Below are 57,180 nucleotides of genomic sequence, written 5' to 3'. Positions count from 1 at the left end.
TTCAGCGATGCCAGCGAGAGCATCATCACGGCGATGATGGCGTGGCACCAGGCGGTTATCTTGCGCCGAATGCTCGATACCGTGAGCAGATCGACCAGACCGGCCAGGCTGGCTACCCAGCCACCGAACGCCCCTACCCCGGCCAGCCACAGACTGGCACGCGCCCAGAATGGATCGGCCACCAGCAGATAGGCGATGTCGGTGGCCACCAGCCCGAGCAGAGCGGCCACTGGAAAGTGGATCATCATCGGATGCAATGGGTGCCCGGCAATGGCGGCGCGGCTGACGATGACTTCCTTTATTTCGGCCATTCTGGCCTCCCTGGACAGGTGGATGCTGATGCGAAGGACAGACGTCGCTGGCTGATGTCCTCTTTCAAGTTGACCACACTGGTGCTGGCAGTTCCGTTGCTCGCTGCCTGTGAGGGGCCGCAGTCGACACTTGACCCGGCCGGCCCCATGGCCCGTGAAGTAGCCATGCTGTGGTGGGCGATGTGTGCGTTCGCCACGCTGGTGCTGCTGGTGGTAACGGGCCTGTGGATACACGCCATGCGCCGTGAACATCGGGAAATCGACCCGGCGCGTGCGCGCCGCGTGACGCTGCGCTGGCTGGTCGGTGGTGGCTTGCTGTTGCCAACCCTGAGCATCGTGGCGTTACTGCTGTTCGGCGTTCCCATCGGTCATCGCATGCTGCCGCTTCCGCTGAGCGGCGAGCAACCGCTGCGTATCGAGGTGACCGGTCATCAATGGTGGTGGCAGGTGTACTACCCGCAAAGTGGTGTGATTACCGCCAATGAACTGCACCTGCCGGTCGGACGCCCCGTGGACCTGGACGTGACCAGCGCCGATGTTATCCATTCCTTCTGGGTGCCTCGTCTCGGCGGCAAGATCGACATGATTCCCGGGCGCCACAACCGCATTCGCCTGCGAGCCGATCATGCCGGAGCCTATCGCGGGCAGTGCTCGGAGTTCTGCGGTTCGCAACACAGTCACATGATTCTCAACGTGCAGGCCCACGACGAAGATGACTTCGCAGCATGGCTGCAAGCACGCAGTGGAAAGCAGGTTGCGGCCCTGCCCGGCCCCGCGGGCGAAACCTTCAGCGCACGCTGCGGCCAGTGTCATCGCGTTGCAGGTGTGAGCGATGCTGAGCGTGGCCCCGATCTGACCCATGTTGCGGCTCGCAGCACCCTGGGCGCCGGAGTTATGGCCAACGAGCCCGGCGCCCTGCTGCGCTGGCTGCACGAGCATCAGCGTTTGAAGCCCGGCAATGCCATGCCGCGTCACGACGACATCGACCCTGACCACCTAAGTGCCATCGCCGACTGGCTGGAGACCCTGCATCCGTGAGCAATTCATCCACCGATCCAGTGGCCGACCCCGGGCAACTGCATGACCGCTTCAACGAAGTCTGGGGCAACCCGCGCGGCTGGAAGTCGCTGACCATCGTCAACCACACCACGGTTGGCATTCGTTTCATGCTTACCGGGCTGGGGTTCTTTCTGTTCGGTGGACTGCTGGCGATGCTGGTGCGCACGCAGCTGGCGTTGCCGGGCTACGACTTTCTCGAGCCGGACGTCTACAATCAGGTTTTCACCATGCACGGCACGGTGATGATGTTCCTCTTTGCCGTCCCGATGATGGAGGGCCTGGCGGTCTACCTCATCCCGAAGATGCTCGGCGCGCGTGACTTGGTGTTTCCCAGGCTTTCGGCTCTGGGTTACTGGTGCTACCTGTTCGGCGGGCTGATCCTCTGCGCCAGTCTGCTACTGGGTATTGCTCCCAAGGCTGGCTGGTTCATGTACACACCGCTGTCCAGCAGCGCGCATACGCCCGGACCGAATTCCGATTTCTGGTTGATCGGCATCACCTTCGTGGAAATTTCTGCGGTGTCGGCCGGGGTCGAACTGGTGGTTTCGATCCTGCGAACACGCGCCGAGGGCATGGCGCTACACCGTATGCCCGTGTACGGCTGGTACATCCTAGTGATGGCGATGATGATCGTGGTCGGTTTTCCGCCGCTGATTCTCGGCAGCATCCTGCTAGAGCTGGAGCGCGCCGCTGGCCTGCCGTTCTTCGACGTGACGCGCGGCGGCGACCCGATTCTCTGGCAGCACCTGTTCTGGCTGTTCGGTCACCCCGAGGTCTACATCATCTTCCTGCCAGCAGCGGGGATCGTCTCCACCCTGCTTCCGGTGTTCTGCCAGCGCCCGCTGGTGGGCTATCGCTGGGTCGTGCTGGCCATTCTGACCACAGGTTTCATCAGCTTCGGTCTGTGGGTACACCACATGTTCACCGTGGGCATTCCGCAACTGGCACAAGCCTTCTTCTCCGCGGCGAGCATGCTGGTGGCGATTCCTACCGCAATCCAGGTGTTTGCCTGGCTCGCCACCCTCTGGCTTGGCAGGCCGAGCTACCACGTGCCGATGTTGTGGCTGGTGGGTTTTCTGGTGATCTTCGTTTGTGGTGGCCTGACCGGCGTCATGCTGGCACTGGTGCCCTTCGATTGGCAGGTGCATGACACTCATTTCGTTGTCGCACACATGCATTACGTGCTGGTGGGCGGCATGTTCTTCCCGTTGTTGGCGGGTATTTATTACTGGTTGCCACATTTCTCCGGGCGCATGCCGTCGGTACGGCTGGGTAAGTGGGGCTTCTGGCTGGTGTTCGTCGGCTTCAACCTGACGTTCCTGATCATGCACTGGACCGGCCTGATGGGCATGCCGCGGCGAATCTACACCTACCAGAGCGGCCTTGGCTGGGATCTGCCCAACCTGATTTCCTCGGTCGGCAGTTTCATCATGGCCATCGGTATCGCCACGGTGCTGCTGGATATCGTCCTGCATTTTCGCTTCGGCCAGGCAGCAACCAGCAATCCATGGAAAGCCGATACCCTCGAATGGAGCACGCATCTGCCGCCCAGCCCTTATAACTTCGTGAGTCTGCCGCCCGTGCGCACTCGTCATCCTCTTTGGGAACAACCTGACCTGGGTGAGCGCATCGACCGGGGCGAGTTCGCCTTGACCGTGATTGACCATGGTCGGCGAGAAACCTGGGGCATCGAGCCGTTGACCGGCAAAGTACGCGAGATCATTCATCTGCCTGGCAATAGCTGGCTACCCTTCGCAGCCGCCGTCTTCATCGCCATTACCTGCCTGGGCTTGCTGAGCAAGTTCTACTGGGTCGCATTGGTGGCCAGCATTGTCGCCGTACTGGTGCTGTTGCGTTGGAGCTGGGAGAACGGCGCGCACCCACTGGCAGCGCCCGATGCCCGCGTCCAACCCGGCGAACCGCCCTTGCACTCGCGTACATGCGACGGGCCTGGGTTATGGGGCATGGGCGTGACCTTGCTGGCCAATGGTGCGCTGTACCTGTCGTTGCTGTTCGGCTGGTTCTACCTGTGGACGGTATCGCCAAACTGGCAGGTGCCGGATGCCCCTGTAGTCGATCAGTGGCTGATCCTGGGCAGTGCCGTGCTGCTCAGCTTCGCCGTTCTCTGCCAGCGCCCCGCGCTGCGCCGCCTGCGCAAAGGTCAGGGCAAGCCGGCGACACTGCTTGGTTGCTTTGCCGGCGTGGCAATGCTCGGCGCACTGCATGCGGGGTTGCTGCTGTGGGCGCTGCTGACCGGCGATCTGGCCCCACGCAACAACGCGCATGACGCGGTGATCACCGTGATGCTGGTGTACAGCCTGGTGCATGGCGTGCTGGCCTCCATCCTCAGTGGCCTGCAAGCCCTGCGTGTGCGCTATGGCTATGTGTGCAAGCGCACGCCTTACGAGCCTCTGGTGGTCGAGCAGCTCTGGCGATACAGCATGGCCGTGATGTGGATTACCTACTGCAGCGTGGTGCTGTTCCCGCCTACCTTCGGAGGTGCCTGATGCAACCGCTGAGATCGCCTTACAACCCGATTCATATTCCGCTCGGGCTGGTGCTCTGGAGTGTCTGGTTTATCGCGGCCTATGGCGGTCTTTCCGTGGCATGCGCCTGGGCACCGCCAGATCCTGCGCAAGGCCCCTGGACGCTACTGAACCTGCTGCTGGCGTTGCTCAGCGTGCTGACTGTGGCGGCGCTGCTTGGCTTGGCGTGGCTGTTCCGGGGCGCTGCCAGACGTGCGCAGGCAACATGCGCGCCGGGTTTCGTCGCCTGGCTGGCCGCTGCCGTGCACCTGATCGGCGCGGTTGCCACCGTATTCGTTGCCTTGCCCATCCTGAGCCTGCCGCCATGCATCTGATGCCCTTGCTTCTCCTGGCCCTGCCGGGCAATGCAACGGCCCACGGCCTGCTCGATGGCCACCTGCAGTTGAACGAACGCCTGCCGCTGTTTTTCAGCGCCCTGCTACTCGGTGCGGCCTGGGTGCTCTACATATTGGGATGCCGCCACGTGCGTCCCCACGGGCGAGAAGCCTGGTGGATGCACCTAGCGATGATCATCGCCGTATTTGCCGTGTTCGGCCCCATCGATGACTGGGCCGAAACCAGCACCAGCCTGCACATGGTCCAGCACATGCTGTTCATGATCGTTATTGCGCCGCTGTGGGCGCTGGCCCGGCCACTGCCGCAGTGGCGCTCGATGATTGCCGGCTGGATGGTGCCGCTGTCCAGCGCCATCTTGCGCCTTGGCCGTTATCCCGTGGCATTGGCCATGTTGCACGGCGCGATGATCTGGATCTGGCACACCCCGAGCCTTTACCGGCTGGCACTGGACAATACCTGGTGGCATGCCGTGGAACATGCCTGTTTTCTCTTGAGTGCCTGGCTGTTCTGGTGGTCCTGTTTGCGTGCCAGCCCCCGTCAGGTACCTCATGCATTGATGGCCATTCTCCTGACGCTGATGCATACCGGCCTGCTGGGCGCCCTCCTCACGTTCGGCAAGGCACCTTTCTATGGCGACTCGCGTGATCTCGCCGACCAGCAACTGGCCGGCCTGTTGATGTGGGTGCCTGGCAGTCTGGTCTACCTTGCCGCTGCTGGCTGGATCAGTTGGCGTTGGTTGACGCGCATCTGGCGGCGGCAGAGGTCAGCAGAAGCCTGATCGAGCGACATATTCAGGAGTCGAGCGGGTTCGCCGCCTTGTATAACTCTTATATAAGTTTATTGATTTATTGTCGGTTAATTGAGCGAAAACGGCCGCGCAAGGATTCAATTCATTTTCCGTCAAAGTGAAGCTGTTCTCGTTTTCTTATGCGCAACGCATTGTTCGCGAACAATAAATTCACCAAGGCTCTTATTTTCAGGATTTTGATTAGCAAAGAGAGCCATCGGCTTTAAATTTACGTACAGCTTACGTAGATGATGTCACTTTGACTTTTCTTTCTACTATTCGTCCTGATCTTTGGTTCTCAGTCAATATGCCGCTACTTTCCATGGGTGTCCTAAAGGAGAACCCCATGAAACACGACTTGGAAAATATCAGAGCAGAACTGTCCCATTACGACGTCGATATGGAGTCGCGACCGGATGGCAGTATTCTTCTGACGGTGGGCAATAATGGGCGGCAGTTGGTACGTGTCCTTGATGAAAGTTGTTCAGCCCAGGAAGTGGTCCGGTTGATTCATTTCGACATGACCCTGGACCGTGACCCCGAGTCTATCAACGAGGCCGTCAAACACAGTTGCAGCACGCAATTGCCCACCTATTCACGCGAGCCTATTTTCCGCACGCGCTGTGCCCGCTTATGGAACAGCAGAAAACTCACTGACAGATAGGGAGATACAGACGTGCCCAGACGCCATCATCCGGCAATAAGCGAGCACAGGCTCGACACCCTCCTTGGGCGTATCGGCAGACACATGCCCTACCGCCACGAATTCCTTTGTGAATGGCCGTACATAGCGGGATCGACCTGCCTGGTAGTACTACTGGTCTGGCAGCCATTCCAACCACCAGCGCTGGCGCTGGTTTTTCATCCACAAGCGGATTCTGCTGAGCATTTCGTACAACCTTCGCTGAGCGAGATCGATGCCAGCTGTTATCAGGTGAACAGCGAGGCGCTGGCCGATCTTCGCTGCCACGGCGATTGCGCTGAAGACCAGGCAGCCTCCGTACCGGCCGAAAACCCCTCCGAGTTCAGCCGTTCGCTACTGACCTGCGTAGACATGCAACGGGACCCGTTGCGCAACAGCAGCGGCTACGGACCACAGAACATGACCATAGAAGTGATCAAGTCGAATCACTCCTTCTAACTACTCGCAACATTTGTCGGCCTCTATCCAGGCCGTTCCTGCCTTGAATGCTACCTCGCATTGAGATTGTTTGATCGAGTGACTGCAGTCGCTGTCGACATGCTTACAACTGTCATTCCAGGAGAATGAGCATGCCGGACTCAGTCATTTATTTCTCAATTATTGCTGCCGCGGTTATTGCCCTTGTGCAATTGTGGGCAATCGTCAGCGTCTTTCGTAGTGACAAAAGTGTCGGAACCAAAACACTCTGGGCGCTGCTTATCTGGATGGTTCCGATTATTGGCTTGATCATCTGGGGAGTTGCCGGCCCGCGTGGTTATGGTGGCCGAGCCCCCAGTTCACCTGAACACAGTAAATAACCAACATATTCTGCTTGATTAGCAAGTACTTAACGGATGCGGTCTTACCAGCCAAACAACCGTAACTGTTTATTGACTCGCCCCTATTCATTTGCACGACTTATACAAGGAGGCATCAAAATGACAGAGCCGTACAATTATCTTGATCACATTACTGCATACAGCAGTTGCGCGAATGCTTGTGAACAATGCGCGTCAGCCTGTTTGCAGGAAGGAATTGCGGACCGCTTTCGATGCATCGAGTTGTGCCGCGACTGTGCGGACCTGTGCAGGATGACGGCTACGCTGATGTTGCGAAACAGCGACTATGTGTCGGTGGCCAGCCAGTTATGTCGAATCGCCTGCCTGGCCTGTGCCGAGGAGTGTGTACTGCATGACAGCGAGCACTGCCAGGAGTGCGCACGTACCTGCCAGGTATGCGCAGAAGAGCCTTTGCTGGAGAGTGCCTGAGCAATGTGCCCTGACAAGCCAGAGGTGAAGACTTCCAGACGCCGGCGGCGTGAGTCGCTGCTGGACGATCCAGGTAACGAGGACCCAGGCTCACAGCTGGATGCGCCGGTACCTTTGCGTCCTTCAACCCACAGGTCGCCGCAAACGCAGCCACAACCTCATGATGATGACGCCGAGCCACGCTAGCGCACGTGGCTCGGCGTCAGTTCAGGCTGGGATACGCTTGGCGCGCATTTCCCGGGCCCAGATGCGATGCTGTTTCAATGCATTTTCGAAGCGCATGTACAGCGGATCGAAGCTATCGCCGCAGACCAGCCCCTCGTCCTCATCCAAGCCCAGCATGGCAACGAGCTGAGCGGCGTCACCACTGAGCGCGATGGGTTTCAGATGTTTGTAGGCTTCCAGCAGATAATGCATGGCCACGCCATCGTCCTTCAGCGTCTTGATCACATGATCACCGCCAGGAACGAACACAGCATCCACGGTAATGGAAGGTTCCGATGCGAAGCTGCCGTCCGGCTGCATGACCTGGCCGTCGGAGTTCTTCAGTGCCGCAGGCGTCGGTGCCAGCAGTTTGGCCACGGCGCCAGCGCCTTCCAGGCTCTTGAGCAGGCTGCCGACTTCGTCGGCCTTGTAACCTGGGGTAAGCAATATGGCGACGCGCCGGCCACGAATGTCGTCCGGCAGTAGATTCATCTGGCTGAGAGCCGGTGACTCCTCGGGTTTATCCTGCATTTTCGGGGTGGCGGTGCTGTCCAGGTCGATACCGAGGTTTTCCGCGACGCGCAGGGCCAGCAGTGGGTCGATATGGGCCAGGATTTCCTTCACCTGCCGCTCGCGAATGAACAGACGCTCGACTTTCGACAGTTCGAAGCTGTAGGCATCGACGATGTGCTGCTGTTCGGCTTCGCTCATGCTTCGCCAGAACAGCGTGGCCTGGGAAAAATGATCGGCAAAACTGGCGGAGCGAACCCGCACCTTGTGCCCCTGCAGTGGCTCCGGATAGGAGCGATAACCACCGCCCTCGGCCGCTGGCGGCGTTTCCCGCGGCCAGTTGCCGTCGATCGAGTTGGGCTCGTAGGAGGCTCGCCCCTTGTTTATCTGCTGACGATGCGGCGCATCGCGCTGGTTATTGTGGAACGGACACAGCGGCCGGTTGATCGGAATCTCGTTGAAATTGGGCCCGCCCAGGCGCAGCAACTGGGTGTCGGTATAGGAGAACAGGCGCCCTTGCAGCAGCGGGTCGTTGCTGAAGTCGATGCCCGGCACCACGTGACCAACGTGAAACGCTGCCTGTTCCGTCTCAGCGAAGAAGTTGTCGGGGTTGCGGTCGAGCACCATACGCCCGACCACCCTGACCGGCACCAGCTCCTCGGGCACCAGCTTGGTCGGGTCGAGCAGATCGAAACCGAAGCGCAACGCGTCCTCTTCGTCCATCACCTGCAGCGCGAGCTCCCACTCGGGATATAGCCCTCTTTCGATGTCCTCCCACAGCCCGCGTCGATGAAAGTCCGGGTCCTTGCCGGCGAGCTTCTGTGCCTCGTCCCAGACCAGGGAGCAGACCCCGGCCTTGGGTCGCCAGTGAAACTTCACCAGCTTGCTTCGCCCCTCGCCGTCGACCAGGCGATAGCTGTGCACCCCGAAGCCCTGCATCGAGCGATAGGCGATAGGGATGGCGCGGTCCGACATGACCCAGAGCACCATATGCGCCGATTCCGGCGTCAGCGATACGAAGTCCCAGAAGGTGTCGTGGGCGGAAGCGCCGGTGGGCATCTCGTTGTGCGGTTCAGGTTTGACCGCGTGAACGAAGTCAGGAAACTTGATCGCATCCTGGATGAAGAACACCGGCATGTTGTTGCCGACCAGATCGAAATTGCCTTCGTCGGTGTAGAACTTCACGGCAAAACCGCGTACGTCACGCACCGTGTCCGCCGAGCCGCGAGGCCCCTGCACCGTGGAAAAGCGCACGAATACAGGGGTGCGCTTGCCCTCTTCGGCGAGGAATGACGCACAGGTCAGATCCTTCGCCGCAGCGGTGACTTCGAAGTAGCCGTGGGCGGCAGCGCCACGGGCATGCACCACGCGTTCGGGAATGCGCTCATGATCGAAGTGGGTGATCTTCTCGCGCATGATGAAATCTTCCATCAGCGTCGGCCCACGTTCACCGCCGCGCAAGCTGTTCTGGTTGTCCGCGATGCGAGTCCCGGTATTGGTAGTCAGCGCCTGGCCGCTGGCGTCTTCACGAAAGCGCTCGAGCTGATCGAGTTTGGCGTTACGGTTGGCCCGGTCGCGGGTCTCTGTACCTGCCATCTGGCTTGGCTCGGTGGGTCTGTCTGGCTTGCTCATCGGCTACTCCTGGCTATTGAGAGTACGCTTGCCCGCGCACTGTTTTGTCCGCTGGACCATGGCTTTCGCATGGCATCCACCCGGGCGACGGCAACGGTCGCTATGGGTAGTTTTTGAGGCGGCTCGCCGGGGTTATGTTCGACTTGAATTTTTCTGGCAGCGCTCCGGGGGGCGCGCCGCTGCGCTTGTTTCTGTGCGGTAACGTCTGGGCAAATTTGTCCTGAACTTCCCCCGTCCACGACCCTTCTACCCCTGTGAACGCACAATCCCAGGAGGATCGAACATGCACCTACTCAAACCACTGGCCTGGTTGGCCGCCGCCGCTTTTGCCGTTTGCGCTGTCAGCAGCTTGCACGCCGCAGACGAGATGGAGCCGATCAGCACCGAGGAGTTCGTCGAAGAGGCATCAGCGAAGGGCATCGCCGAGATCGAAACCGCCAAGCTGGCGCTGGAGACCTCACGAGATCAGCAGATCAAGGACTTCGCCCAGCAGATGATCGATGATCACCGCAGCGCTAATCAGAAACTGAAAGAACTGGCCAACAGCAAGGACCTGGAGGTTTCCGACGATGCGGAGCTGATAAGCCAGGCCAAGGCCATGGTGCTCGACCTGCGAGACGAGGACAGTTTCGACAAGGCCTACATGAACAACCAGGAAGTGGCCCACCGCCAGACCATCGAACTGTTCCGCCGCGGTGTGAATGTCGATGACGCGGAGATTGCCAAGTTCGCCCGCGAAACCCTGCCCAAGCTGGAGAAACATCTACAGCGCGCCGAGCAGATCAACGGCAAGTTGCCGGAGCAGTAATCGGCCAGATTGCCGGGCTGCACGGCAGTCCGGCAATTCCTTCTGTCTCAGTTCCGGCGCAGACGCTCAAGGTAGTAAGGCAAGTGCTGCAAGGCATGACGCGCGGCCGCCACTCTCACCTGGTTACGGCTGCCTGTGAACTGCACGGTTTCACTGACGACCCCCTCATTCAGGCCGAGGCGTATCGCGCAGGCAAAGCACTGCACCCCGTCCATCTTGCCCTCCGCCTCTGCCAGGCCCGTATTGGCCAGCGCGATATCCGCGTCGCTGCGCTCTAGCGCGCCAAGGGCCATTTCCCGTGCCACCTCTTCGCTGGTGAGGCCAAAACGCTCCATGGTCAGCGAACTGACGCCCAGGGAACGCTGCTTGGCCTGTGGCGAATAGGTGACGAAGGCGCAGTCGAGCACCTGACCGCTACCGGAAATCTCTGCCACTAGCGAGCTCATCAGCCCAGCGGTACAGGATTCAGCGGTTGTCAGGCTCAGTTCGGACTGGCGAAGAAAGTTCACCACCTGCTTGACGCTGTCCATCCAGAGAGCCTCCTGAAGAGAACGAATAGGTGCTCTGTGGAAGCGCAGTTACGGGGCAAAGTTCAAGGTTTAGCGTTTCGCTGCGCACGCAAAAAAAGGTCGAACCTTTGTCCGTTTAGTCCCGTCAGCAACAAGTATGGGGGGAGACGAAGCAGCGGACCGATTCCTGTGCCGTTCTCCTCCATGGTCAATCGCCCACGAAGCGATGAGTTCAAAGGTTCACCCCATTGGAGAAAGACATGGCAAGCGCTGCAGCCTCCGCACAGATTCCCCCACATACTCCTCTCACAGCTGCTGCCAAGCCATCCCTGCAGATGCACAGCGAACATCCTCAGCGCAAACGTGTGTTGTTCGTCACCTCGGAGTTCGCCGATCTGATCAAGTGCGGCGGCTTGGGCGACGTATCGGCAGCCTTGCCGCGCGCCCTGTCGCCTCAACACGATATCCGCCTGCTGATTCCCGGTTATCGTCAGGTGGTCAACAGCGGTCGTCCGATCCGTATCGTCGGGCAATTACCCGGTCTGGCCGCGTTGCCGCCGTGCCATATCGGCCGTATGGATCTAGCCGACGGTCTGATCGTCTACGTCGTGCTCAACAAGACGCTCTACGAGCGCGATGGCACACCTTATGTGGATGCCGAAGGCAACGACTGGGCCGACAACCACATTCGCTTTGCCCGCCTGGGCCTCGCCGCTGCAGAAATCGCCACGGGCGAAGCCGGTATCCAGTGGCGCCCGGAACTGGTGCATGCCAACGACTGGCCAGCTGCCATGGCGCCAGCTTACATGGCCTGGCGCGGAGCCAGCGCACCGGCGTTGCTGACTATTCACAACCTCGCCTATCAGGGGCTTTGCGACATGCGCTGCGCCAGTGAGCTGGCGATACCGGAAGCCGCATGTGGCGTCGAGGGTCTCGAGTTCTATGGCCGCCTGTCGTTCCTCAAGGCCGGTATCGCCTATGCGCGGCATGTCACCACCGTCAGCCGCCGCTATGCCCGTGAAATCACGCAACCGGAACAGGGCTGTGGCCTGGACGGCCTGCTACGCGCCAAGGTCGAACTCGGCCAGCTCAGCGGTATCGCCAATGGCATAGACGAAAGCTGGCATCCCTACCTCGACGCTCATCTGCTGAAAGGTTTCGCGGCTGGCGATTGGGCGGGCAAGCGGGCCAACGCTGGCTATGTGGAAAGCTGGTTGGGCCTCAATGACGATGGACCGCTGTTTGCCGTGGTTTCTCGCCTGGTGCAGCAGAAGGGTATAGACCTGACCCTGGACGTGGCCGAACACATTGTCGCGCGGGGCGGTCGTATCGCCGTGATCGGCCAGGGCGAGCCGGCACTGGAGGCCGCAATGGCGGAGCTTGGCCGCAGACACCGCGGTCGCATCGGCGTGCATATCGGCTTCAAAGAGAGCGACGCACGGCGCCTGTATGCCGGGAGCGACTTTCTCCTCATGCCGTCACGATTCGAGCCCTGCGGGTTGAGCCAGATGTATGCTCAGCGTTATGCGTCGCTGCCCATTGCCCGGCGCACCGGCGGCCTGGCCGACAGCATCGAGGACGGCGTCAGCGGCTTTCTCTTCGAGGCGCCGCAGGTGGACGACTATCGCCAAGCCATCGACCGCGCACTGCAGGTGTACCAGCACCCACAGTTGCTGGAGGCGATGCGCTGTCAGGCCATGGGCGCCCCGCTCTACTGGCGACAATCGGTGCAACCCTACCATCGGCTGTTCCAGCGTCTGCTAAGCCAGGCCAGCGCCCGTCGGGTTGCCCGCTGATGTATTGCCATGGTGCCCGGCCACTGGCCGATGGACGCGTGCGCTTTGCCCTGTGGGCGCCGAGCTGCCAGCAGGTGGAGCTCGAGCTCGAAAATGGCCAGTGCCATGCGATGCCGGCGCAAGAGGATGGCTGGTACGTACTGCTTCACGATTGCCCGGCTGATACACGCTATCGCTATCGCATCGATGGCCAGTGGTCGGTGCCGGACCCGGCATCGCGCCGTCAGGTCGACGACGTGCACGGTTTCAGTCAGGTCGTCGACCAGCAGGCTTACCCCTGGCATCACCACGAATGGCACGGTCGCCCGTGGCATGAAACGGTGCTCTATGAGCTGCATGTCGGCTTGTTCGGCGGTTTTCAGCAGGTCATCGAGTTCCTGCCGCACCTGGCCGATCTGGGCATCACGGCCCTTCAGCTGATGCCGCTGAACGCCTTTTCCGGCACGCGCAACTGGGGCTACGACGGTGTGCTGCCGTACGCCCCGGCCAACTGCTATGGCACGCCCGAAGAGCTCAAGCAGCTGATCGACAGCGCCCACGCCTACGAGCTGATGGTGTTCGTCGATGTGGTCTACAACCATTTCGGCCCGGATGGCAATTACCTTGGTTTGTATGCGCGGCAGTTCTTCCATGAAGAGCGCGTCACGCCCTGGGGCGCGGCGATCGACTTCGCCAGGCCGCAAGTGCGCGACTTCTTCTGTGAGAACGCATTGATGTGGCTGCTGGACTACCGTGTCGACGGCCTGCGCCTGGATGCGGTACACGCCATCGACGATGACGATTTCCTCATGGACCTGGCCACCCGCGTGCGTTCGGCAATAGCGCCGCAGCGCCAAGTGCACCTGGTGCTGGAGAATGAACACAACACAGCGCAGCTGTTGCGCGCAGGTTTCGATGCTCAGTGGAACGACGATGGCCACAACACCCTGCATGCGCTGCTGACCTTCGAGAACGAAAGCTACTACGCCGATTATGCCCAGGCGCCGACCCGTAAGCTGGCCACGCTGCTCGAGCAGGGCTTCGTCTATCAGGGGCAGGCCAATCGCCACGGCCAGCCTCGGGGCGAACCCAGCGCCGACTTGCCGCCGCACGCATTCGTGCTGTTCCTGCAGAATCATGACCAGATAGGTAACCGAGCCTTCGGCGAGCGCCTGGCACTGCTGGCCGACCACGACGCGCTGAGGGCTGCCACCGTCCTCGTGCTGCTTTGCCCGATGGTGCCGCTGCTGTTCATGGGCGAGGAATGGGGGTGCAAACGCCCGTTTCTGTTCTTCACCGATTACCACGACGAGCTGGCCAGCGCGGTGCGGGAAGGTCGGCGCAATGAGTTCGCGGATTTTTCCCAGTTTTCCTCCGCACATGCCCGTGAAACCATCGCCGACCCCAACGCGCTGGCCAGCTTCCAGCGCTCGCAGCCAGATCTGGCTGCGGCGCTGGAGCCCGAACAACGCGAATGGCTGAGCTTCTACCGGGGCCTGCTGCAGGTCCGCCGAAGTCGTCTGCTGCCGGGTATGCAACAGGCGCGCAGCCTCGGCGCCCAGGTGCTTGGCGACGGCGCGGTGCTGGCGCGCTGGCGACTCGGCCATGGGCCGGCGTTGAGCATCGCGGTCAACCTCGGTAGCGCCGAGGTCAGTCTGTCGCCCTCTGAAATCCAGGGCGAGAGGCTTTACACCTGGCGCATCGACAATGAAGACCTACGCCAGCAACGGCTGCCTGCACACAGCGCACTGGTTACCCTGGAGCCCGCCCGATGAGTGATCAGTTGCTGGCCGAATTGGCCCAGGCCGCCGACCTGTGCATCGACTGGGTCGACGCCCATGGCCGCGCACAAAGCGTGACCCCGCAGGCGCAACGCCAGTTGCTGGAAGCGCTCGGCTATCCGGCCCAGAGTCCCGAGCAGTTGAAGGCGAGCCTGGCTGAACTGACTCATCAGCGCCACACATCCTGCGAGGCCACCTTGCTGCTGCAGGAGCAAGGTCAGCCACTGCCCCTGATGCGCTACCCGGCGCACAGTCCCTACCGGCTGAGCGATGAACAGGGCCAGGTCGTCGATGGCCGGCTCGACGCCGACGGCCGTCTGCCCGCACAGCAGGTTCCGGGTTATTACCAATTGCAGATTCGCGATAGCCGCCACCCGCTGGCAGTGACGCCGCAAGCCTGCCTGTCGGTGCAGCAACTGTGCGGCAGAAAGCACGTTTGGGGGCTGGTGGCGCAGCTGTACGGTTTGCGTCGTGCCGGCGATGGCGGCCTGGGTGACACCCTGGCCGTGGCGGATCTGGCCCGCCACGCTGCCAATCAGGGGGCCGATGCACTGGCGCTGAGCCCGGTGCATGCGCAGTTCGCCGCCAAGCGCAGTGATTTTTCCCCTTATTCGCCGTCCAGTCGCCTGTTCTTCAATACGCTGTACGCCTCTCCCATCACCTTGCTGGGGGCCGAGCGCGTGCATCGCGCCATTCAGGCGGCCGGCCTGGAGAACGAGATGGCGCGTCTGGAGACACTCGAACTGATCGACTGGCCGGCTGTGGCACATACGCGGCAGCGTTTGTTGCGTCAGCTGTACCAGGATTTTCGAACGACGCACGGCGAGTTGCAGAGCCAGTTCCAGGTGTTCTGCGCGAATGGTGGTGATGCCCTGCAGCAGCACTGCTGCTTCGAGGCCCTGCATGCGGAGCGCTTGCGCGAGGGAAGCAGCAGCGACTGGCGCTTGTGGCCACAAGCATTGCGCAGCCCTACGCAGGACGCGGTGACGCGTTTTGCCATCGAACACGCCGACGAACTGCGTTTCCACGCCTTCTGCCAGTGGCTCATTGCCCACGGCCTGGAAAGCGCGCAGGCCACGGCCAGCGGCGCCGGCATGGGGATCGGCCTGATCGCCGATCTGGCGGTAGGCGCCGACTGCGCCGGTAGCCAGGCCTGGTCGCGCCAGGAGGAGCTGCTGCCGCTGGTCACGGTGGGCGCGCCCCCGGATATTCTCAACCGTCAGGGACAGAATTGGGGGGTATCGGCATTCTCGCCGCAGGGGCTGCGCCAGCATGGTTTTCGTGCCTACATCGAGATGCTTCAGGCCAACCTGGCCCATGCCGGCGGCATCCGTATCGACCATGTCATGGGGCTGCAACGCCTGTGGGTCATTCCTCAGGGTGGCGAGCCTGAGCACGGAGCCTATCTGCGCTATCCGCTGGATGACCTGCTGCGTCTACTGGCTCTGGAGTCGCATCGCCACCGGGCGCTGGTGATCGGTGAGGATCTTGGTACCGTACCCGAGGGCCTGCGCGACAAACTGGCTGGGCGCAACATCCTCGGCACGCGGGTGCTGTTGTTCGAGCAGGATGACCTTGGTTTCGTACCAGCCGAGCACTGGCCCGGCGATGCCTTGGCCACGACCACCACCCACGATCTGCCAACCATCAAGGGCTGGATCGCCGGCCACGATCTGGAGTGGCGCGTGCGCGTCGGCCAGCGCGCTGCGAATCTGCTCGAAGGCGACCACGCGGAACGCGCGGGCGAGCGTGTTGCCCTGCGCCAGGCGCTGGAGCGCCGTGGCCCGGTCACCGGGACTGATGATGACGCCTTGCTGCAGTCCTGCATCGATTACATCGGCGGCACGCCCGCGCCGCTGACGCTGTTGCCACTGGAAGATGCCTGTGCTCTGGAGCAGCAGCCCAACCTGCCGGGCCCGGGCGACACCCATCCCAACTGGCGCCGGCGCTATCCGAGGCCGGTCGGCCAGTTGCTGGAGGAGCCAGCCACCAGCACACGCCTGGCGACCTTGCAGCGGGCGCGACAGGAGGCCGGCGATGACTGAACTGCGCGCCACGCTGCGCCTGCAGCTACACAAGGATTTCACCCTGCTCGATGCGGCAGCGCAGGTGCCGTATTTCGCCCGCCTGGGTATCAGCCATCTGTATGCCTCGCCCATTCTTACCGCGCGTCCTGGCTCGACACATGGTTACGATGTGGTCGACCCGAGCCAGGTCAACCCGGAACTGGGTGGAGAACAGGCGCTGGTGCGCCTTGTCGAGGTTCTACGCGATCACCGCATGGGCCTGATCCTGGATATCGTGCCCAACCACATGGCGGTCGGCGGCGACCGTAATCCCTGGTGGCTGGATGTCCTCGAGTGGGGGCAGAACAGCCCCTATGCGAAATTCTTCGATATCCAGTGGCAGTCCCACGACCCCCTGCTTAGCGGCCAGTTGCTGGTGCCCTTCTTGCGCAGTGACTACGGCGAGGCCCTGCGCCAGGGCACGCTGCAGCTGGGCTTCGATGTCCAGCAGGGACGCCTGTATGCGCAGCATTTCGAGCACCGCCTGCCCCTCACCCCGCCCAGCTACGCCAGCATTCTGCAGAGCAGCGAGGCTCCCGCGCTGTCAGATCTGGGCCGGTGTTTCGCCAGGCTCGGTAGCGATGCCGACAGTCGGGCCGAGGCCGGGCGCTTATGCGCCAAACTGGCGACTCATGAGCAGGACATCGCCCCGCTTCTGGCTCGTTTTCAGGGACGCGACGCTGCGGCGCAACAGCGCCTGCACGCGCTGCTCGAGCGTCAGCACTACCGTGTGGCCAGCTGGCGCACCGCGGCCGACGACATCAACTGGCGGCGTTTTTTCGACATCAACGAACTGGGCGCCCTGCGCGTCGAACATCTGGCGGTGTTCGAACAGACTCATGCCAAGGTGTTCCAGTTGATCGAACGAGGTCTGGTCGACGGCCTGCGTATCGATCATATCGACGGCCTGGCCAATCCCCGTGCGTATTGCAGCCGTTTGCGGCGACGCGTCAGGCAACTGCGCGGCGACGCGCCCTGCCCTGTCTTCGTCGAGAAAATTCTCGGCGCCGGCGAGCACCTGCCCGCCGACTGGCCGGTGGACGGCAGCACCGGCTACGAGTTCATGAATCAGCTGTCACTGCTGCAGCACGACCCACACGGCGAATTGCCGCTCGGCGCCTTGTGGCAGGAGTTGAGTGGCCGCCCGGCGAACTTCGCCGACGAGGTGCAGCAGGCACGCCGGCTGGTGCTGGAAGGTTCGCTGGCCGGCGATCTGGAGGAAGTGGCCCAGCGCCTGCTACAAGTCGCCCGGCATGACATCGCCACCCGCGACCTGACCCTCGGCGCCATCCGCCGCGCGCTGCGTGAGTTGATCGTGCACTTCCCCGTCTACCGCACCTACGCCCAGGCCTGTGGCCGCTCACAGCAGGATCGGCGGTTCTTCCAGCAGGCACTGGAGGCAGCCCGGCAGACCTTGGGCGAGGCAGACTGGCCCTTGCTGACGTACCTGGACGACTGGCTCGGCGGCGCCTTCCTGCGCGCCATGCCCCCCGGCCGAGCGCGGCGCCTGCGGGCTCAAGCACTGACGCGCTTCCAGCAACTGACCTCACCAGTGGCTGCCAAGTCCGTGGAGGACACCGCCCTGTATCGCGCCGGCGTGCTGCTGTCGCGCTATGACGTGGGCTTCGATGCCGAACATTTCAGTGCCAGCGTCGAGGCCTTCCACCAGGCCTGCCGCGAGCGCGCGACGCAGCACCCGCACAGCCTGCTGGCCACCGCGACTCACGACCACAAGCGTGGTGAGGACTGCCGGGCACGCCTGGCGGTACTCAGCGAACGTGCCCCGTGGTACGCCGAGCGCGTACGCCAATGGCGGCAACTGGCACAACCGCTGCGCAGCAGCGACACGCCGCAGGCGCCGGATGCCGGCGAAGAAGCCATCCTCTACCAGACCCTGATCGGCAGCTGGCCGCTCGACCTGCAGGCGGACGATGCGGCCGGCCTGGACGCTTACCTGCAGCGTCTGCTCGGCTGGCAACGCAAAGCCTTGCGTGAAGCCAAGCTGAACAGCGCCTGGAGCGCGCCGAACGAGGCCTACGAGGCGGCGTGCGCCAATTTTCTGCGGCGTCTGCTGAGCGAACCTGCAGGCCAGGCGTTGCGCACTGAACTGGCCGCCAGCGTGGCCAGCCTCGCGCCTGCCGGTGCCCTGAACGGCCTGGTGCAGTGTCTGCTGCGTCTGACCACGCCGGGCGTGCCGGACCTCTACCAGGGCTGCGAGCTCTGGGACTTCAGCCTGGTCGATCCGGATAACCGCAGGCAGGTCGACTTCGCCCTGCGTCAGCAGCACCTGAGCCAGGACGATACACCCGCCAGCAAGCTGGCCAGCTGGAAGGATGGACGTATCAAGCAGTGGCTGATTCAGCAGGTACTGGCGTTGCGCACGGCGCGGCCGCAGCTGTTCGCCGGTGGCAGCTACCGACCGCTGGCGGTGGTCGGCGAGCATGCAGCACAGGCGCTGGCCTTCCTGCGTAGCAACGCTGACGAACATCTGTTGGTGATCGCCCCACGCCTGGCTGCAGGCCTGCTGGCGGAACATGAGCGGCCGCACGTACCGCCTGACCGCTGGGGCGATACCCGTGTGCTGTTGCCGCCTGAACTCGAGGAGGCTCGCGTCGAATTCTCTCTGGCGCCCTGCCGGCTCAACCCTGAACCCCAGATCGAGCTATCTGCCGCTCTGGCTGAATTACCCGTCAATCTGCTTCGCCTGAAGGAGTCACGTCATGAGCACCGATGAGCAACGTATCCGCGAGTTCGCGTTTCAGATCTGGGAATCCGAAGGCCGCCCTGAGGGTCAACACGAGCGACATTGGCAAATGGCCAGCAAGCTAGCAGCGGCTGAGGCCGCTGAGCAACCCGCGCCGGCAGCCAAGCCACGGCGCATCAGCAAGCCCAAGACCGTACCGGTCAGTGACGCCGAGCAACCTGCGTTGCTGAAAAAGCCGCGCGCACCACGTACCCCGAAAGCGCCGAAGGCCTGATCCCATGCGCAGACAGCATCGTTCACGTGTTACCGAGGGCCGTCCTTTTCCGCTTGGTGCCAGTTGGGATGGGTTGGGGGTCAATTTCGCGCTGTTCTCGGCGCACGCCGAGCGCGTCGAGCTATGCCTGTTCGACGAGGGCGGCGAAACGGAAATCGAGCGCATCGAGTTGCCCGAATACACCGACGAGATCTGGCATGGCTACCTGCCCGATGCCCGTCCCGGCCAGGTTTATGGCTATCGCGTATACGGCCCCTACGCGCCCGAAGCCGGCCATCGTTTCAATCCCAACAAACTGCTGATCGACCCCTATGCCAAGCAGCTGGTGGGGCAATTGCAGTGGTCCGAGGCGCTGTTCGGGTACACCATTGGCGATCCTGACGGCGACCTGAGCTTCGACGAGCGCGACAGCGCACCGTTCGTTCCCAAGTGCAAGGTGATCGACCCCGCCTTCACCTGGGGCGAGCAACCTCAGCTGCGCATTCCCTGGGAGCGCACGGTGCTCTACGAGGCGCACCTGCGCGGCATCAGCATGCGCCATCCCAGCGTACCCGAGCGCCAGCGCGGCACCTGCGCCGGGCTGACCAACCCGGAGTTGTTGCGGCATATCCGTGAGCTGGGCGTTTCCAGCGTGGAACTGCTGCCGGTACATGCCTTCGTCAACGACCAGCACCTGCTGGAAAAAGGCATGACCAACTACTGGGGTTACAACAGCATCGGCTTCTTCGCACCGCACCCGGCCTATCTTGCCAGTGGTCGCATCAGCGAGTTCAAGGAGATGGTCGCCCACCTGCACAAGGCCGGCCTGGAGCTGATTCTCGATGTGGTCTACAACCACACCGCCGAGGGCAACGAACGTGGCCCAACGCTGTGCATGCGCGGTATCGACAATGCCAGCTACTACCGCCTGTTACCGGACGAGCGCCGCTACTACATCAACGATTCCGGTACCGGTAATACCCTCGATCTGAGCCATCCCTGCGTGCTGCGCATGGTCACCGACTCGCTGCGCTACTGGGCCACGGAAATGCGCGTGGACGGCTTTCGCTTCGATCTGGCGACCATTCTCGGTCGCCATGCCCATGGCTTCGACGAGCGCCACGGGTTTCTCGTCGCCTGTCGCCAGGACCCGGTGCTGAGCAAGGTCAAGCTGATCGCCGAACCCTGGGACTGCGGCCCGGGTGGCTATCAGGTCGGCGGCTTCCCGCCTGGCTGGGCCGAGTGGAACGACAAGTTCCGCGACAACGTGCGCGCCTACTGGAAAGGCGACGGCGGTGAACTGGGCGAACTGGCCAGCCGCCTGACCGCTTCGGGCGACCTGTACAACCAGCGCGGTCGCCGCCCCTTTGCCTCGGTCAACTTCATCACCGCGCATGACGGCTTCACCCTGCGCGACGTGGTGTCCTACGACCACAAGCACAATGAGGCCAACGACGAGAACAACCAGGATGGTACCGAGCACAACCTGTCTTGGAACCACGGCTGCGAAGGCGCCACCGACGACCCTTCGATCCGCCGCCTGCGTGTGCAGCAGATGCGCAACCTGCTGGGCACGCTGCTGTTCGCCCAAGGCACGCCGATGCTGGTGGCGGGCGACGAGTTCGGCCGCACTCAGCACGGCAACAACAACGCCTATTGCCAGGACAACGAACTGAGTTGGGTGGACTGGTCTCTCGATGACGAAGGTCGTGAACTGCTCGCCTTCTGCCGCCATCTGATCGGTTTGCGCCATGGTTACCCCATCCTGCGCCGGCAACGTTTCCTGGTCGGCCATTACAACGAAGAGCTGGACGTCAAAGACGTGACCTGGCTGGCCCCGGATGGCAGCGAGATGAGCGAGGACAACTGGCACGATGAAGACGCGCGTTGCATGGGCATGCTCATGGATGGCCGCGCCCAGCCGTCGGGGCTCAAACGCAGCGGCGCAGACGCCACCCTGCTGTTGCTGCTCAACGCCCATCATCAGGGATGCGAGTTCCAGCTGCCGGAAGTCAACGGTGGCCGCCATTGGCGCTGCCTGGTCGACACCTTCAGCGCACAGACCAACGCCGTTCCCGTCCAGCAGCAATGGGTCGAGCTGGCCGGACGTTCGCTGCAACTGTTGGAACTGCAGCGCTGAGCGCAGCCAAAGCCCAGTTCGATGGCATGCCAGCGCGCTGCCTTCAGGCCTGTTCAACGATAAATAACCTGAACCCTGCCAGCCTGTGCCGACTCGAAAAACACAGGCGCGGGTCATGCCCGCAGCGCCCGGCGAACAGCCTGAGTCCACGCAATGCGGCCAAACGGCCGGCTAACGGGAGGCAGTCATGAAAGCAGTGGTGTTTCACGATATCGGTGATATCCGTCTCGACGAGGTGCCTGAACCCGAAGTTCAGGCCAGTACCGACGCGGTCATCCGCATCACTGCCTCGGCCATCTGCGGCACCGACCTGCATTTCGTGCGTGGCAGCGTGGGCGGTATGCGCAAGGGCACCATTCTCGGGCATGAGGCCGTCGGCATCGTCGAGGCCCTGGGCAGTGACGTGCGCAACCTGAGCATCGGCGACCGCGTCGTGGTGCCCTCCACCATCGCCTGTGGTAACTGCGCCTACTGCAGGGCCGGTTACTACGCCCAGTGCGACGAGGCCAACCCCAATGGCAAGGAAGCGGGAACCTCCTTCTACGGCGGGCCGGAGATAACCGGTGCCTTCCATGGCCTGCAAGCCGAGATGGCACGTATCCCCTTCGCCAATATCGGCCTGGTGAAACTGCCCAGCGAGATCAGCGATGACCAGGCCATCCTGCTCTCGGACATCTTCCCCACCGGCTACTTCGGCGCCAAGCTGGCCGAGGTCTGCAGCGGCGATACCGTTGCAGTGTTCGGCTGCGGCCCGGTCGGCCAGTTCGCCATCGCCAGCGCCAAACTGCTCGGTGCCTCACGCGTATTCGCCATCGACCATCTCGACGACCGCCTGGACATGGCCCGGCGCCAGGGCGCGGAAACGATCAACTTTGACCGCGAGGACCCTGTCGACACCTTGCGCCGGCTGACCAACGGCATCGGTGTGGACCGCGCCATCGATGCCGTCGGCATCGACGCCCAATGCCCGGCCCATGACCACTCGCCCCGCCAGGCCGAGGGAGACGAGTGGCAGCCCGGGGACGCACCCGAGCAAGCCCTGCAGTGGGCCGTCGATGCGTTGGCCAAGGCCGGCACCCTGGCCATCATCGGCGTGTATCCGCAGCAAGCCCGCGAGTTTCCCATCGGTCAGGCGATGAACAAGAACCTCACCATCAACATGGGTAACTGCAACCACCGGCGCTATATCCCGCGGCTGATCGAGATGGTTCAGGCCGGGCGCATCGACCCGGCAAAGATTCTCACCCAGGTCAAGCCGATGACTGATGTCATCGAGGCATTCAAGGCGTTCGACCGCCGCGACAGCGGCTGGGTCAAGGTCGAACTGCAACCGGCCAGAAATGACGATGGCGGCGGTAGCGAAGAGCGGGTGCACGACAGCGCATTGCTCGATCGCGCCATCGCCGAGGCAGACCCTCTGAGCGAGTCGCGTTCGAAGAAACCTGGCAGCTTATGAACGGAAATCGACAGCAATGACCATCACCATCCCCAACCCGGAGGTCATCATCGACCGTGTCACCCCGGTCAAGCGTCTGCGGGTTCTGACCATCAATACGCACAAGGGCTTCACCGCCTTCAACCGGCGTTTCATCCTCCCCGAACTGCGCAACGCCGTGCAGGCCACGGGCGCAGATCTGGTCTTCCTGCAGGAAGTGCTGGGTAATCATGCGCTGCACGCCAAGCGCTTCCATGACTGGCCCAGCGTGCCGCAGTACGAGTTCCTCGCCGACAGCATGTGGCCGCAATTCGCCTACGGGCGCAACGCGGTGTATCCGGCGGGCGACCATGGCAATGCCCTGCTCTCGCGCTTCCCCATCGTCGAGTACCACAACCTTGACGTCAGCGTCAGCGGTACCGAACAGCGCGGCCTGCTGCACTGCCGTCTGGATGTACCGGGTCAGCATGCGGTCCATGCGGTGTGCGTGCACCTGGGCTTGCGTGAGGCGCATCGACGTCAGCAGATCGGCCTGCTGCTGGATCTGCTGGCGACCATCGATCCGAGCGCGCCGGTAATAGTCGCTGGCGACTTCAACGACTGGCGCCTGCGCGTGGACGAGCAGCTCGCCCCGCACGGCCTCCTTGAAGCCTTCGCTCATCGCCAGGGCAAGCCGGCACGCAGCTTCCCGGCTCGCATGCCGTTACTGCGCCTGGACCGCATCTACACCCGTAATGCGCTCGCGCAGCAACCCGAAGTGCTATCCACCCGACCCTGGTCGCACCTGTCCGACCATGCCCCTCTGGCAGCGGAGATCCATCTGTGAGCGGAATCTGGCGAGACGGCAATCAACTGTGCCTGCTGATCAATGGCGAGGATTACTACCCGCGCGTGTTCGAATGCATTCGCCAGGCGCGCGTGGAGGTGCTGCTGGAGACCTTCATCATCTTCGAAGACAAGGTCGGCCTCGAGCTGCAGCGTGTGCTGATCGAGGCCGCACAACGCGGGGTTCGTGTGGTGGTGGCGGTAGACGGCTATGGCACCGCCGATCTCGGCCGTGACTATGTAGCGGCCCTGAGCGCTGCCGGGGTCAAGGTGCAGGTCTTCGACCCCAGCCCGAAGACCCTGGGCATGCGCACCAACCTGTTCCGCCGCCTGCACCGCAAGTTGCTGGTGATCGACGGCGAGCGGGCCTTCGTCGGCGGTATCAACTATTCGGCCGATCACCTCGGTGACTTCGGCAAGATGGCCAAGCAAGACTACGCCGTGGAAGTGCAAGGTCCGGTGGTGGTCGATCTGCATGCTGCCATGCTGCGCTTTTTGAAACCTTCGCTTGGCGCCCACAGCCCGGCCCGCCCCTCTAAGCAGCGCGTAGGCGACGCCTGCGTGAAGCTGGTGGAGCGCGACAATGAACGCCACACCACGGACATCGAAGACGAACACCTGGCAGCGTTCACCGCCGCGCGGCATCGTCTGCTGGTGGCCAACGCCTATTTCTTCCCCGGTTACCGCCTGCTGCGCGCCCTGCGCAACGCGGCGCGACGCGGCGTCGAGGTGACGCTGATTCTCCAGGGGCAGCCGGACATGCGCTGGGCTCAGGCATTCTCGCGCCTGCTCTACAACTACCTGCTGCGTGACGGCGTGGTAATTCACGAGTACTGCCAGCGGCCGCTGCATGGCAAGGTGGCGCTGGTCGACGACGAGTGGGTCACGGTCGGCTCAAGCAATCTCGACCCACTGAGCCTGGCCCTGAACCTCGAAGCCAACCTGGTCATTCGCGACCGTGCGTTCAACCAGCAGTTGCACGACCACCTGCAGCAACTGTCGAGCCAGCATTGCCGACGTGTCGAACTGGAGCGCGTGATCCGCGGCTACTGGTGGCGGGCGCCGCTGGTGTTCCTGTGCTTCCACTTCATTCGCCGTTTCCCGGCCATCGCCGGCTGGCTGCCGGGCCACCGCAAGAACCTCGAACCCCTGGAGCCAGAGAGCGAGGTGCGTTGCTATGAAGAGGAGCAACCCCGATGAGTAACGCTGAGCATGGTCCCTGGCTGATCTGGGGCAAACGTCTGCTGACGCTGTTTTTCCTGGTGCTGGTACCGGTACTGCTGTACCTGCTGGTACGCAACCTGGAGTGGAGCGAGGTGCGCCAGGCCCTGGACGCCTATAGCCTGCAGACGCTGCTGCTGGGCGCAGTGCTGGTCATAGCCAGCTACCTGGTGTTCGGTTCTTACGATCTGCTTGCACGGCGTTATAGCCGGCACCGCTTGCCGACTCGGCAGGTGCTACCGGTTGCCATGGTGTGCTACGCCTTCAATCTCAACTTCACCACCTGGATCGGCGGTGTGGCCATGCGCTACCGCTTATACATGCGCCTGGGGCTCACTGCCTCCACCGTGACCCGCATTCTCAGCCTGAACCTGCTGACCAACTGGACCGGCTACATGGCACTGGCCGGCGTGATCTTTTCCCTGCGTATGGTGCAACTGCCGGACAACTGGACCCTGGGCGTAACCGGCTTGCAACTGCTTGGCTTCGCGCTACTGGGCGTGGTCAGTGCCTATGTCGGCGTCTGTGCTTCCGCGCAACAGCGTGTCTGGCACTGGCGTGAACGCAGTATCACCCTGCCCTCGCTGGGCATGGCGCTGCAGCAGCTATGCATGGGGGCGAGCAACTGGGCGCTGATGGCGCTGCTGCTCTACTGGCTGCTACCGGACGGGGCCTCCTATACGTCGGTGCTTGGCGTGCTGCTGATCAGTTGCATCGCCGCAGCCGTGGCCCATATTCCCGCCGGGCTCGGCGTACTCGAAGCCGTGTTCCTGGCCTTGCTTCAGCATCAGTACAGTCAGGCCAGCCTGGTCGCCGCGCTACTGGCCTATCGGGTGCTGTACTACCTGTTGCCGCTGCTGTTGGCCAGCGTGACCTATCTTGTCCTGGAAAAACGTGCAAAGGCATTGCGCAAAGATGGCAGCGACGCCAATCCGCAGCCTCCTGCCAAGCGCAACCTGGCCACCTCCGAAGTCGAACTGCCGCCCAGCGGATAGCGGGAACTTGCCACCGTCTATCAGGGGTCTATCTCCCATCACCCAGCAAAGCCGGAGCTTCGAGATGGCCAAGCCACTGCATCTGATCAGCTATATCCTGCACAACGAACCTCACAGCGTGGAGGTCGAGTCCGATCGCGAACAACTCACGCCGGAGCAGGCCCGCTTCTATCTGAGCGCCATGCACACTTTCGAGTGGCCCAGCGAGTTCACCGATGTGCAGGTCACCCGCATCGTGCATCCGAAAAAGGGCCACGGTACACCGGCCCACCGCATTCAGCGCTAGCGCCTCATGTTCCGTCAGGCGCTGGCAGCGCCACCTGCCAGATATCCCTGGCGTATTCGGCGATGGTGCGGTCGGCCGAGAACCAGCCCATCCGCGCAGTATTCAGCACCGCCGAGCGCCACCACTGTTCAGGCCGCTGCCAACGCTGATCGACCTTGCGTTGCGCATCCCAGTAAGCATCGAAGTCAGCGCAAACCATGAACCGATCCTGGTACAACAGCCCGTCGACCAGACCGACGTAGCGGGCCGGATCATCCGGGGAGAATACGCCGGCCCGTATGGCCCCGAGCGCGGCCTCCAGACGTTCCGAGTCGGCCACCACATCGCCCATTTCCAGGCCAAGTCGTTGCCGGGCGGCCACTTGCTGGGCGTTCATGCCGAAGATGAACATGTTGTCCGCGCCGACCTTCTCATACATCTCCACATTGGCACCGTCCAGAGTGCCGATGGTCAGGGCGCCATTGAGGGCGAACTTCATGTTGCTGGTGCCCGAAGCTTCCAGGCCGGCCGTCGAGATCTGCTCGGAGAGGTCCGCGGCTGGAATGATCGTCTCCGCCAGACTGACGTTGTAGTTGGGGATGAACACCACCTTGAGCAGACCACGTACGGTCGGGTCACCGTTGATGGTCCGGCTGATGTCGTTGGCCAGTTTGATGATCAGCTTGGCCTGGTGATAGCTGGCCGCTGCCTTGCCGGCAAAGATCTTCACCCGTGGCACCCAATCGGTGGCCGGATCGTTGCGTATCGCCTGGTACAAGGCCACGGTATGCAACAGGTTGAGCAACTGGCGTTTGTATTCGTGGATGCGTTTGACATGCACATCGAAGATCGCCCGGGTATCGAGCGCGATACCCAGCAGTCGGTGCACATGCTGCGCCAGTACTTCCTTGTTGCGCTGCCGGCACAGGGCATATTCCTCGCGAAAGTCCTGACGTTCGGCAAAGGGGTCCAGCGTCTGCAGCTGTGCATCAGGCCGCTGCAGCACCTGCTCGCCGAGGACGTCGATGAGCAGGTGCGTCAGACCTGGATTGACCTGAAACAGCCAGCGGCGAAAGCTGATGCCGTTGGTCTTGTTGTTTACCCGGTCCGGGTACAGCCGGTGCAGATCGCGAAACACCGTGTCACGCATCAGGCGTGTGTGCAGCGCCGACACGCCATTGATGCTGTGCGCACCGAGAAAGGCCAGGTTGCCCATGCGCACACGCCGGCCGTGATCCTCTTCGATCAGCGACACCGCGCGCAGCAATCGAAAATCGTGGATGTCCTTGGCGCGCAGCGCGTCGATATGCTCGGCATTGATCAGGTAGATGATCTGCAGATGACGGGGCAGCAGGCGCTCCATCAACGCCACCGGCCAGGACTCCAGCGCTTCCGGCAACAAGGTGTGGTTGGTGTAGGCAGTGGCGGCGACAGTCAGTTGCCAGGCCTGCTCCCAGGCCATCTGGTGCTGATCCACCAGCAGCCGCATCAGCTCGACCACGGCGATGGCCGGATGCGTGTCGTTGAGCTGGATGGCCACGTGTTGCGACAGGCTTTGCAGGTCGCCATGCAAGTGCATATGGCGCTGTAACAGGTCCTGCAGCGAGGCCGACACCAGAAAATATTCCTGGCGCAGGCGCAGTTCCTGGCCTGCCTCGGTATCGTCGGCCGGATAGAGCACGCGGGAAATACTCTCGGCACGCACCTCGCCGGCTACCGCACCGAAATGGTCGCCCGCGTTGAAACGGTCGAGCTGCAGGTTCTCTTCGGCCCGCGCGCGCCACAGGCGCAGGGTGTTGACCGAGGCGCCGCGCCAGCCCACCACCGGCGTGTCATAGGCGATAGCCCGCACGGTTTCCTGAGGTTGCCATAGCTGATGGTTGCCGCCCTCGAGGTCATCGAGCGTTACGACGCCACCGCCAAAACCGATCCGATAGGCCACCTCGGGACGTTCGAACTCCCAGGGGTTGCCGAAGTCCAGCCAGGTTTCGGTCTGCTCGGCCTGCCAGCCATCGACGATGGCCTGACGAAACAGGCCGTGTTCGTAGCGAATGCCGTAGCCATGCGCGGCCAGACGCAGGGTGGCCATGCTCTCCATGAAACAGGCCGCCAGACGCCCCAGGCCACCATTGCCCAGCGCCGCATCCGGCTCGATTTCGCGTATGCGTTCGAGCTCCACTCCGAGTTCTGCCATCGCCTGGCGCGCCACGTCGAGCAACCCGAGATTGCTCAGGTTGTCCACCAACAAGCGCCCGATGAGAAACTCCAATGACAGGTAGTAGACCCGTTTGGCGCCCTGGCGCTCAAGCTGCGCGGAGGATTCCTCCCAACGATCGATCAGGTGATCGCGGGTCGCCAGGGCCAATGCTTCGAACCAGTCGTGGTCGAATGCGTTGGCCGGGTCCTTGCCCACCGCATAACGCAGTTTGGCCAGGATGGCTGCCTTGAACCGGGCTACTGGATTCTCGCTGTCGGTTTGCGCCTCGCTCATGTCTGTCCCCTCGCGCGCCCGCGCGTTGTCCTGATCGATGTGCCTGGAAGCCTGCGCCCAGCCTAATGCCCGTCAGTAAAGCCTCAATGCGCCGAATCTGTAGGAGCGGCGCCCCGCCGCGAACCCCTGCGATAAGGACCCGAAGCGCTTCGCCCCGGGGCGTGGCTCCTATGTAAAGCGGCCTGGGGACTTATCTGATGAGCGCTAGCATCCAGCCTTCCTTTTTTGTGGCCGCAAGCGCGGCCGTGAGTTCAGGTTTTCTACCCGCCTCCTCTCGTCAAAAAGCCTGAACTTCAGCGTGGCCGGTTCTCTCACAATTGATGAACGCACTGCCGAGGAGCGCATCATGAAAGTCGCCACTACGGGTTTGTTGTTGGGTACGTTGATTGCCGGCGACGCCCTGGCCGAGGCCTGCTATGTCAGCGCCAGAACCTCCAGCGACGCCATCCAGGAGGTCGCCCGGGAGTTCTGCTACGAGTTCGTCGGTATGGCCGAGGGCGATATCGATTGGTCGTGCAACAACGAGAACAACAACATGCTCAACAGTGACCAGCGCAAGGTGGCACGCTGCGCCGGAGGTGGCCTGGGCCGCTGCGAAGCGGCGCTGACCCAGGCCACGATGAGCAACTACCGGGCCGGCGACGACGACATGGGCGAAGCGCGTCCAGCCGTACCCAATGACGCCAAGGTGATCACGCACTACTACCAGGTGGGCGATCTCGAACAGGCACGCCTCGATTGCGAGAGTGCCGGCGGCACCTGGCGGGACGAGCGATGAGCGCCTACGACGGCCTGCTCTTGCTGCCGGGCGACGGTCATCACATGGCCCACGAACGGACCGTGCAGCGGCTGCTCGGCGAGAAACTCGCCGCCCTGCTCGACTGCCCGTTTCTCGGCCCCTATCAGCCCGGTTCGCACGTCAGCGGCACCTACTACTATGTGCCGGAAGACACCCTGATCGGCGATCTGAGACCGCTGGGCATCGAAGGCCCGGAGCACTACTTCGGCGGCCAGGTCGGGCATGCGTTTCTCGCCAGCAAAGCCATCAGCCATGCGGCGCTGGAATCGCCACGCCATTTGCCGCCAGGGTGGTCGAGCCAATTCGCCCAGCAGGTGGAAAGTGTGACCCTGGCAGGCTTTACCGTATTCGACCTCGACGATGCGCGCGAAGCCGGGCAGCGTTTGCTGCGCGAGGGACCGATCCGTCTCAAGCCGGTGGACGGTACCGGAGGGCGCGGCCAGCATGTGGTGCGCTCGACCAGCGAGCTGGAAAGCAGTCTGGCCAGAATGGACGCGCAGCACGTGAGGGAGGCCGGCATGGTCCTGGAGGAGGACCTGCAACAGCCCTGTACCTACAGCGTCGGTCAGATCCATGTGGCCGGTGTTACGTTGAGCTATCACGGCACCCAGCAACTGACGCCGGACAACCAGGGCAACCTTGTCTATGGCGGCTCGCAGCTGACTCTGGTACGTGGCGACTATCTGGCGCTGATGACTCTGGATCTGCCGCGCGCAGTGCGCCTGGCCGTGCAGCAGGCGCGCATATTCGAACTGGCCGCGTTCGAGGTTTACCCCTCCATCCGCGCGTCACGGCGCAACTATGACGTGGCTCAGGGGCAGAACGCCGCAGGCCGTTCACGCTCCGGTGTGCTGGAGCAATCGTGGCGTATCGGCGGGGCCAGTGCGGCGGAGATCTTCGCCCTGGAAGCCTTTATCGACGACCCTCAGTTGCAATGCCTGCAGGCCTCGACTCATGAGCATTACGGTGAGGTGCCGCCGCCGGCGGACGCCATTTGCCTGTATCAGGGCCAGGAAAGTGAACTCGGCCCGTTGGCCAAATACGTGAAGGTGGGCGCGCCATGACAGCCGGTAGCCAGACCATCGATATCACCGTCGACGACGAACGCATCGCCGGTACCCTGCTGACTCCGCCAAGCAAGGTGCCCGGCGTGCTGTTCGTGCACGGTTGGGGCGGCAGCCAGCAACGCGATCTGGCGCGCGCCCGCGGCATCGCCGGGCTGGGCTGCGTCTGCCTGACCTTCGACCTGCGAGGACACGAGCGCACCTTCGATGCGCGGGAGAGCGTGTCACGCGAGCAGAACCTGGCCGACATCCTCGCCGCGTACGACCTGCTGGCAGAACATCAGGCGGTGGACCGGGAGTGCATCGCGGTGATTGGCAGCAGTTACGGGGGCTATCTTTCCACCCTGCTCAGTGCCCGTCGCCAGGTGCGCTGGATGGCCCTGCGGGTGCCGGCCCTTTACTGGGACGAGCAGTGGCACCTGCCCAAGCGACAACTCGACGTGCAGCGCCTGGCTGAGTACCGCCGTACGCCCTGGACCGCAGCGGACAATCTGGCGCTCAGGGCCTGCTCTGCGTTCACCGGTGATGTGCTGCTGGTGGAATCCGAGCATGACGACTTCGTCCCGCACACCACCCTGATGAGTTACCGCAATGCCTTCGACAAGGCGCACTCGATGACGCATCGCACCCTGGCCGGCGCAGACCACGGCCTCAGCGAAGACCGCCATCAGCAGGCCTACACCCGTATTCTGATCGACTGGGTCAGCGAGATGGTGATTGGCGCGCGGGTGGGCAATTACCCGCATCACCTGGTGCGCTATTCCTGAATCTTCAAACCGGGCGCTCGTTCGCCCGTCAACTGCAACAGGAGAACAACGATGAAAATTCGTCAAGTCATGACCCGCAACGTTCAGACCCTGGAGCCTCAGCGCAGCATTCGTGACGCAGCCAGCCTGATGGCCGACATCGACAGCGGCGCACTGCTGGTCAACGACGGTGACCGGCTGATCGGCATGGTCACCGACCGCGACATCGCCATTCGCGCTGTCGCCGCCGGGCTCGGTGCCGACACGCCGGTGCGCCTGGTGATGAGCAGCGAGGTGCGCTACTGCTTCGACGATGAAGACGTCGATCACGTCGCTGCCAACATGGCCGACATCCAGGTGCGCCGTTTGCCGGTGCTCAATCGCGAGAAGCGTCTGGTCGGCGTGGTGTCGCTGGGCAACATTGCCACCGGGCACAGTCGTCAGGCCAACGACACCCTGTTACGCGGCGTGACCAGCGCCCACTGATCCGTAAGCGGATACAGAGGGAGGGCTTCAGCGTCTCTACACGCGGCTGAAGCCCTCCCTCGCTTCACTCGGCACGCAGGATAAGCGTGGCCAGTGGTGGTAGCTGGATCTTGAGGGAATTCGCCTGACCATGGACGGCCTCGCTGTGCAACTCACCTGTGGAACCTGCCCCTGAGCCGCACCAACGCCCCTCATCGCTGTTGAGCAACACCTGCCATCGACCTGCTTGCGGCACGCCGATACGGTAGTCCGCCAGTATTTGCGGCGTGGCGTTGTGTACCACCAGCAGTGATGGGCCGCTTTGGCCATGACGTAGCCAGGCGAACACGCTGTTATTCGCGTCATCGCCAATCAGCCACTGGAAACCCTGTGGCCGCTCGTCCCACTGATGCAGTGCCGGTTCTTCGCGATAGAGCCGGTTCAGCTCGCCGAGCAGTGCCTGTACGGCAGCATGTTCCGGGTATTGCAGCAGGTACCAGTCCAGTTGCTGGTCATGGTCCCACTCGCGCCACTGGGCGAATTCGCAACCCATGAACAGCAGCTTCTTGCCCGGATGCGTCCACATCAGCGCCAGGAACAGGCGCAGGTTGGCGAACTGCTGCCAGCGATCGCCCGGCATGCGACCGATCAGCGAGCGTTTGCCGTGCACCACCTCGTCATGGGAGATCGGCAGGATATAGCGCTCGGAAAACGCGTAGTGCAGGCCGAAAGTGATCTGCTGGTGGTGATGGCGGCGGTACAAGGGGTCGGTCTGGAAATAGCGCAGGCTGTCGTTCATCCAGCCCATGTTCCATTTGTGACTGAAGCCCAGCCCGCCCTCGCTCACCGGCCGGCTGACGCCGGGCCAGGCGGTGGACTCCTCGGCGATCATCAGCGCGTCCGGCACTTCGCTGCGCACCACCTCGTTCAAGTGCTGGAGAAACTCGATGGCCTCCAGATTCTCGCGGCCGCCATGGCGGTTGGGGATCCACTGCCCTTCTTCGCGGGAATAGTCGCGGTAGAGCATCGAGGCCACGGCATCCACACGCAGGCCGTCGACGTGGTATTCGCGTAGCCAGTACAGCGCGCTGGCCAGCATGAAGCCATGCACTTCGCTGCGCCCAAGATTGTAGATGCAGGTGTTCCAGTCCGGGTGGAAGCCCTCGAAGGGATGAGCGTATTCGTACAACGCGGTGCCATCGAACTCGGCCAGGCCATGGGCATCGTTGGGAAAGTGCCCCGGCACCCAGTCGAGGATCACGCCCAGGCCGGCGCGATGGCAGCGGTCGACGAAGGCGGCGAAACGCTCCGGCTCGCCCAGACGCGCGGTGGGCGCAAACATTGATAGCGGCTGATAGCCCCAGGAGCCCCCGAAGGGGTGCTCCATGATCGGCATCAGCTCGATATGGGTGAAACCAAGGCCCTGCACATGAGGAATCAGCCGCTCGGCCAGCTCATCCCAGTCCGGTGCTCGCTCCTCCGGCCATTGCCAGGAGCCGGCGTGCAGTTCGTAGATGGCCAGCGGCGCATCGGACCGGTGACGCTGCGCACGCTCACTCATCCACTGTCCATCCTGCCAGGCGAAGGCTTGCGCCTGTGGCACGCGCGAGGCGGTAGCCGGTGGCGCCTCACTTGCCCGGGCCAGCGGATCGGCTTTCTGCGGCAGCAGACCATGCGCACCGAGGATCTCGTACTTGTAGCGCTCGCCTGCTGCCAGGCGTGGAATGAACAGCTCCCACACCCCGGCTGGATAGCGCAGGCGCATGGGGTGGCGGCGCCCATCCCAACTGTTGAAATCACCCACCACCGAGACGCGCCGGGCATTCGGCGCCCATACGGCGAAGCACACGCCGGGCACGCCTTGATGCTCGCAAGGGCGCGCGCCCAGGCATTGCCACAGCTCCCGGTGATTGCCCTCGGCGAACAGGTACAGGTCCAGTTCACCTAGGATGGGGCCGAAAGCATAAGGATCTTCAACGTCCTGCTGCGCGTCCGGCCACTGCACGCGCAAACGATAATCCTGAGCTTCGGCCAGCAACAGCTCGAACAGGCCGTCGTCGTCACGGCGCGTCATGCCGCCCAATGGCTGCCCCTGTGCACCGATCAGCTCGACCGCCTCTGCGCCGGGCAGCCAGACACGTACCAGGCTGCCGCCTTCCTGCGCGTGGGGGCCAAGAAAGCCGAAGGGATCGCCCTCCTCGGCCCGTCGCAGACGCTCGATTCGTTCTTCAATCACGGAGTTGCCTCGATCAGTTGACGGGCCAGTCGCACCAGCCCTTGGAGGGGAACGTCGATCCAGTCGGGCCGGTGCCCACTCTCATAGACGATTTCGTAGGCGGCCTTTTCCAGGCAGAAAAGCGCCAGGGCGGCGGATTCACCTTCGCGCGCATGCCACTCGTGCGGCAGCCCGGCAGCCGCTACGCGGTAGGCATCAAGAAAGACCTGGCAGGCCTGCTCGCGGTACCGGGCGAGCAGCTGCGCCACCTGCTGCAATTGCGCATGGCCGTCCAGGCCACCGGCGTTGCGCTGCGCCACGGCGGCTGCATAGTCGAAAGAACGCAGCATGCCGGCGACATCCTTGAACGGACTGTGGCGCTGACGGCGCTCCTCCAGCGTACGGTTGGGCTCGCCCTCGAAGTCGATGATGTAGGCATCACCCTGCACCACCAGCACCTGCCCCAGATGCAGGTCACCATGCACACGGATGCGCAAGCCGCCCGCCACTTCCTGGCTCAGGCGTGCGACTGCCTGCTGTAGGCCCTCGGCATGCCCCAGCAACCACTCGGCCTGCTCGCGACAGGCGGCCGGCAAGGCCTCGCGGTGACGTTCGAGTGCCTGCAGGGCCAGCCGCAGCTGCTCACCAATGGACGCCAGCCAGGCACTGCTGTCGCGTTCGTCGCTCAGTTGACTGCCAAACGCAGGGTTTTCCACCGGCCGTGCCAGCACCGCATGCATCTCGCCGACCCGCTTGCCGAGCACGGTGCAGAAGGTGGCCAGCTCGCCGAGAGCATCCACCTCGGGTTCGTTGGTGCCGCCGGCCAGCTCGTCGCGCAGCGCGCGTTCCAGGGTATTGAGCGTCCATTGCCAGGCATCACCCTGGTTGTCCAGATAGCCCTGCGCGACCAGCAGGGTATGCGGTTGGCCCTGTTCATCGACCCGCACCACTTCGCCGAGAAACGGCGCCATGTGGGTGAAACCGTGATCGCCGAGAAAGCGACTCATCTCCACCTCAGGGTGGATACCGGCGAAGCCACGGCGCAATAGTTTGAGCAGGATCTGCTCGCCGATCAGCGCCGAACTGTTGGACTGCTCGGCCGAGAGCAGCTTGAACTGACTGTCATCCAGAGTATCCAGAGCCAGTAGCGCCGGTTCGGCGCGGAACTGAAGCTCTCCGGCCGGGCTATGCAGGACGCTTTCCTGGCGCAGCAGCGTGAGCATCAGTTGACTGAAGTGCGGCAGGCTGAAGGCATCGGTCAGCAGCTCCACGCGCCGGCCACGGCGGAGCCGGGCCAGGGCCATCTGCTGCGGCAGATCGCTGCCGTTGCTGCTTTCGGGTACCGCAGCCAACGGCAGGCGGTAATACTCGACGCCCTGATCGCCACGCACCTCGATTTCAGCCAGCAGCGGCGCATTGTTGTCCTGCCCCAGCGGCACCGCATAAAGCAGGTGCACGCTGCCGGCCGCCGCCCTCTCCGCGGCGTACCAGCGTCGTTTGGGCAGGTACAACGGCAGCGATTCTCGCTCGAGAATCTGTCGCGGCCGGCCGTCGAGCGCTTCGCTCAGCCCTCGGCTCAGCACCAGGGTCTGCAGTTCGGGCATACGCTCGACTGGTTTCAGGTGCCAGCTGGGCATCTGCGAGGCGTCGGCGAGGTAGAACCAGTAGAAGCCGTATGGCGGCAAGGTCAGCAGGTAGGGCAACTGGCCGATGGGCGGAAAGGACGCACCACCAACCATTTCCACCGGCACACGGTCGTGGTAGTCGGCCAGTTCCAGCTCCACGGCCTGGGCCGCGCTGGACAGATTGGCCACGCAAAGAATGCACTCCTCCGCGCCCTCCTCGCTCCGCTGCAGGCGCAGGTAAGCGAGAATGCGCCGGTTGCTCGGCGCCAGCATCTCCAGACTGCCGCGGCCAAAGGCCTTATGCTGGTTGCGTATGGCGAGCATGCGCCGCGTCCAGTTGAGCAGCGAGTGCGGGTCGCGCGCCTGCGCCTCGACGTTGATGGTCTGATAGCCATACAGCGGGTCCATGATCGGCGGCAGGACCAGACTGGCCGGATCGGCACGGGAGAAACCGCCATTGCGGTCCACCGACCACTGCATCGGCGTGCGCACACCGTCACGGTCGCCGAGGTAGATATTGTCGCCCATGCCAATCTCGTCACCGTAGTACAGCGTCGGCGTACCGGGCATCGACAGTAACAGGCTGTTGAGCAGCTCGACGCGCCGCCGGTCGCGCCCCACCAGCGGTGCCAGGCGCCGACGGATGCCGAGGTTGATGCGCGCACGGCTGTCGGCGGCATAGTAGTTCCACAGGTAGTCACGCTCGTCGTCGGTGACCATCTCCAGCGTCAGCTCATCGTGGTTGCGCAGAAAGATCGCCCACTGGCAATTGCTCGGGATCTCCGGCGTCTGGCGCAGGATATCGGTGATCGGGAAGCGGTCTTCCTGGGCGATGGCCATGTACATGCGCGGCATCAGCGGGAAGTGAAACGCCATGTGGCATTCGTCGCCCTCGCCGTGCTCTTCGCCACCGAAATACGGTCGGGTGTCCTCCGGCCACTGGTTGGCTTCGGCCAGCAGCATGCGGTCGGGGTAATGCGCATCCACCTCGGCGCGAATGCGCTTGAGCACATCGTGTGTCTCAGGCAGGTTCTCGCTGCTGGTGCCGTCGCGTTCGATCAGGTAGGGGATGGCGTCCAGACGCAAGCCGTCGACGCCCATGTCGAGCCAGAAGCGCATCACGCCGAGCACCGCCTCGATCACCCTGGGGTTGTCGAAGTTGAGATCCGGCTGGTGCGAATAGAAACGGTGCCAGAAGTACTGCCCGGCCACCGCGTCCCACGTCCAGTTGGATTTTTCGCTGTCGATGAAGATGATCCGGGTGCCGGCGTACTTGTCGTCACGGTCCGACCAGACATAGTAGTTGCGCGCCTTGGAGCCCTTCTTGGCGCGGCGGGCGCGCTGAAACCAGGGATGCTGGTCGGAGGTGTGGTTGATCACCAGCTCAGTGATCACCCGCAGGCCCCGGCGATGCGCCGCAGCGATGAAGCGGCGGGCGTCGGCGAGACTGCCGTAGTCCGGGTGCACGCCACGGTACATGGCGATGTCGTAGCCATCATCGCGCCGGGGCGAGGGGTAGAACGGCAGCAACCAGAGGGTATTGACGCCAAGCTCGGCGATGTAGTCGAGTTTGTCGATCAGGCCCTGGAAGTCACCGATACCGTCGTTGTTGGCATCGAAGAACGATTTCACATGGACCTGGTAGATCACCGCATCCTTGTACCACTGCGGGTCATTGAGAAAGGTCTTGCCGGTAACGCGCTTGGCCATGTTCGGCGCTCCTCGTCAGTGCTGGATGCTGATGCGCCAGATGCCGAACGGCAGGTGCCAGGGTTCGATACGCATCCACTGCACCTTGCCGTACCAGGTCCAGCGATGGCCGTTCATCAGGTCTTCGCCGTCCAGGGCTGCATCGTCGGGCAGGTCCAGCTCCCAGAGCGGCAGTTCGAAGTGCGCCTCCTGCGCCTGATAGGGGTCGAGGCTGACGGCCACCAAAATGAAATTGCTGAGGTCCTCGGTGCGCTTGCCGAAGTAGAGGATGTTGTCGTTCCAGGCGCTGTAGGCCTGGAAGCCCAGGTGACTCTGCAAGGCCGGATTTTCGCGGCGAATCTGATTCAGGCGGGCGATTTCGGCGTTGATGTTGCCGGGCGCCTGGTAGTCGCGCGGGCGCAGTTGGTACTTCTCCGAATCGAAGTACTCCTCCTTGCCCGGCACCGGCTCGGCCTCGCACAGCTCGAACCCCGAGTACATGCCCCACAGGCCCGAGCCCATGGTGGCCAGCGCGGCGCGAATGAGGAACCCCGGACGACCGCTGCGCTGCAGGAAATAGGGATTGATGTCCGGGGTGTTGACGAAGAAGTTAGGCCGATAGCAGTCGCGCCAGGGCGGCTGGTTGAGCTCGCTGAAGTAAGCCTCCAGCTCAGCCTTGGAGTTGCGCCAGGTGAAGTAGGTGTAGCTTTGACTGAAGCCGAGCTTGCCCAGGCGCGCCATCATTGCCGGGCGGGTGAAGGCTTCGGAAAGGAAGATGACATCCGGGTGACGCTCGCGCACATCGGCGATCAGCCATTCCCAGAACGGCATCGGCTTGGTGTGCGGATTGTCCACGCGAAACAGCGTCACACCCTGCACCACCCAGCCCAGCACCACATCACGTAGCGCCAGCCACAGGTCGGGTATGGCCGCTTCGGCATAGAACTCGACGTTGACGATGTCCTCGTATTTCTTCGGCGGGTTCTCGGCATGGCGGATGCTGCCGTCCGGCCGCCAGCTGAACCAGCCAGGATGTTGCCCGAGCCAGGGATGATCAGGCGAGCACTGCACGGCGAAATCCAGAGCGACCTCGAGGCCGTTGTCGCGCGCGACATGCACCAGTTGGCGAAAGTCTTCCAGGCTGCCCAGCTGCGGATGCACTGCGTCGTGGCCGCCCTCCTCGCTGCCGATGGCGTAGGGGCTGCCCGGGTCGTCCGGCCCGGCTTTGAGGCTGTTGTTCGGCCCCTTGCGATGCGCCCTGCCGATGGGGTGGATGGGCGGGAAATACAGCACGTCGAAGCCCATTCTGGCGATCTCCGGGATGCGCGCATGGACGTCGGCGAAGGTGCCGTGACGCCCTTCACCACCCAGCGAGCGGGGAAACAGCTCATACCAACTGGCGAACTCGGCCAGTACGCGCTCCACATCCAGGGGATAGTTGGCGGTGCGCAGCAGATGCGGGCGGTACTCGGCACGCCGCATCAGCTCGTTTACGGAGGGGTCGATCAGTACTGCTTCGCGCTCGGCCTGAGATTGTGCGCCCTCCAGGCGCTCGACCAGCCTGATCAGCTCGCCCTTCAAGTCTTCAGGGGCCTGCCCTGCGATGCGACGCACCAGCTGCGCCCCTTCCTGCAGTTCGAGATCGACTGGCAGCGCGGCGCCGAGCTTCTTCACCAACTCCTGGCGGAAGCTCGCATAGACGTCCAGCCATGCCTCGATGGCGAACTCGGCACGGCCCGGTTGATCGATGACCAGCGCAGCGCTCCAGTGATCGTTGCCCAGCGCCTGCATTGGCGTACGCTGCCAGCTGGCCTGGTCGTGACTGCGCCAGAGCAGATCCGCAGCCAGTTGTTCGTGACCATCGCTGAAGATCACCGCACTGACATCGAGCCCCCGCCCACACAGGCATTTGCTGGCGAAGCGGCCGCCCTCGAGCACCGGCTGTACCGACTCGATGGCCAGGCGCGGTAGCTCGGTGGCCTGTTCGACAGAGGTTGGAGCAGCGTGCGGCAGCGACGGCATTAGTCCTGGCTCCTTTACGCCTTAAAGACGGACTGGTGGAAACGGCGGGTTGTGGCGGCTGAAAATGCTCAACCGGCGAGAAGCCCGCCCCTTTGCGGGCAGGGCCTACTGAAATTCCGAGGCGGCCGGGAAGGGAAAAGTTCAGGCTGTTTTTCTGTGGCAGCAACCTCGGTCGTTCGCAGCCGAGATGCAGCAGCGCTGTCCCGCCATGGCCTGATGCCAGGCAGTCAAGCTTCAGTGCACCGAAGCCGTACTACGCGGACTCGAAGCGCTTCGCCCCGGGGCGGGGCTCCTACGCAAAGCTGTCTGGGGGCTTATCTGACCAGCATTAATCTAATGCCTGCCAGTCAAGCATTGACGCCCCGGAGCTGTAGGAGCGGCGCCCCGCCGCGAACCCGTACGACGCGAGCTCGTAGCGCTTCGCCCCGGGCGGGGCTCCGACGCACAGCTGCCTGGGGGCTTAGCTGATCAGCATGGCCCCTTTGCCCTAAGGGTCCTTGCCGTTGTCGCCGGGGACGAATATCAGCGGAATGACGTGCAGCACGAAGAGTACCAGCAGGGTCGCCAATACCGCGGTCGCCTCACGCCCGAGGCCGACCGCCACGCCGATGGCGGCGGCCGTCCAGAGCCCGGCTGCGGTGGTCAGACCATGCACGTCGGCCACGTGGCGCCCCTTGAGAATGGTGCCGGCGCAGATGAAGCCGATACCGGCGGTGATCCCTTGAATCACCCGGCTCATGGCGTCGTTTTGCGCACCGTCCTGCTCCAGGGCCATGACGAAGATCGCCGCGCCGACACACACCAGCATGTGCGTGCGCATTCCAGCCGCCTTGCCGGTGACCTCGCGCTCATAGCCGAGCAAACCACCCAGCAGGGTCGCCAACAGCAGACGCAGCGTGGCACGGGTCAGGTGTTCGACCTGCCCCAGGTCGGAGAACTCCTGGATCAGAGTGGCAAGGATGCGTTCGCCCATATCCATAGCGCGGTCCCGGTTCGTTGCTTTCCTGTTCAGAGCGGCAAACCGGGAGCAGGTTCGACTGAGTTTTACCGATGCCGCTTATCCGATATCGGGAACCAACCGACCAACACGGCCTTCTTCCCTGTGAACCCGCATCACACTGGAGGAAAACCACATGCCCCGGGGAAGCAAAGCCAAGTACACCGAAAAACAGAAGCGCAAGGCCGAACATATCGAGGACAGCTACAGAGCGCGCGGCGTACCGGAGGACGAGGCCGAAGCGCGCGCCTGGGCTACGGTCAACAAGCAGTCGGGCGGAGGTGAAAAAGCTGGCGGCTCCGGTCGCAGCACCAGTTCCGCCAGCAAACAGGCGGCCAGGGAGTCATCTGCGCGGCGTGCTGCGAAATCTCGCCAGGGCGTTCCCCGTCCCGGCCAGAAGCTGGAAAACATGACCCGCGAGCAGTTGATGGAACTGGCGCGCAAGCGCGAGCTTTCCGGTCGCTCGCGCATGCGTAAGCAGGAGCTGCTGGACGCGTTGCGCAACGCCAGCTGAGGCAGGCTAATCCTGTTTGTCTTCGGGCGCTACCTGGTCACTCCAGGGTTCACCGTCCAAGGGGGCCGAGCGAGCCAGCTCGGCCTCGTCAAGGCCAACCCCACCGCCGACCTGGCTTTCGTCCACCACACTGAGTTCCTCGTCCAGCGCGCCTTCGCCACCCGGCTCGGCAGGCGAATGGGCGCCGCTGTCATCGAGCAAGGTGTCCGGGCTGAGGTCATCGAGGCTGACGTTATCCTCGTGCTCGCTGTCGGTCAAAGTCGCGCCGCCGGTGAGTCCGGGGTGGTCCTTGGCCTCTAGCGGCTCACGCGCGCTCTGCTGCGGCACGACATCGCCATCGGCCAGGCTGCTTTCGTCATCATCGCTGAAGTCCAGTGCGTCGACGGAAACCTGATCAGGGTCGGGCATGTTGTCTTTCATCAGATGTCTCCTTTGCTATCCGGTGGTTCAGGCGACTTGATCGCCGCCGATCAAGGTCGCGATTCATGGCGAAATCGGATCGCTGGCCGGAAAGGTTTCCTCGACGGCGTGGTCCAGGCGGTTCTCCTGACGGCCTTGCACCTTCTCCATTTCCCGTTGCAGGCGTGGCAGCGCCGCACGCAGATCGGCCACGCATTCACGCAGGGATTCCAGTTCGGTTTTCGGGTCGCTGAGCATTCCCTTGACCACGCAATGCCCACTCAGCCCGCGCTGCAACAGCGCGGCGCCGCCGAGTGCCTTGAGTACGCCCGAGGTACCTCCCTGGCAGACGCCGGCAACGATGGCGGTTGCGCCCGTGGCGAGTGAGACAGCACGTTCCAGACGGTGAACGTTGTGGGTCAGTGACATGGCATTTCTCCCGAGGCTGAATGGCGTAGCCGGTTGTGGCTTACGTGTGATTTAGAAGGACATGACCTGGGTAAAGGTTCAGAGAATCGGGCCAGCGGCGACGACTCGCGTGCAACTCAGGGCCGCAGGATCACCTTGCGACAGTCCTGCTCGCGCGAGTCGAACAACCGGTAACCCTCCGCAGCTTCAGCGAGGCTCATACGGTGACTGATGATTATTTCCGGAGTCAGCTCGCCGTTCTGGATATGCTCCAGCAGCCTGGGCAACAGCGGATGAACGTGGGTCTGGCCCATCTTGAACGTCAGCCCCTTGTCGAAGGCGTCGCCGAACAAAAAACCATGGATGAAGCCGGCATATACGCCGGGTACGCTGACCGTGCCGCCGCGACGCACTGCGGCGATGCACTGACGCAACGCCACACCGCTGCTGGCTTCAAGTTTCAGCGCGGTCAGCACGGTTTCCGTGAGGCTGCCCTTGGCTTCGAAACCGACTGCATCGATGACCGCGTCCACCCCACGGCAACCGGGCGTCTGTTCGATGATGGCACTGGCCGGGTCATCGATCACATCGAAGTCGATCGGTATGACGCCATAAGCCTGCTGAGCGTAATTCAGGCGATAGCCATGGTGATCGACCATGAAGATCTGCTCGGCACCGAACATCCGCGCGCAGGCAGCGCTCATCAGCCCTACCGGGCCGGCGCCGAAGATTGCAACACGACTGCCCGGTTTGACGCCGGCGTTGACCACAGCCTGGTACCCGGTGGGCAGTATGTCGGTGAGAAAGAGCACCTGTTCGTCATCCAGGACATCCGGCACCTTGAACGGGCCGGCATTGGCCTTGGGCACGCGCACCAGTTCGGCCTGCCCGCCCGGTACACCACCGTAGAGATGGCTGTAGCCGAACAGTGCAGCGCCGGAGGGGATTTGCTTCTTGTTGAGAATTGCCCCGCGGCCGGGATTGGTGGTTTCGCATGCCGCCTGCAGATCCATTTGGCAGAAGAAGCACTCCCCACAGGCGATGACGAAAGGCACGATGACTCGGTCGCCTTTGTTCACCGCTGTGACCGCAGGGCCTACCTCCTCGACGATGCCCATGAACTCATGGCTGAAGATGTCGCCATCCTTCACTTGCGGAATCTTGCCGCGGTACAGATGCAGGTCAGAGCCGCAGATAGCAGTGGCCGTGACGCGCAGGATGATGTCATCCGCCTCTTCGATGACCGGATCGGCGACCCGCTCCACTCGGACATCATGACTGCCGTGATAAGTCAGTGCTTGCATGAGGGCTACTCCCGAAACAGGTGTGTCCCTATTCCGAGATCGCCCATGCCCAGATGTTCAGGCTATTTACCCGGCACCGTGCAGCGCGGTCTGCGTCATCAGCATATCCACCACTTCGTGTAGCGCTTGCTGCGGGGCCAGGCCACGCTGACGGCCGCTGCGGTAAGTGAGCAGCTGGGCTTCGGCGCTGCCGCCTACCCGCGCCAGGTTGCGCGCCTGGCTGATGATCGAGCGCTCGTCCTGCGGGATCTTTGCGCCAACCACGGCCAGGACCTCCTCCAGCCAGGCGGCGAACGGCAGGGTGCGGCGGCTGGCCGGTTCGATGAACGACCCGCGCAGACCACGACGCTTGGCACGCCAACGGTTCTCCAGGGTGAGAATGCGGGTCAACGGATCATCGAACCAGGCGTGATGATCCGTCTCCAGTGCATGGCTGACCATGGCCCGGAACAGGCCGGCGATGCACAGCGCATCTTCGAGCCGGGGGCAGGCATCGGCGATGCGCAGCTCCAGCGTTGGAAAGCGTAACGAGGGCCGGATATTCCACCACAGATTCACCGCCGAGCCGATGCACTCGGTGTCGGTCATCACCTTGAGGTAGCGCTGATATTCGGTGTCATCGCTGAAGTGATCGGGGATGCCCATGCGCGGCCATTCATCGCAGACCGCCTGACGATAGCTCATCAGGCCGCACGGCCGACCGTCCCAGAACGGCGACGATGCACTCAGGCCCAGCAGTAGCGGCAACCAGGGCGTGAGCCTGTTCATCAGGCGGATGCGATCGACACCCTCGGGCACCCCGACGTGCACGTGCAGACCGGCCAGAACACTGCGACTGGCGACGATGCGGTAGTCATCGAAGATCGTTCGATAGCGCGCCATGTCGGTCGCCTGCACCTCACGCCAGTGCCCCAGCGGGTGAGTACCGGCGGCGAGGATGCCGCAGCCGAATTCCCCCGCCAGGCGTGCCATGACCTGACGCGCCTCGCCGAGGCAGTCACGTGCTTCGGCGAGGCTGCTCAGCACCGGCGTGACCACCTCGAACTGCGCGGCGAACATCTCCCGGGTGACGCGCTGGCCCAGTTCGCGGCGACTCGCCACGGCAAAGGCCTCGACCCCGCGCTGCGCCACGCGGCGGCTGGCCAGATCGGTCAGAAAGTACTCCTCCTCGATACCGAACGTGCACGCTGTCATGACCTCTCCACTCCTGTCGTTGCAGCAGTTGAGAGGCGTTGCCGAGTGCAGGTTCAACCTCTCGGACGAAGCGCTGCAGGCGGTGAATTTAGGTGGAATCTTTGTACGACCGCGATCCTCCTACACAGAACATGGCCCGCAACAGGAGACCTCGCTCATGGCGATCGCCAGTCATATCGGCAGCCCACTCGCACAACGTATTTCCCTGCCGCCTCAAACGGGTCGCTGGCAGAGTCTCTACCGTCAATTGCTGAACGAGCCCGAAGCCGGTCATCCACTGGCTCGGGATTGTCTGCAGCACTGTCTGGAGCAAGCCCGGGCGCTGCCCTGCGACCTGCCACCCGATGCCAGTGATCTGCCTGCCTGGTCCTTGCGCCATACACAGCGGGTTACCGCCGACTACGCGCGCTACCTGCAAGCGCGCCGCAGTGGCGAGCCCCGCCGCTTCTTTGCGCAACGCTCGCATGCCCTGCACTTCATTCGCGCCGTTTCACCCACCAAACTGGTGGATGGTGCCTGGCTCTATGGGGCACTGCCGCGCTGGCGCGAGCAGCGCATCTACCCGCTGGTGCGCACCTACCTGGAGGAGCTGGGCGACGGTGTCGCGGCGCAAAATCATGTGCTGCTCTATCGCCACCTGCTCGCCAGCCAGGACTGTGACGAGTCGCCAGTATTGGATGATGAGCTGTATCGCCAGGGGGCGATTCAGCTCGCGCTCGGCCTCTCGTTCGACGACTACCTGCCGGAGGTGATCGGCTACAACCTTGGTTATGAGCAACTACCGCTGCACCTGCTGATCAGTGCCTTCGAGCTTAACGAGCTGGATATCGATCCCTACTACTTCCAGCTGCACGTGACCATCGACAACAGCGCCAGCGGTCATGCCGCCAAAGCGGTCCAGAGCGTCCTGGACAACCTGCCGCTGGTAGGAGATGCGCAGACGTTCTATCAGCGCGTCATGTGTGGCTATCGACTCAACGACTTGGGTACCAGCTCGACGGACGTGATCGAAGCGTTCGACCTCGAGCAGGAGCTGCTGCGCATGCTCGAGCTGAAAAGCACCGTCGCCAGCCAGGTGCATTCCGATTACTGCCGCATAGAGGGACGTACCGTGAATCAGTGGTTGGCCAGCACCGGCAACATGGCGGGCTTTCTCGACGCCTTGCAGCGCCATGGCTGGATACACCGTCATCAGGCCCCCTCGCGCAGCCGTTTCTGGCGACTGGTCGAAGGCCAGGGCGCAACGATGTTCGGCGTATTCAATCGTTACGAGCGCCAATTGTTGCAGGACTGGATTGCCGGTGACTGGCGAGCGCCCGAGCAGAAATCGCCTTTTCGCCCGCGTCGCCAGCCCCAGCTGCCAGCGTCGCCCGCTGACACTGCGCATGGCGAACTGGCGCGAGAACGCCACGAACTCCTCGCACAGCTTGGCGCAATGGATGTGGACAGGCGCGAATCACGCCTGATCGAGCTTCAGGCACCCGCCAGACACTGGTCCAGCGCTGGCCTGGCAGCCACCCGAACCTTCGCCGCGCTCATACAGCGGCCGCACTGAACCTGGAGCTTTCGCATGCCTGAAGATACCTTCGAGACCCCGGCAATACTGGCCCTGCTGCACCTGGGCAAGCAGTTGCGAGCACGGGGCTATCACTTCGTCACGCCTACCCCGCTCACCCACCAGCGCGTCAATCTGCGCCCGGAGAATCAGTTTGCCCATGACCTGCGCGGCGTATTCGGCTGGAGTCGGCCTTTCGCCGATGCCGCGTTGGAAAGCGAAATCGTCGAGGCCATGCGCCAATCCCAGACTCTCCAACCTCACCCTGACGGCTGGATCAGCGAGGTGCGCTGGTCCACCCTGAACGATGACCTCTACGTTCATTCACGTTTTCCCACGCAGGCCAGCGATGCGGTGTTTTTCGGTCCGGACACCTATCGCTTTACCAGATTGCTGCGCCATTACCTCGCTCATTGCCAGCAGCCCTTGCGGCGTATCGCCGACATCGGTTGTGGCGCCGGACCGGGCGCAATTACCGCAGCCAAGCTATGTCCAGGCGCACAAGTGTTCGCCCTGGATATCAACCCGAGCGCCCTGCGCCTGACGACGGTCAACGCACGCCTTGCCGGTATCTACAACCTGAACGTACAGAGCAGCGACCTGCTGCGTGACGTGCCGGGCCAGTTCGACCTCATCATCGCCAACCCGCCTTACATGCTCGATCCGCAGCAGCGAATCTATCGCCATGGCGGTGGCAGACACGGCGCGGGGCTGTCGCTGGCGATCTTCGACACGGCCATGGAGCGCCTGGCTCCGGGCGGCACCTTGCTGCTCTACACCGGCGTGGCAATCTTTGACGGGGAGGACCCCTTCCTCAACGCGATCCGACTCTCACTGCGCGATACCGGTTGGGACTGGGAGTACGAGGAAATCGATCCGGACGTATTCGGCGAGGAGCTGGACAAGCCGGACTATGTGCAGGCAGAACGCATCGCCTGCGTGGCGCTGCGACTGACCTACCGGCCCGATCTGCGTTAGCAGATCGGTGAAGAACCACCCTTGGCCTGTAGCGGCCCAATCGTCGCCCGAGTGCTTCAACGCTGCGGACCAGCAACCTGCAGGCGCAGGCGCTGGCCCACGGGCTCAGGCAGCCTGAGCACTGTCCTTCAGCGACTTGCGCAGCACCTGCATCGACTCGCCCAACTCCTGCAACTGTTGTTTGCTGAGCAGCTTGCGGGCCTGCGGGAACATATCGCGCTCTTCTTCCTCGATATGGTGTTCGAGCAGCTCCTTGAGCACCTTGACCCGTCCGGCGAACTCGAGCGCAGACGGCGGAGTGTCCTTGATATCGGGCAGCACCAGGGCTTCCACGGCCCGATGTTCCTCCTTGGCCTCGACCGCCAACACAGCATCGTCCTGGCTGCCGGCGCGCCTGAAAGCCGGATAGAAAATCTGCTCTTCGAGTTCGGTATGGACCTTCAGCTCCTGCTCGATCCTGAGCAGCAGTTTCTTGCGTGTCTGCACCGCCCGCTCGGTGGTGTCCTCGAGCTTGCTCAGCAGGTCTTTGACGGTTTCGTGGTCCTTCTTCAGCAGTTCGATAGCATTCATCGCCGTTCGCTCTCCTGAGGTCTGCCAATCACATCGTTATGAAGGCCTGGGCCCGCTGTTAGCGGGCCCAGGAGCGACGATCACGAGTCGCGACCGCCATGACTGCTCTGACCGCCCTTGCGCCCGGCCTCGGACGCTCTCTGACGGTCATTGGCGAAGTTGCCGCCGCTGTTGTGACCGCCTTTGCGGCCGGCTTCCGATGCCTTCTCACGATCGTTTGCGAAGTTACCCGGATTTTTACTGGTGGCCATTGCTGGTACCTCCTGATAATTGCTCGCGAGGCGGTATTGCCTCTACATAGTTTCAGGCAGGTGCCGCCTGCAGTCGTTCAGGCTTTTTTTCAGCGCTCAATGGTCAGCCATTGACCACGCTGCCACCGTTGACATGCAGCATCTGGCCGGTGACGTAAGACGCATCGTTGCTGGCCAGGTAGACGAACGCCGGGGCGACCTCAGCAGGTTGCCCCGGCCGTTTCAAGGGTGTGTCGGCTCCGAACTCGGCGACCTTCTCGGCACTGAATGTCGAGGGGATCAGCGGGGTCCAGATTGGCCCAGGCGCCACACCATTGACGCGAATACCGCGTGGCGCCAGGTTGATCGACAACGAACGGGTGAACGAGGTGATCGCCCCCTTGGTGGAGGAGTAGTCCAGCAACATCGGATTGCCCTTGTAGGCCGTCACCGAACTGGTATTGATGATGCTCGCGCCCGGTTGAAGGTGCTCCAGCGCCACCTTGGTCAGGTGAAACATGGCGAAAATATTGGTGCGGAAGGTCTGCTCCCATTGCGCCTGATCGAGTGCCTGCAAATCGCGCTCCGGATGTTGCTCCCCGGCATTGTTGATGAGGATATCGAGCCGTCCCCATTTACTGATCACGGCGTCGACCACGCACTGGCAGAAACCACCGTCACCCACGTCGCCGGCCAGGGCGATAGCTTCACCACCATGACGCTTTACTTCGTCCAGGGTCTTTTGCGCATCCTCGTTTTCGTTGAGGTAGACCAAGGCGATCTTGGCCCCTTCCAGGGCATAGTGCACGGCCACGGCACGGCCTATACCGCTGTCGCCACCAGTGACGATCGCCACCTTGCCCTCGAGCTTGCCGGCAGCACGGTAGCCGTCGGACAGATAGATCGGTTCGGGATGCATGGCGTGCTCGACACCGGGTTGCCGTTCCTGGTGCTGAGCCGGCAATGTCTTGTCGTTCATCTTTCACTCTCCCTTCGGATAGGCGCTCAAACGGCTTGCAGACGGGGGCTCGCGGTAACGGGATGAGTCTTGTGGCGGTTCTCGAAGCAGAAGTTGGTGGCCTGCACGTAGCCTTCTGCCGAACCGCAGTCGAAACGTTGCCCCTTGAACTTGTAGGCCAGGACGCAGCCTTGCTCGGCCTGCTTCATCAGTGCATCGGTGATCTGGATCTCACCGTTCTTGCCGGGCTCGGTCTGTTCGATCAGGGCAAAGATATCGGGCGTCAGGATGTAGCGGCCGATGACGGCCAGATTGGAGGGGGCGTCCTCGGGGTTGGGCTTTTCCACCATGCGTTCGACCCGGAAGATGTCGTCACGCAGCGCCTCGCCGGCGATCACGCCGTAGCGCGAGACTTCTTCCATCGGTACTTCCTGAATGGCAACGATCGAGCAGCGAAACTGCTCGTAGAGTTTGACCATCTGGGTTAGCACGCCGTCGCCCTCGAGGTTGAGGCAGAGGTCGTCGGCCAGCACCACGGCAAAAGCCTCATCGCCGATCAGGGGGCGACCGGTGAGGATGGCGTGGCCAAGCCCTTTCATTTCCACCTGACGGGTATAGGAAAAGGTGCACTGGTCGATCAGGTGACGCACGCCGCTCAGGGACTTTTCCTTGCCGGTATTGGAGATCTCGTGCTCCAGCTCGTAGCTGATATCAAAGTGGTCCTCCAGCGAACGTTTACCCCGCCCGGTGACGATGGCGATCTGCGAGAGCCCGGCTTCCAGCGCTTCCTCGACGCCGTACTGGATCAGCGGCGTGTCGACGACGGGCAGCATCTCCTTGGGCATCGACTTGGTCGCGGGAAGAAAACGGGTGCCGTAACCGGCGGCGGGGAAAAGGCATTTCTTGATCATGGTGTCAGTACCAGTTGAGTGATTGGGTACTAGACCAGACCCTCCTGGCACCTCGACGGTTCAAGATATAACTCTTTTGCGTGACCGACCGCGCAAGCTCATGGAAAGCAGCCGCCGGATGAGAACCAGCGCAGCGGTGCGTTGCGCTGTAGCCTGAGAGCTTATGTGTAGCGGCTGATTTCGATCAGATTATCGTCCGGGTCACGCAAGTACACCGACTCGATGGGGCCGATGGCCCCGGTTCGGGCCACTGGTCCCTCCTCCACCTTGACGCCCTGCTCGGCCAGATGCGCGAGTATCCGCGTCATGGGCCATTGTGTGATCAGGCACAGGTCGATCGCCCCCGGAGTGGGTTTGGCTGCCTTCGGTTCGAATTCGCGCCCTGCCTGATGCAGGTTGAATTTCTGTTGCCCGAAGACCAGCGCGCTGCGCCCGGAACCGAAACGCTCGTGACGCATACCCAGAACGCGCTCGTAGAACTCGACGGTGACCTCGATATCAGCCACCGTCAGTACCAGGTGATCCAGCCTTTCGATCATGTTCAGTGCCTGTCCAACAAGTGGAAACGGGGTAGCCCCAAGTGCCAGTGGATCGCGGCCAGCCGCGAGCCTAGTACCACCAGCATGGCTGCTGCGGTATCCAGCCAGTGCGGGGTGCCCAGCATGCGCATGGCGATGAAGGTCAATGCCCCGGCGATACAGGCAGTGGCATAGATTTCCTTCTGGAAGATCAGCGGAATCTCGTTGCACAGCACGTCGCGAATGACGCCACCGACCACACCGGTCATCACGCCCATGATCACCGCCGTGCTGATTGGCGTACCGTGCTGCAGCGCCAGTTCGGTGCCGTATACGGTGAACACGGCCAACCCGAAGGCATCGGCGATCAGCAGGCCTTTCTCGTGAATCGGCCGCGTCATGCGCACCCAGGCAACGGTACCGAGTGCCGCCAGCGATGCCACCAGGATGTAGGTATCGTCACGAATCCAGCTGACCGGATGGTTGTCCAGAATCAGATCACGCAGCGTACCGCCGCCCAGTGCGGTAACGATGGCCATCACCAGTACACCGAACAGATCCATCGATTTGCGCCCCGCCATCAGCGCACCGGTGATGGCGAACACAGCAACGCCGAACAGGTCGGCGATATAGAAAAGTCGCTCCATGCTGCTCTCAGCGACTGACCGGCGTGCGCAGGGTGACGAACTCTTCGGCCGCGCTCGGATGCACGCCAATGGTTTCGTCGAAGATCTGCTTGGTGGCACCGGCTTTCAGCGCGATGGCCAGCCCCTGAACGATCTCGCCCGCCTCTGGGCCGACCATGTGGCAGCCCAGCACACGGTCCGTGTCAGCGTCGACCACCAGCTTCATCAGGGTGCGCTCCGGGTTCTCGGTCAGGGTCAGTTTCATTGGCCGGAAGCGGCTCTCGAAGACGTTCACCTTGTACCCATCCTCGATGGCCTGCTCCTCGCTGAGGCCCACGGTACCGATGTTCGGCAGACTGAACACGGCGGTAGGGATCATGCTGTAGTCCAGCGGGCGATATTCGTCGGGTTTGAACAACCGACGGGCCACCGCCATACCTTCAGCGAGCGCGACGGGGGTCAACTGCACGCGGCCAATCACGTCGCCTAGGGCAAGAATCGACGGCGTGGAGGTCTGGAATTGCTCGTCGACCTCGATATGACCGCGCTTATCCAGTTTCACCTCGACATTTTCCAGGCCGAGGTTATCCAGCATCGGTCTGCGACCGGTGGCATAGAACACGCAATCGGTCTCCAGCACGCGGCCATCCTTGAGGGTTGCTGCGAGGCTGCCATCGGCGTTGCGCGCAATGCTGGCGATATCGGCGTTGAACTGCAGATCCAGGCCCTTCTTGCTCAACTCCTCCTTCAGGTGCATGCGCACCGCGCCGTCGAAGCCACGCAGGAACAGATCGCCGCGGTACAGCAACGAGGTCTGTGCCCCCAGACCGTGGAAAATGGACGCAAATTCCACGGCGATATAACCCCCGCCTACCACCAGTACGCGCTTGGGCAGGGTTTTCAGGAAAAACGCTTCATTGGAGCTGATGGCCAGCTCACGGCCGGGAATGTCCGGAATCTTTGGCCAGCCTCCCGTTGCGATGAGAATGTGCTCGGCGCTGTGACGCTGGCCGTTCACTTCTACGGTGTGGGCATCGACGATCCGCGCATGGCCTTCGAACAGACTGACGCCGCTGTTGGTCAACAGATTGCGGTAAATGCCATTGAGCCGCTCGATCTCGCGGTTCTTGTTGGTGATCAGCGTCGTCCAGTCGAAGTTCGCCTCGCCCAGCGACCAGCCGAAGCCCTCGGCCTGCTCGAAGTCCTCGGCGAAGTGCGCACCGTAGACCAGCAGCTTTTTCGGTACACAGCCGACATTCACACAGGTACCGCCCAGGTAGCGGCTTTCAGCGACGGCGACACGCGCCCCGAAGCCTGCGGCGAAACGCGCCGCACGCACACCGCCGGAACCGGCGCCAATAACGAAGAGATCGAAGTCGTAACTCATTGCGGCCTCCTTGAACAGGACGCCAGCATACCCGAAAGCCAGTGGCTAAGCTGATCTCAGGAGGAATGACCATGCACCCTACCCTGACCCATATCGCTCTGCACGTACCGGATCTGGATGCCTGCATCGATTTCTACCGACGCTACTGCCAGATGCAGGTGATTCATGAGCGCCCGGGTAAAGGCACACGCATCGTCTGGATGGCCGAGCCCGGCAAGGAGCACCAGTTCATCTTCGTCATCATGCCCGGCGGTCAGGACCGGAACTTGGCAAGGGATGATTACAGCCACTTCGGTTTTGCCCTCAGCAGCCGTGAAGACGTCGAGCGTATCGCGGCCATGGCCGCAGACGATGGCTGCCTGATCTGGCCCCCGCGTGACGAGCCCTACCCGGTTGGCTACTACTGTGGCCTGCGCGATCCGGCTGGCAACTACGTGGAGTTCAGCTACGGCCAGCCGCTGGGGCCGGGCTCGGAGCAGATGCCGATCCCCTGAACAGCAAGACGCCACCCGAAGGTGGCGTCTTGTCGATCGGCCTGCGTATCAGAACGCCTTGCCGGTCTTGTACAGATTCTCGAAGCAGAAGTTGGTCGCCTCGATGTAGCCCTCTGCGCTGCCGCAGTCGAAACGCTGGCCCTTGAATTTGTAGGCCATCACACAACCCTGCTGGGCTTGGCGCATCAGCGCGTCGGTGATCTGGATCTCGCCGCCCTTGCCCGGCGGAGTGCTGCGAATCAGGTCGAAGATATCCGGGGTAAGGATGTAGCGGCCGATGATCGCCAGGTTAGTGGGAGCGTCTTCCGGCTTGGGCTTCTCCACCATGTTGCTGACGCGGTAGATGTCGTCGCGAATCATCTCGCCATCGATCACACCGTACTTGTAGGTTTCGTCCTTCGGCACTTCCTGAATCGCGACGATGGAGCAGCGGAACTGGTTGTACAGCTTGACCATCTGCGCCAGTACGCTGTCGCCTTCCAGGTTCAGACACAGGTCGTCGGCCAGCACCACGGCGAACGGCTCATCACCGATCAGCGGCTGACCGCACAGGATCGCGTGCCCCAGCCCCTTCATTTCAACCTGACGGGTGTAAGAGAAGCTGCACTCGTCGATCAGACGGCGAATACCGACCAGATACTTCTCCTTGTCGGTGCCCTTGATCTGGTGCTCGAGCTCGTAGCTGACGTCGAAGTGGTCTTCCAGCGCGCGTTTGCCGCGACCGGTAACGATCGAAATCTGATTGAGACCGGCCTCGAGTGCCTCTTCGACCCCATACTGAATCAGTGGCTTGTTCACCACCGGCAACATTTCCTTCGGCATAGCCTTGGTGGCAGGCAGAAAGCGGGTACCGTAACCGGCGGCGGGGAACAGGCATTTCTTGATCATGGGACTCCCTGATGGAGGATGAATGGCGCGCTCAGTCTATCAAGCCGCGCTAGCCTTACAACTGCCGACTGCTGGCCGACCGATGCCACGGTACAGAAAGCCCTGTTCAGCCAGTTGCTGCGCATCGTAGATATTGCGCCCGTCGAACAGTACCGGCATGCGCATCGCACCGCGAATACGCGGGAAGTCCGGTTGACGGAACTGCTTCCACTCCGTGACCAACACCAGCGCGTCCGCTCCCTGGGCGGCAGCGTACGGCGACTCGCTCAGCAGCAGTTGACCCGCTTCGATCGCGGCCGCATAGCGCGCCGCGACGCCGACATTGGCGACCGGGTCGCAGGCCTGCACTCGCGCACCGGCAGCCAGCAACGCGTCCAGCAACACCAGACTTGGCGCTTCACGCAGGTCGTCGGTGCCTGGTTTGAACGCCAGGCCCCAGAGCGCGACCACGCGTCCCTGGAAATGACCATTGAAATGCTCGCGCAAGGCCTGGAACAACAAGGTCTTCTGCAACGCATTGCGCGCCTCGACTGCGCGCAGAATGCCCGGCTCGATGCCTTCGTGCTCAGCCGTGCGGATCAGCGCCTTCACGTCCTTGGGAAAGCACGAGCCGCCATAACCGCAACCGGCATAGATGAAATGCGTGCCGATACGCCGGTCACTGCCGATGCCGCGGCGGACCTCCTCGACGTCGACGCCCAGGCGTGCGCAGATTCCGGCCATCTCGTTGATGAAGGAAATCTTCGTCGCCAGAAAGGCATTGGCCGCGTACTTGCTGAACTCCGCAGCACGTACGCCCATGCACAGCAGGCGGTCGTGGTTGCGTAGAAACGGCGCATACAGCCGGCGCAGGGTCTCTCTTCCTTTCTCCTCATCGCAACCGACGATCACCCTGTCAGGGCGCATGAAATCCTCCACCGCAGAGCCTTCCTTGAGAAACTCCGGATTGCTGGCGACGGTCACCCGCACACGCTTTGCACGTCGTACCAAGCCCGCGTTGATGCGCTGTGCCACCCGTTCAGCGGTGCCTACCGGCACGGTGGATTTATCCACGATCAGGCAAGCATGATCGAGTTTTTCGCCGAGCTCGTCCGCGACAGCCAGAACATGGCTCAGATCGGCCGAACCGTCCTCGCCGCTGGGTGTGCCCACCGCGATGAAAATGACCTCGGCACGGCGAATTCCTGCTTTGAGCTGCGACGTGAAACCGAGCTGGCCAGCTGCCAACTGCGCTTTGAGCATTGTCTCCAGCCCAGGCTCATAGATCGGCACCTCGCCTTGCGAGAGCCTCGCAACACGTTGCGGGTCGCGCTCGACGCAGACCACCTGGTTGCCCATCTCGGCAAAACAGGTCGCCGTCACCAGACCTACATATCCCGCTCCTATCACGCATATCTGCATCGCAGCACCCTCCAGGCGTTTGCTGCGATTGCAACCAATTGCGGTGGCAGCGATATGACGGAGCGGCGAAAGAAAGATGACAAGCGCGCCTGAGTTGTTCGTTCAATTCGGGCCGAAGACGGCTCGTATCATCAATCACATTGCCATCAGGACGAGCCAGCACACTTGGCCAACCGTGAGGTCCAGGCAGCAGACTCGATGCTTGTCGCTCAACACCTTGATCATCGATGCCCCCTTCTCCAGGCAACAAAAAAACCGCCGAAGCGGGTTGTGTGTTCTTGCGGGCTCATCCCTTGAACTTGATCAGCTTGTTGAGTGCTCGATCGGTGCAGATGAGCCGCACCGAATTGCCATCGACAAACTCGATCTCTGCTGCGTTGTGCTTCTCTGAAGCGAAACCGCCGAGCGCGCCGATGATTACTCCAGCCAACGCGCCTATGGGGCCAGCCACCAGCATGAATAACAGGCCAAAGCTGGCAGCACCTATGACTGCCCGGCCGATATGGAACTGCTTTTCGGAAACCTCACCGGCCTCAAGCCGGAGAATCTGCTCGGGTGAATAGCTCGCCTTTTTAGACGACTCGACATGGAACCTGCCGCCACCGATGAACGCCGAACCTTTGATGCCAAATGTCCCTGATGTGATTCTCATAGCTCCTCCGCTGCCACGGCAGAGACTCTAGCCGAATACATACTGGCCATGGAGATCCGTTCAATTCGAGCCAAGGTACACCCAAACATATCCCTAAGACGGGGGCATACATCCAGATAAGAATAGGCACCCATAAACAACAAAACCGGCCAAGAGTGCCGGTTTAGATGGGTTTCGTAGACTTATAGAGACAGATATAAACAGATGAATGGTGCCGAAGCCGGACTCGAACTGAAAGCCACAAGCACCTCTTTTACTGGATTAGCCAGCTACAAAGCCACACCCATATACCAAAGCGTATACCTAAAACCGAAAGTACCCCTGCTCGCCCTGCCCAGTCGATCACTTTTTGACCACCCTTTTTTAGCGTTCGTGGTCATCGTGAAAGCGCCTCCAATTCCATATCGCCACCCTGCTGTAAGCACTGGTAATCTCCAGGTCTTCCCAAGCTGATGCACTAAGACGTTGGCCATGAATTCTGAAGATCCCCTGATTCCGATCACCCGTCTCGCGGTTACTGCCGACTTTAGTCTCAGAGCAGATCAGTGGGAGGATCCAGAGCTGGATCTCGTCAGGACATACCGCATAGCGGTAATGGCCGAACTAGGTCGCGGCGATGACGATGATGAGGAACTTCAGGTAGGAACTATTCACATTGACTTCATGCGCTTCGACGTTGCGCTCAATCTAGGATTTGATCCTGAGGAGATTGCGGACAATGCGAGCCACGACGCCATTACGATCTACGAAGCTCTTCAAGAAGACCTGGGTAGAATGAGTTACGGTGTGAATCAAGACTGCCTCATGATCTCGCACTTCTCTTTCGAGCCGCCCTACAGAGGCACTACGGCTGAGCTGGGCGCTCTGCGAGCAGCGTTGATTGGGCTGAGCTCTGGCGTCTCTCGCGCGTTCCTTCCCATGGGCGTTGTCATCCCCGATATCAGCCTTGCGACTGCCAAGGATTTGAATGCCACTGCCTTGTACTTCGACAAGATCGGCTTCAAACCGCTGAAGCTAGGTAGCGATATCCTTTGGCTGGACATGGAAGCGGGCAGTTTCTGGAGAAGACAGGCCTCAAGCCAGTGACTTCCCACCCGTCGCCCACCTATCCCCTAGTCGTATAGTCAGCGCGGCCATCATGGTGGCACTATGCAACTTTTCAGGCATGGAGGTCGGAATGCACAACTCCCATCAAAACATCGCGTCACTCGCAACCAAGGCCCTGCTGGCGCTGATCGCTGCTATTACGATTACCGGCTGTGCGACCAAGAAAGACTTCTATGCGATGGGCGGTAGCCGCGCCGATGGTACGGTCGACATGGCCTATGACTTCCGCCAGTTCGAATCCCCAGTGGTGAACCCCGCTCAGGCCCAATCGATCGCAAAGTCGAAGTGCCGCGTGTGGGGCTACAGCGACGCCGAGGCGTTCGGCGGCATGACACAGAACTGCCATCAGCGTGACGGATTCGGGACCTGCGTGGCCGGCCAGGTCGTACACACCTACCAGTGCATCGGAAACCTCAACGAAGCCGCGCAGGCCAAACCCGTTAACACTCAAGCACCCGCCTCGCTATCGGGCGCCCTGTCAAAAGACCAATGGCAGCAACAGCAGCTCCAACAGCTGCAGAACGAAACCGGCCTGTCCTACGAGGAATACCAGCGCCGATATCGCCAGATAATGGGGCAGTAATCTGGTCAGTTCTCGATGCAGTCAGGTGCTGCAGTGTTGCACCTTAAGGCTGAGCATCGACCCAATCGCGAACAAAAATTAATAGGAGTAATGCTTTGAGTAACGGAAGCCTCTCGAGCTTGTACGAAGTCAGTATGCCTCTGGCTTTCTACTACGACACAAAATACCCCGTTCCGATACCCGTAATCGTCAAGGCACTGTCATCTCTAGATAGGCTTTCCGTTGCCCTCCCAGCATTCTTCTCGTCGCTAAGCGGTGTAGAGGTAGACAGCTGTGAG

The 57,180-nt window shown here is 62.3% G+C and carries 52 protein-coding genes (1 of these 52 only partly in view); 30 read left to right on the top strand and 22 right to left on the bottom strand.

Translation table 11 applies throughout. From position 1 onward, the window contains the following. A protein-coding gene (locus ACJRW5_RS23630) for a DUF2231 domain-containing protein (protein WP_484572923.1) crosses the window boundary here: on the bottom strand, positions 1–311 show its 5' portion. Its footprint begins 148 nt before the window's first position; only the first 311 of its 459 coding nucleotides appear in the window; the start codon lies at positions 309–311; its stop codon lies beyond the left edge, outside the window. A gap of 147 nt (positions 312–458) precedes the next feature. Between ACJRW5_RS23630 and coxB the strand changes: the two genes are divergently transcribed. The 8 genes from coxB to ACJRW5_RS23590 all read left to right on the top strand — a co-directional run bounded on the left by coxB (position 459) and on the right by ACJRW5_RS23590 (position 6,989). Beyond that, a complete protein-coding gene (gene coxB, locus ACJRW5_RS23625; protein ID WP_484572931.1) occupies positions 459–1,349 on the top strand; it encodes a cytochrome c oxidase subunit II in 891 nt (296 codons plus the stop codon). Further along, positions 1,346–3,877: a cytochrome c oxidase subunit I gene (gene ctaD, locus ACJRW5_RS23620; protein WP_484572922.1), complete on the top strand. Its 2,532-nt coding sequence runs from the start codon at positions 1,346–1,348 to the stop codon at positions 3,875–3,877. The genes coxB and ctaD overlap by 4 nt, the downstream gene beginning before the upstream one ends. Beyond that, positions 3,877–4,230 carry a hypothetical protein gene (locus ACJRW5_RS23615; protein WP_484572921.1) on the top strand — a complete coding sequence of 118 codons (354 nt, stop codon included), beginning with the start codon at positions 3,877–3,879 and terminating at the stop codon, positions 4,228–4,230. The genes ctaD and ACJRW5_RS23615 overlap by 1 nt, the downstream gene beginning before the upstream one ends. Continuing rightward, positions 4,230–5,030: a cytochrome c oxidase assembly protein gene (locus ACJRW5_RS23610; RefSeq protein WP_484572930.1), complete on the top strand. Its 801-nt coding sequence runs from the start codon at positions 4,230–4,232 to the stop codon at positions 5,028–5,030. The genes ACJRW5_RS23615 and ACJRW5_RS23610 overlap by 1 nt, the downstream gene beginning before the upstream one ends. 355 nt (positions 5,031–5,385) lie before the next feature. Next, positions 5,386–5,703, top strand: a complete 318-nt coding sequence (locus ACJRW5_RS23605; protein WP_484572920.1) for a hypothetical protein — start codon at positions 5,386–5,388, stop codon at positions 5,701–5,703. A 12-nt stretch (positions 5,704–5,715) separates the two neighbouring features. Further along, entirely contained in the window at positions 5,716–6,180 is a 465-nt protein-coding gene (locus ACJRW5_RS23600) for a hypothetical protein (protein WP_484572919.1), read from the top strand. 131 nt (positions 6,181–6,311) lie between these two features. Continuing rightward, complete coding sequence (locus ACJRW5_RS23595; protein WP_484572918.1) at positions 6,312–6,539, top strand: PLD nuclease N-terminal domain-containing protein; 228 nt, start codon at positions 6,312–6,314, stop codon at positions 6,537–6,539. Between the two features lie 120 nt (positions 6,540–6,659). After that, positions 6,660–6,989, top strand: a complete 330-nt coding sequence (locus ACJRW5_RS23590) for a four-helix bundle copper-binding protein (RefSeq protein WP_484572917.1) — start codon at positions 6,660–6,662, stop codon at positions 6,987–6,989. A 207-nt stretch (positions 6,990–7,196) separates the two neighbouring features. On the opposite strand, the gene katE is transcribed toward ACJRW5_RS23590, so the two are convergent. Then, positions 7,197–9,335: a catalase HPII gene (gene katE, locus ACJRW5_RS23585; protein WP_484572916.1), complete on the bottom strand. Its 2,139-nt coding sequence runs from the start codon at positions 9,333–9,335 to the stop codon at positions 7,197–7,199. Between the two features lie 283 nt (positions 9,336–9,618). Here katE and ACJRW5_RS23580 point away from each other — a divergent pair, with 283 nt between their 5' ends. Further along, positions 9,619–10,143: a DUF4142 domain-containing protein gene (locus ACJRW5_RS23580; protein ID WP_484572915.1), complete on the top strand. Its 525-nt coding sequence runs from the start codon at positions 9,619–9,621 to the stop codon at positions 10,141–10,143. A 47-nt stretch (positions 10,144–10,190) separates the two neighbouring features. Here the strand turns inward: ACJRW5_RS23580 and ACJRW5_RS23575 are convergent, their stop codons facing one another. Continuing rightward, positions 10,191–10,673 (bottom strand): CinA family protein, encoded by a 483-nt coding sequence (locus tag ACJRW5_RS23575; RefSeq protein WP_484572914.1) that lies wholly within the window; start codon positions 10,671–10,673, stop codon positions 10,191–10,193. Between the two features lie 239 nt (positions 10,674–10,912). Between ACJRW5_RS23575 and glgA the strand changes: the two genes are divergently transcribed. From glgA to ACJRW5_RS23520, 11 genes are all read left to right on the top strand, one after another. Continuing rightward, entirely contained in the window at positions 10,913–12,448 is a 1,536-nt protein-coding gene (glgA, locus tag ACJRW5_RS23570) for a glycogen synthase GlgA (RefSeq protein ID WP_484572913.1), read from the top strand. Next, entirely contained in the window at positions 12,448–14,202 is a 1,755-nt protein-coding gene (gene treZ, locus ACJRW5_RS23565; protein WP_484572912.1) for a malto-oligosyltrehalose trehalohydrolase, read from the top strand. The genes glgA and treZ overlap by 1 nt, the downstream gene beginning before the upstream one ends. Next, positions 14,199–16,253 (top strand): 4-alpha-glucanotransferase, encoded by a 2,055-nt coding sequence (malQ, locus tag ACJRW5_RS23560; protein WP_484572911.1) that lies wholly within the window; start codon positions 14,199–14,201, stop codon positions 16,251–16,253. Before treZ ends, malQ begins: the two co-directional genes overlap by 4 nt. Beyond that, the gene (locus ACJRW5_RS23555) at positions 16,246–19,008 is read left to right on the top strand and encodes a malto-oligosyltrehalose synthase (RefSeq protein WP_484572910.1); all 2,763 of its coding nucleotides are present in this window, start codon (positions 16,246–16,248) and stop codon (positions 19,006–19,008) included. The genes malQ and ACJRW5_RS23555 overlap by 8 nt, the downstream gene beginning before the upstream one ends. Continuing rightward, the gene (locus ACJRW5_RS23550; RefSeq protein ID WP_484572909.1) at positions 18,995–19,252 is read left to right on the top strand and encodes a DUF2934 domain-containing protein; all 258 of its coding nucleotides are present in this window, start codon (positions 18,995–18,997) and stop codon (positions 19,250–19,252) included. The genes ACJRW5_RS23555 and ACJRW5_RS23550 overlap by 14 nt, the downstream gene beginning before the upstream one ends. A 4-nt stretch (positions 19,253–19,256) precedes the next feature. Further along, complete coding sequence (gene glgX / locus ACJRW5_RS23545) at positions 19,257–21,371, top strand: glycogen debranching protein GlgX (RefSeq protein WP_484572908.1); 2,115 nt, start codon at positions 19,257–19,259, stop codon at positions 21,369–21,371. Positions 21,372–21,558: 187 nt separating this feature from the next. Next, positions 21,559–22,827, top strand: coding sequence for a zinc-dependent alcohol dehydrogenase (locus tag ACJRW5_RS23540; protein WP_484572907.1), 1,269 nt, complete (start codon positions 21,559–21,561; stop codon positions 22,825–22,827). A 16-nt stretch (positions 22,828–22,843) separates the two neighbouring features. Next, positions 22,844–23,632, top strand: a complete 789-nt coding sequence (locus ACJRW5_RS23535; RefSeq protein WP_484572906.1) for an endonuclease/exonuclease/phosphatase family protein — start codon at positions 22,844–22,846, stop codon at positions 23,630–23,632. Further along, the gene (gene clsB, locus ACJRW5_RS23530) at positions 23,629–24,831 is read left to right on the top strand and encodes a cardiolipin synthase ClsB (RefSeq protein ID WP_484572905.1); all 1,203 of its coding nucleotides are present in this window, start codon (positions 23,629–23,631) and stop codon (positions 24,829–24,831) included. The genes ACJRW5_RS23535 and clsB overlap by 4 nt, the downstream gene beginning before the upstream one ends. Next, positions 24,828–25,847: a lysylphosphatidylglycerol synthase transmembrane domain-containing protein gene (locus ACJRW5_RS23525; RefSeq protein WP_484572904.1), complete on the top strand. Its 1,020-nt coding sequence runs from the start codon at positions 24,828–24,830 to the stop codon at positions 25,845–25,847. The genes clsB and ACJRW5_RS23525 overlap by 4 nt, the downstream gene beginning before the upstream one ends. Positions 25,848–25,911: 64 nt before the next feature. Then, complete coding sequence (locus ACJRW5_RS23520; RefSeq protein ID WP_484572903.1) at positions 25,912–26,133, top strand: hypothetical protein; 222 nt, start codon at positions 25,912–25,914, stop codon at positions 26,131–26,133. Between the two features lie 4 nt (positions 26,134–26,137). Here the strand turns inward: ACJRW5_RS23520 and ACJRW5_RS23515 are convergent, their stop codons facing one another. After that, on the bottom strand, positions 26,138–28,603 hold the full coding sequence (locus ACJRW5_RS23515) for a glycogen/starch/alpha-glucan phosphorylase (protein ID WP_484572902.1): 2,466 nt from the start codon (positions 28,601–28,603) through the stop codon (positions 26,138–26,140). Between the two features lie 346 nt (positions 28,604–28,949). Here ACJRW5_RS23515 and ACJRW5_RS23510 point away from each other — a divergent pair, with 346 nt between their 5' ends. From ACJRW5_RS23510 to ACJRW5_RS23495, 4 genes are read left to right on the top strand one after another with little or no spacing between them, the layout of a single operon-like run. Further along, positions 28,950–29,381, top strand: a complete 432-nt coding sequence (locus tag ACJRW5_RS23510) for a hypothetical protein (protein ID WP_484572901.1) — start codon at positions 28,950–28,952, stop codon at positions 29,379–29,381. After that, positions 29,378–30,466, top strand: coding sequence for a DUF3182 family protein (locus ACJRW5_RS23505; RefSeq protein WP_484572900.1), 1,089 nt, complete (start codon positions 29,378–29,380; stop codon positions 30,464–30,466). Before ACJRW5_RS23510 ends, ACJRW5_RS23505 begins: the two co-directional genes overlap by 4 nt. Then, on the top strand, positions 30,463–31,233 hold the full coding sequence (locus ACJRW5_RS23500; protein ID WP_484572899.1) for an alpha/beta hydrolase family protein: 771 nt from the start codon (positions 30,463–30,465) through the stop codon (positions 31,231–31,233). The genes ACJRW5_RS23505 and ACJRW5_RS23500 overlap by 4 nt, the downstream gene beginning before the upstream one ends. A 51-nt stretch (positions 31,234–31,284) precedes the next feature. Further along, a complete protein-coding gene (locus tag ACJRW5_RS23495) occupies positions 31,285–31,698 on the top strand; it encodes a CBS domain-containing protein (RefSeq protein ID WP_484572898.1) in 414 nt (137 codons plus the stop codon). Between the two features lie 64 nt (positions 31,699–31,762). Here ACJRW5_RS23495 and glgB read toward each other — a convergent pair whose 3' ends face one another. The 4 genes from glgB to ACJRW5_RS23475 form a co-directional block, all read right to left on the bottom strand. Then, a complete protein-coding gene (gene glgB / locus ACJRW5_RS23490) occupies positions 31,763–33,913 on the bottom strand; it encodes a 1,4-alpha-glucan branching protein GlgB (protein ID WP_484572897.1) in 2,151 nt (716 codons plus the stop codon). Further along, a complete protein-coding gene (gene treS / locus ACJRW5_RS23485) occupies positions 33,910–37,227 on the bottom strand; it encodes a maltose alpha-D-glucosyltransferase (protein WP_484572896.1) in 3,318 nt (1,105 codons plus the stop codon). Before treS ends, glgB begins: the two co-directional genes overlap by 4 nt. A gap of 15 nt (positions 37,228–37,242) precedes the next feature. After that, positions 37,243–39,228: an alpha-1,4-glucan--maltose-1-phosphate maltosyltransferase gene (locus ACJRW5_RS23480; protein WP_484572895.1), complete on the bottom strand. Its 1,986-nt coding sequence runs from the start codon at positions 39,226–39,228 to the stop codon at positions 37,243–37,245. Positions 39,229–39,715: 487 nt separating this feature from the next. Beyond that, positions 39,716–40,207 carry an MgtC/SapB family protein gene (locus tag ACJRW5_RS23475; RefSeq protein WP_484572894.1) on the bottom strand — a complete coding sequence of 164 codons (492 nt, stop codon included), beginning with the start codon at positions 40,205–40,207 and terminating at the stop codon, positions 39,716–39,718. Between the two features lie 154 nt (positions 40,208–40,361). Here ACJRW5_RS23475 and ACJRW5_RS23470 point away from each other — a divergent pair, with 154 nt between their 5' ends. After that, entirely contained in the window at positions 40,362–40,739 is a 378-nt protein-coding gene (locus tag ACJRW5_RS23470; RefSeq protein ID WP_484572893.1) for a Rho termination factor N-terminal domain-containing protein, read from the top strand. A 6-nt stretch (positions 40,740–40,745) separates the two neighbouring features. Here the strand turns inward: ACJRW5_RS23470 and ACJRW5_RS23465 are convergent, their stop codons facing one another. The 4 genes from ACJRW5_RS23465 to ACJRW5_RS23450 all read right to left on the bottom strand — a co-directional run bounded on the left by ACJRW5_RS23465 (position 40,746) and on the right by ACJRW5_RS23450 (position 44,044). Next, positions 40,746–41,159 carry a hypothetical protein gene (locus tag ACJRW5_RS23465; protein WP_484572892.1) on the bottom strand — a complete coding sequence of 138 codons (414 nt, stop codon included), beginning with the start codon at positions 41,157–41,159 and terminating at the stop codon, positions 40,746–40,748. Positions 41,160–41,222: 63 nt separating this feature from the next. After that, entirely contained in the window at positions 41,223–41,567 is a 345-nt protein-coding gene (locus ACJRW5_RS23460; RefSeq protein ID WP_484572891.1) for a YgaP family membrane protein, read from the bottom strand. A gap of 116 nt (positions 41,568–41,683) precedes the next feature. Next, positions 41,684–42,850, bottom strand: coding sequence for a zinc-dependent alcohol dehydrogenase (locus ACJRW5_RS23455; protein WP_484572890.1), 1,167 nt, complete (start codon positions 42,848–42,850; stop codon positions 41,684–41,686). 66 nt (positions 42,851–42,916) lie between these two features. After that, the gene (locus tag ACJRW5_RS23450; RefSeq protein ID WP_484572889.1) at positions 42,917–44,044 is read right to left on the bottom strand and encodes a carboxylate-amine ligase; all 1,128 of its coding nucleotides are present in this window, start codon (positions 44,042–44,044) and stop codon (positions 42,917–42,919) included. A 157-nt stretch (positions 44,045–44,201) separates the two neighbouring features. Between ACJRW5_RS23450 and ACJRW5_RS23445 the strand changes: the two genes are divergently transcribed. After that, on the top strand, positions 44,202–45,599 hold the full coding sequence (locus ACJRW5_RS23445) for an iron-containing redox enzyme family protein (protein WP_484572888.1): 1,398 nt from the start codon (positions 44,202–44,204) through the stop codon (positions 45,597–45,599). Between the two features lie 15 nt (positions 45,600–45,614). After that, a complete protein-coding gene (locus tag ACJRW5_RS23440; RefSeq protein WP_484572887.1) occupies positions 45,615–46,577 on the top strand; it encodes a methyltransferase in 963 nt (320 codons plus the stop codon). Between the two features lie 105 nt (positions 46,578–46,682). Here the strand turns inward: ACJRW5_RS23440 and ACJRW5_RS23435 are convergent, their stop codons facing one another. From ACJRW5_RS23435 to gorA, 7 genes are all read right to left on the bottom strand, one after another. Further along, positions 46,683–47,147: a PA2171 family ribosome-binding persister protein gene (locus tag ACJRW5_RS23435; protein ID WP_484572886.1), complete on the bottom strand. Its 465-nt coding sequence runs from the start codon at positions 47,145–47,147 to the stop codon at positions 46,683–46,685. 80 nt (positions 47,148–47,227) lie between these two features. Further along, entirely contained in the window at positions 47,228–47,398 is a 171-nt protein-coding gene (locus ACJRW5_RS23430; RefSeq protein WP_484572885.1) for a con-10 family general stress protein, read from the bottom strand. A 103-nt stretch (positions 47,399–47,501) separates the two neighbouring features. After that, positions 47,502–48,356 carry an SDR family oxidoreductase gene (locus tag ACJRW5_RS23425; RefSeq protein ID WP_484572884.1) on the bottom strand — a complete coding sequence of 285 codons (855 nt, stop codon included), beginning with the start codon at positions 48,354–48,356 and terminating at the stop codon, positions 47,502–47,504. A gap of 26 nt (positions 48,357–48,382) precedes the next feature. Then, complete coding sequence (galU, locus tag ACJRW5_RS23420) at positions 48,383–49,246, bottom strand: UTP--glucose-1-phosphate uridylyltransferase GalU (protein ID WP_484572883.1); 864 nt, start codon at positions 49,244–49,246, stop codon at positions 48,383–48,385. A gap of 161 nt (positions 49,247–49,407) precedes the next feature. Further along, positions 49,408–49,785: a VOC family protein gene (locus tag ACJRW5_RS23415; protein ID WP_484572882.1), complete on the bottom strand. Its 378-nt coding sequence runs from the start codon at positions 49,783–49,785 to the stop codon at positions 49,408–49,410. Between the two features lie 2 nt (positions 49,786–49,787). Beyond that, complete coding sequence (locus tag ACJRW5_RS23410) at positions 49,788–50,411, bottom strand: trimeric intracellular cation channel family protein (RefSeq protein ID WP_484572881.1); 624 nt, start codon at positions 50,409–50,411, stop codon at positions 49,788–49,790. A 7-nt stretch (positions 50,412–50,418) separates the two neighbouring features. Continuing rightward, positions 50,419–51,777 (bottom strand): glutathione-disulfide reductase, encoded by a 1,359-nt coding sequence (gene gorA / locus ACJRW5_RS23405; RefSeq protein WP_484572880.1) that lies wholly within the window; start codon positions 51,775–51,777, stop codon positions 50,419–50,421. Positions 51,778–51,848: 71 nt separating this feature from the next. Here gorA and ACJRW5_RS23400 point away from each other — a divergent pair, with 71 nt between their 5' ends. Beyond that, positions 51,849–52,271 (top strand): VOC family protein, encoded by a 423-nt coding sequence (locus ACJRW5_RS23400; RefSeq protein WP_484572879.1) that lies wholly within the window; start codon positions 51,849–51,851, stop codon positions 52,269–52,271. Positions 52,272–52,319: 48 nt separating this feature from the next. Here ACJRW5_RS23400 and galU (ACJRW5_RS23395) read toward each other — a convergent pair whose 3' ends face one another. The 3 genes from galU (ACJRW5_RS23395) to ACJRW5_RS23385 all read right to left on the bottom strand — a co-directional run bounded on the left by galU (ACJRW5_RS23395) (position 52,320) and on the right by ACJRW5_RS23385 (position 55,212). Further along, positions 52,320–53,159: a UTP--glucose-1-phosphate uridylyltransferase GalU gene (galU, locus tag ACJRW5_RS23395; protein WP_484572878.1), complete on the bottom strand. Its 840-nt coding sequence runs from the start codon at positions 53,157–53,159 to the stop codon at positions 52,320–52,322. Positions 53,160–53,198: 39 nt separating this feature from the next. Further along, positions 53,199–54,560 (bottom strand): UDP-glucose dehydrogenase family protein, encoded by a 1,362-nt coding sequence (locus tag ACJRW5_RS23390; protein WP_484572877.1) that lies wholly within the window; start codon positions 54,558–54,560, stop codon positions 53,199–53,201. Positions 54,561–54,846: 286 nt separating this feature from the next. After that, positions 54,847–55,212, bottom strand: a complete 366-nt coding sequence (locus ACJRW5_RS23385) for a hypothetical protein (protein ID WP_484572876.1) — start codon at positions 55,210–55,212, stop codon at positions 54,847–54,849. A gap of 471 nt (positions 55,213–55,683) precedes the next feature. Here ACJRW5_RS23385 and ACJRW5_RS23380 point away from each other — a divergent pair, with 471 nt between their 5' ends. Together ACJRW5_RS23380 and yecR are read left to right on the top strand one after the other, a co-directional pair. Beyond that, on the top strand, positions 55,684–56,298 hold the full coding sequence (locus ACJRW5_RS23380; protein WP_484572875.1) for a hypothetical protein: 615 nt from the start codon (positions 55,684–55,686) through the stop codon (positions 56,296–56,298). A gap of 91 nt (positions 56,299–56,389) precedes the next feature. Continuing rightward, a complete protein-coding gene (yecR, locus tag ACJRW5_RS23375) occupies positions 56,390–56,902 on the top strand; it encodes a YecR family lipoprotein (RefSeq protein WP_484572874.1) in 513 nt (170 codons plus the stop codon). Positions 56,903–57,180 lie beyond the last annotated feature (278 nt).

Origin of the sequence: Pseudomonas pichavaramensis, assembly GCF_050473265.1 — a bacterium.
Lineage (GTDB): Bacteria > Pseudomonadota > Gammaproteobacteria > Pseudomonadales > Pseudomonadaceae > Aquipseudomonas.
Note: the sequence above shows the minus strand (reverse complement) of the source record. Positions and strands in the feature narration are given on the sequence as shown.

Coding starts and splice junctions, on each gene's coding strand:
- coxB (WP_484572931.1), top strand. CDS start 459: ATGGCCCGTGAAGTAGCCATGCTGTGGTGGGCGATGTGTGCGTTCGCC.
- ACJRW5_RS23615 (WP_484572921.1), top strand. CDS start 3,877: ATGCAACCGCTGAGATCGCCTTACAACCCGATTCATATTCCGCTCGGG.
- ACJRW5_RS23610 (WP_484572930.1), top strand. CDS start 4,230: ATGCCCTTGCTTCTCCTGGCCCTGCCGGGCAATGCAACGGCCCACGGC.
- ACJRW5_RS23605 (WP_484572920.1), top strand. CDS start 5,386: ATGAAACACGACTTGGAAAATATCAGAGCAGAACTGTCCCATTACGAC.
- ACJRW5_RS23595 (WP_484572918.1), top strand. CDS start 6,312: ATGCCGGACTCAGTCATTTATTTCTCAATTATTGCTGCCGCGGTTATT.
- ACJRW5_RS23590 (WP_484572917.1), top strand. CDS start 6,660: ATGACAGAGCCGTACAATTATCTTGATCACATTACTGCATACAGCAGT.
- katE (WP_484572916.1), bottom strand. CDS start 9,335: ATGAGCAAGCCAGACAGACCCACCGAGCCAAGCCAGATGGCAGGTACA.
- ACJRW5_RS23580 (WP_484572915.1), top strand. CDS start 9,619: ATGCACCTACTCAAACCACTGGCCTGGTTGGCCGCCGCCGCTTTTGCC.
- ACJRW5_RS23575 (WP_484572914.1), bottom strand. CDS start 10,673: ATGGACAGCGTCAAGCAGGTGGTGAACTTTCTTCGCCAGTCCGAACTG.
- glgA (WP_484572913.1), top strand. CDS start 10,913: ATGGCAAGCGCTGCAGCCTCCGCACAGATTCCCCCACATACTCCTCTC.
- treZ (WP_484572912.1), top strand. CDS start 12,448: ATGTATTGCCATGGTGCCCGGCCACTGGCCGATGGACGCGTGCGCTTT.
- malQ (WP_484572911.1), top strand. CDS start 14,199: ATGAGTGATCAGTTGCTGGCCGAATTGGCCCAGGCCGCCGACCTGTGC.
- ACJRW5_RS23555 (WP_484572910.1), top strand. CDS start 16,246: ATGACTGAACTGCGCGCCACGCTGCGCCTGCAGCTACACAAGGATTTC.
- ACJRW5_RS23550 (WP_484572909.1), top strand. CDS start 18,995: ATGAGCACCGATGAGCAACGTATCCGCGAGTTCGCGTTTCAGATCTGG.
- glgX (WP_484572908.1), top strand. CDS start 19,257: ATGCGCAGACAGCATCGTTCACGTGTTACCGAGGGCCGTCCTTTTCCG.
- ACJRW5_RS23540 (WP_484572907.1), top strand. CDS start 21,559: ATGAAAGCAGTGGTGTTTCACGATATCGGTGATATCCGTCTCGACGAG.
- ACJRW5_RS23535 (WP_484572906.1), top strand. CDS start 22,844: ATGACCATCACCATCCCCAACCCGGAGGTCATCATCGACCGTGTCACC.
- ACJRW5_RS23525 (WP_484572904.1), top strand. CDS start 24,828: ATGAGTAACGCTGAGCATGGTCCCTGGCTGATCTGGGGCAAACGTCTG.
- ACJRW5_RS23520 (WP_484572903.1), top strand. CDS start 25,912: ATGGCCAAGCCACTGCATCTGATCAGCTATATCCTGCACAACGAACCT.
- ACJRW5_RS23515 (WP_484572902.1), bottom strand. CDS start 28,603: ATGAGCGAGGCGCAAACCGACAGCGAGAATCCAGTAGCCCGGTTCAAG.
- ACJRW5_RS23510 (WP_484572901.1), top strand. CDS start 28,950: ATGAAAGTCGCCACTACGGGTTTGTTGTTGGGTACGTTGATTGCCGGC.
- ACJRW5_RS23505 (WP_484572900.1), top strand. CDS start 29,378: ATGAGCGCCTACGACGGCCTGCTCTTGCTGCCGGGCGACGGTCATCAC.
- ACJRW5_RS23500 (WP_484572899.1), top strand. CDS start 30,463: ATGACAGCCGGTAGCCAGACCATCGATATCACCGTCGACGACGAACGC.
- ACJRW5_RS23495 (WP_484572898.1), top strand. CDS start 31,285: ATGAAAATTCGTCAAGTCATGACCCGCAACGTTCAGACCCTGGAGCCT.
- treS (WP_484572896.1), bottom strand. CDS start 37,227: ATGGCCAAGCGCGTTACCGGCAAGACCTTTCTCAATGACCCGCAGTGG.
- ACJRW5_RS23480 (WP_484572895.1), bottom strand. CDS start 39,228: ATGCCGTCGCTGCCGCACGCTGCTCCAACCTCTGTCGAACAGGCCACC.
- ACJRW5_RS23475 (WP_484572894.1), bottom strand. CDS start 40,207: ATGGATATGGGCGAACGCATCCTTGCCACTCTGATCCAGGAGTTCTCC.
- ACJRW5_RS23470 (WP_484572893.1), top strand. CDS start 40,362: ATGCCCCGGGGAAGCAAAGCCAAGTACACCGAAAAACAGAAGCGCAAG.
- ACJRW5_RS23465 (WP_484572892.1), bottom strand. CDS start 41,159: ATGAAAGACAACATGCCCGACCCTGATCAGGTTTCCGTCGACGCACTG.
- ACJRW5_RS23460 (WP_484572891.1), bottom strand. CDS start 41,567: ATGTCACTGACCCACAACGTTCACCGTCTGGAACGTGCTGTCTCACTC.
- ACJRW5_RS23455 (WP_484572890.1), bottom strand. CDS start 42,850: ATGCAAGCACTGACTTATCACGGCAGTCATGATGTCCGAGTGGAGCGG.
- ACJRW5_RS23450 (WP_484572889.1), bottom strand. CDS start 44,044: ATGACAGCGTGCACGTTCGGTATCGAGGAGGAGTACTTTCTGACCGAT.
- ACJRW5_RS23445 (WP_484572888.1), top strand. CDS start 44,202: ATGGCGATCGCCAGTCATATCGGCAGCCCACTCGCACAACGTATTTCC.
- ACJRW5_RS23440 (WP_484572887.1), top strand. CDS start 45,615: ATGCCTGAAGATACCTTCGAGACCCCGGCAATACTGGCCCTGCTGCAC.
- ACJRW5_RS23435 (WP_484572886.1), bottom strand. CDS start 47,147: ATGAATGCTATCGAACTGCTGAAGAAGGACCACGAAACCGTCAAAGAC.
- ACJRW5_RS23430 (WP_484572885.1), bottom strand. CDS start 47,398: ATGGCCACCAGTAAAAATCCGGGTAACTTCGCAAACGATCGTGAGAAG.
- ACJRW5_RS23425 (WP_484572884.1), bottom strand. CDS start 48,356: ATGAACGACAAGACATTGCCGGCTCAGCACCAGGAACGGCAACCCGGT.
- galU (WP_484572883.1), bottom strand. CDS start 49,246: ATGATCAAGAAATGCCTTTTCCCCGCCGCCGGTTACGGCACCCGTTTT.
- ACJRW5_RS23415 (WP_484572882.1), bottom strand. CDS start 49,785: ATGATCGAAAGGCTGGATCACCTGGTACTGACGGTGGCTGATATCGAG.
- ACJRW5_RS23410 (WP_484572881.1), bottom strand. CDS start 50,411: ATGGAGCGACTTTTCTATATCGCCGACCTGTTCGGCGTTGCTGTGTTC.
- gorA (WP_484572880.1), bottom strand. CDS start 51,777: ATGAGTTACGACTTCGATCTCTTCGTTATTGGCGCCGGTTCCGGCGGT.
- ACJRW5_RS23400 (WP_484572879.1), top strand. CDS start 51,849: ATGCACCCTACCCTGACCCATATCGCTCTGCACGTACCGGATCTGGAT.
- galU (WP_484572878.1), bottom strand. CDS start 53,159: ATGATCAAGAAATGCCTGTTCCCCGCCGCCGGTTACGGTACCCGCTTT.
- ACJRW5_RS23390 (WP_484572877.1), bottom strand. CDS start 54,560: ATGCAGATATGCGTGATAGGAGCGGGATATGTAGGTCTGGTGACGGCG.
- ACJRW5_RS23385 (WP_484572876.1), bottom strand. CDS start 55,212: ATGAGAATCACATCAGGGACATTTGGCATCAAAGGTTCGGCGTTCATC.
- ACJRW5_RS23380 (WP_484572875.1), top strand. CDS start 55,684: ATGAATTCTGAAGATCCCCTGATTCCGATCACCCGTCTCGCGGTTACT.
- yecR (WP_484572874.1), top strand. CDS start 56,390: ATGCACAACTCCCATCAAAACATCGCGTCACTCGCAACCAAGGCCCTG.